The 47,925-nt window shown below is 62.4% G+C and carries 46 protein-coding genes (1 of these 46 only partly in view); 25 read left to right on the top strand and 21 right to left on the bottom strand.

The features are described from left to right. Window positions 1-476: 476 nt before the first annotated feature. The 14 genes from S4A8_RS05145 (at window position 477) to lipP1 (ending at window position 15,632) form a co-directional block, all read left to right on the top strand. Window positions 477-1,691, top strand: coding sequence for an acyl-CoA dehydrogenase family protein (locus tag S4A8_RS05145; protein ID WP_353219295.1), 1,215 nt, complete (start codon window positions 477-479; stop codon window positions 1,689-1,691). Between the two features lie 64 nt (window positions 1,692-1,755). Beyond that, window positions 1,756-2,523 (top strand): SDR family NAD(P)-dependent oxidoreductase, encoded by a 768-nt coding sequence (locus tag S4A8_RS05140; RefSeq protein WP_353179610.1) that lies wholly within the window; start codon window positions 1,756-1,758, stop codon window positions 2,521-2,523. A gap of 2 nt (window positions 2,524-2,525) precedes the next feature. Beyond that, entirely contained in the window at window positions 2,526-3,608 is a 1,083-nt protein-coding gene (locus tag S4A8_RS05135) for a phosphotransferase family protein (protein ID WP_353219294.1), read from the top strand. Between the two features lie 60 nt (window positions 3,609-3,668). Beyond that, on the top strand, window positions 3,669-4,472 hold the full coding sequence (gene surE / locus S4A8_RS05130; protein WP_353219293.1) for a 5'/3'-nucleotidase SurE: 804 nt from the start codon (window positions 3,669-3,671) through the stop codon (window positions 4,470-4,472). A 179-nt stretch (window positions 4,473-4,651) separates the two neighbouring features. Further along, window positions 4,652-6,310 (top strand): long-chain fatty acid--CoA ligase, encoded by a 1,659-nt coding sequence (locus S4A8_RS05125; protein WP_353219292.1) that lies wholly within the window; start codon window positions 4,652-4,654, stop codon window positions 6,308-6,310. Between the two features lie 77 nt (window positions 6,311-6,387). Next, window positions 6,388-8,475 (top strand): 3-hydroxyacyl-CoA dehydrogenase NAD-binding domain-containing protein, encoded by a 2,088-nt coding sequence (locus tag S4A8_RS05120; protein ID WP_353219291.1) that lies wholly within the window; start codon window positions 6,388-6,390, stop codon window positions 8,473-8,475. 23 nt (window positions 8,476-8,498) lie between these two features. Continuing rightward, on the top strand, window positions 8,499-9,686 hold the full coding sequence (locus tag S4A8_RS05115; protein WP_353219290.1) for an acyl-CoA dehydrogenase family protein: 1,188 nt from the start codon (window positions 8,499-8,501) through the stop codon (window positions 9,684-9,686). A 27-nt stretch (window positions 9,687-9,713) separates the two neighbouring features. Continuing rightward, the gene (locus S4A8_RS05110; RefSeq protein ID WP_353219289.1) at window positions 9,714-10,865 is read left to right on the top strand and encodes an acyl-CoA dehydrogenase family protein; all 1,152 of its coding nucleotides are present in this window, start codon (window positions 9,714-9,716) and stop codon (window positions 10,863-10,865) included. 142 nt (window positions 10,866-11,007) lie between these two features. Beyond that, the gene (locus S4A8_RS05105) at window positions 11,008-11,946 is read left to right on the top strand and encodes a ketopantoate reductase family protein (protein WP_353219288.1); all 939 of its coding nucleotides are present in this window, start codon (window positions 11,008-11,010) and stop codon (window positions 11,944-11,946) included. Window positions 11,947-12,036: 90 nt separating this feature from the next. Beyond that, the gene (locus tag S4A8_RS05100; RefSeq protein ID WP_353179625.1) at window positions 12,037-13,143 is read left to right on the top strand and encodes a histone deacetylase family protein; all 1,107 of its coding nucleotides are present in this window, start codon (window positions 12,037-12,039) and stop codon (window positions 13,141-13,143) included. A 24-nt stretch (window positions 13,144-13,167) separates the two neighbouring features. Further along, entirely contained in the window at window positions 13,168-13,605 is a 438-nt protein-coding gene (locus tag S4A8_RS05095; RefSeq protein WP_353179626.1) for a GNAT family N-acetyltransferase, read from the top strand. A gap of 30 nt (window positions 13,606-13,635) precedes the next feature. Further along, window positions 13,636-13,806 (top strand): DUF2256 domain-containing protein, encoded by a 171-nt coding sequence (locus tag S4A8_RS05090; protein WP_353219287.1) that lies wholly within the window; start codon window positions 13,636-13,638, stop codon window positions 13,804-13,806. 26 nt (window positions 13,807-13,832) lie between these two features. Continuing rightward, complete coding sequence (locus S4A8_RS05085; RefSeq protein WP_353219286.1) at window positions 13,833-14,624, top strand: alpha/beta fold hydrolase; 792 nt, start codon at window positions 13,833-13,835, stop codon at window positions 14,622-14,624. Window positions 14,625-14,681: 57 nt separating this feature from the next. Further along, the gene (gene lipP1, locus S4A8_RS05080; RefSeq protein WP_353219285.1) at window positions 14,682-15,632 is read left to right on the top strand and encodes a LipP1 family hormone-sensitive lipase; all 951 of its coding nucleotides are present in this window, start codon (window positions 14,682-14,684) and stop codon (window positions 15,630-15,632) included. Between the two features lie 76 nt (window positions 15,633-15,708). On the opposite strand, the gene S4A8_RS05075 is transcribed toward lipP1, so the two are convergent. Further along, window positions 15,709-16,467, bottom strand: a complete 759-nt coding sequence (locus S4A8_RS05075; protein ID WP_353179632.1) for a class II aldolase/adducin family protein — start codon at window positions 16,465-16,467, stop codon at window positions 15,709-15,711. A 372-nt stretch (window positions 16,468-16,839) separates the two neighbouring features. On the opposite strand from S4A8_RS05075, the gene S4A8_RS05070 reads away from it, so the two are divergent. From S4A8_RS05070 to S4A8_RS05060, 3 genes are all read left to right on the top strand, one after another. Further along, window positions 16,840-18,057 (top strand): 3-oxoadipyl-CoA thiolase, encoded by a 1,218-nt coding sequence (locus S4A8_RS05070; RefSeq protein ID WP_353219284.1) that lies wholly within the window; start codon window positions 16,840-16,842, stop codon window positions 18,055-18,057. Beyond that, window positions 18,054-19,220 carry an acyl-CoA dehydrogenase gene (locus tag S4A8_RS05065; protein ID WP_348765029.1) on the top strand — a complete coding sequence of 389 codons (1,167 nt, stop codon included), beginning with the start codon at window positions 18,054-18,056 and terminating at the stop codon, window positions 19,218-19,220. The genes S4A8_RS05070 and S4A8_RS05065 overlap by 4 nt, the downstream gene beginning before the upstream one ends. Window positions 19,221-19,424: 204 nt before the next feature. Further along, window positions 19,425-19,736 (top strand): YMGG-like glycine zipper-containing protein, encoded by a 312-nt coding sequence (locus S4A8_RS05060; RefSeq protein ID WP_353219283.1) that lies wholly within the window; start codon window positions 19,425-19,427, stop codon window positions 19,734-19,736. 60 nt (window positions 19,737-19,796) lie between these two features. Here S4A8_RS05060 and S4A8_RS05055 read toward each other — a convergent pair whose 3' ends face one another. The 5 genes from S4A8_RS05055 to S4A8_RS05035 all read right to left on the bottom strand — a co-directional run bounded on the left by S4A8_RS05055 (window position 19,797) and on the right by S4A8_RS05035 (window position 23,855). Continuing rightward, complete coding sequence (locus S4A8_RS05055) at window positions 19,797-20,429, bottom strand: hypothetical protein (RefSeq protein ID WP_353219282.1); 633 nt, start codon at window positions 20,427-20,429, stop codon at window positions 19,797-19,799. A gap of 135 nt (window positions 20,430-20,564) precedes the next feature. Continuing rightward, complete coding sequence (locus S4A8_RS05050) at window positions 20,565-21,026, bottom strand: MarR family winged helix-turn-helix transcriptional regulator (protein ID WP_502950702.1); 462 nt, start codon at window positions 21,024-21,026, stop codon at window positions 20,565-20,567. Window positions 21,027-21,173: 147 nt separating this feature from the next. Further along, on the bottom strand, window positions 21,174-22,163 hold the full coding sequence (locus S4A8_RS05045) for an LLM class flavin-dependent oxidoreductase (RefSeq protein ID WP_353219281.1): 990 nt from the start codon (window positions 22,161-22,163) through the stop codon (window positions 21,174-21,176). Between the two features lie 74 nt (window positions 22,164-22,237). Beyond that, window positions 22,238-22,396, bottom strand: a complete 159-nt coding sequence (locus S4A8_RS05040; protein ID WP_353179645.1) for a YqaE/Pmp3 family membrane protein — start codon at window positions 22,394-22,396, stop codon at window positions 22,238-22,240. Between the two features lie 238 nt (window positions 22,397-22,634). Beyond that, window positions 22,635-23,855 carry an acetamidase/formamidase family protein gene (locus S4A8_RS05035; RefSeq protein ID WP_353219280.1) on the bottom strand — a complete coding sequence of 407 codons (1,221 nt, stop codon included), beginning with the start codon at window positions 23,853-23,855 and terminating at the stop codon, window positions 22,635-22,637. 265 nt (window positions 23,856-24,120) lie between these two features. Here S4A8_RS05035 and S4A8_RS05030 point away from each other — a divergent pair, with 265 nt between their 5' ends. Continuing rightward, on the top strand, window positions 24,121-25,794 hold the full coding sequence (locus S4A8_RS05030; protein WP_353179647.1) for a BCCT family transporter: 1,674 nt from the start codon (window positions 24,121-24,123) through the stop codon (window positions 25,792-25,794). A 479-nt stretch (window positions 25,795-26,273) separates the two neighbouring features. Here the strand turns inward: S4A8_RS05030 and S4A8_RS05025 are convergent, their stop codons facing one another. The 4 genes from S4A8_RS05025 to S4A8_RS05010 form a co-directional block, all read right to left on the bottom strand. Continuing rightward, window positions 26,274-27,776: a M23 family metallopeptidase gene (locus tag S4A8_RS05025; RefSeq protein ID WP_353219279.1), complete on the bottom strand. Its 1,503-nt coding sequence runs from the start codon at window positions 27,774-27,776 to the stop codon at window positions 26,274-26,276. Window positions 27,777-28,158: 382 nt separating this feature from the next. Continuing rightward, window positions 28,159-29,682: a DHA2 family efflux MFS transporter permease subunit gene (locus S4A8_RS05020; RefSeq protein ID WP_353219278.1), complete on the bottom strand. Its 1,524-nt coding sequence runs from the start codon at window positions 29,680-29,682 to the stop codon at window positions 28,159-28,161. Further along, window positions 29,679-30,911 (bottom strand): HlyD family secretion protein, encoded by a 1,233-nt coding sequence (locus S4A8_RS05015; RefSeq protein WP_353219277.1) that lies wholly within the window; start codon window positions 30,909-30,911, stop codon window positions 29,679-29,681. Before S4A8_RS05015 ends, S4A8_RS05020 begins: the two co-directional genes overlap by 4 nt. A 79-nt stretch (window positions 30,912-30,990) precedes the next feature. Beyond that, window positions 30,991-32,481, bottom strand: coding sequence for an efflux transporter outer membrane subunit (locus S4A8_RS05010; RefSeq protein WP_353219276.1), 1,491 nt, complete (start codon window positions 32,479-32,481; stop codon window positions 30,991-30,993). Window positions 32,482-32,834: 353 nt separating this feature from the next. On the opposite strand from S4A8_RS05010, the gene S4A8_RS05005 reads away from it, so the two are divergent. Then, window positions 32,835-34,238: an APC family permease gene (locus tag S4A8_RS05005; protein WP_353219275.1), complete on the top strand. Its 1,404-nt coding sequence runs from the start codon at window positions 32,835-32,837 to the stop codon at window positions 34,236-34,238. A 118-nt stretch (window positions 34,239-34,356) separates the two neighbouring features. Then, a complete protein-coding gene (locus tag S4A8_RS05000) occupies window positions 34,357-35,361 on the top strand; it encodes an SH3 domain-containing protein (RefSeq protein WP_353179658.1) in 1,005 nt (334 codons plus the stop codon). An 87-nt stretch (window positions 35,362-35,448) separates the two neighbouring features. Here the strand turns inward: S4A8_RS05000 and S4A8_RS04995 are convergent, their stop codons facing one another. The 6 genes from S4A8_RS04995 to purT all read right to left on the bottom strand — a co-directional run bounded on the left by S4A8_RS04995 (window position 35,449) and on the right by purT (window position 40,133). Beyond that, complete coding sequence (locus S4A8_RS04995; RefSeq protein WP_353179660.1) at window positions 35,449-36,138, bottom strand: SDR family oxidoreductase; 690 nt, start codon at window positions 36,136-36,138, stop codon at window positions 35,449-35,451. Window positions 36,139-36,338: 200 nt separating this feature from the next. Next, window positions 36,339-36,818 carry a peptidylprolyl isomerase gene (slyD, locus tag S4A8_RS04990; RefSeq protein ID WP_353219274.1) on the bottom strand — a complete coding sequence of 160 codons (480 nt, stop codon included), beginning with the start codon at window positions 36,816-36,818 and terminating at the stop codon, window positions 36,339-36,341. Window positions 36,819-37,015: 197 nt separating this feature from the next. Further along, window positions 37,016-37,441, bottom strand: a complete 426-nt coding sequence (locus tag S4A8_RS04985) for an OsmC family protein (protein ID WP_353219273.1) — start codon at window positions 37,439-37,441, stop codon at window positions 37,016-37,018. Window positions 37,442-37,536: 95 nt separating this feature from the next. Further along, a complete protein-coding gene (locus S4A8_RS04980; protein WP_353219272.1) occupies window positions 37,537-38,331 on the bottom strand; it encodes an SDR family oxidoreductase in 795 nt (264 codons plus the stop codon). 154 nt (window positions 38,332-38,485) lie between these two features. Then, complete coding sequence (locus tag S4A8_RS04975; RefSeq protein ID WP_353179667.1) at window positions 38,486-38,710, bottom strand: hypothetical protein; 225 nt, start codon at window positions 38,708-38,710, stop codon at window positions 38,486-38,488. 232 nt (window positions 38,711-38,942) lie between these two features. Next, window positions 38,943-40,133 (bottom strand): formate-dependent phosphoribosylglycinamide formyltransferase, encoded by a 1,191-nt coding sequence (purT, locus tag S4A8_RS04970; protein ID WP_353219271.1) that lies wholly within the window; start codon window positions 40,131-40,133, stop codon window positions 38,943-38,945. A 111-nt stretch (window positions 40,134-40,244) separates the two neighbouring features. Here purT and S4A8_RS04965 point away from each other — a divergent pair, with 111 nt between their 5' ends. The 3 genes from S4A8_RS04965 to S4A8_RS04955 are packed head-to-tail and all read left to right on the top strand — an operon-like array spanning window position 40,245 to window position 42,621. After that, entirely contained in the window at window positions 40,245-41,447 is a 1,203-nt protein-coding gene (locus S4A8_RS04965) for a CaiB/BaiF CoA transferase family protein (RefSeq protein WP_353219270.1), read from the top strand. After that, a complete protein-coding gene (locus tag S4A8_RS04960) occupies window positions 41,444-42,154 on the top strand; it encodes a glutathione S-transferase family protein (RefSeq protein ID WP_353179672.1) in 711 nt (236 codons plus the stop codon). Before S4A8_RS04965 ends, S4A8_RS04960 begins: the two co-directional genes overlap by 4 nt. A 38-nt stretch (window positions 42,155-42,192) precedes the next feature. Beyond that, a complete protein-coding gene (locus S4A8_RS04955) occupies window positions 42,193-42,621 on the top strand; it encodes a hypothetical protein (protein ID WP_353179674.1) in 429 nt (142 codons plus the stop codon). Between the two features lie 74 nt (window positions 42,622-42,695). Here S4A8_RS04955 and S4A8_RS04950 read toward each other — a convergent pair whose 3' ends face one another. After that, window positions 42,696-43,937, bottom strand: a complete 1,242-nt coding sequence (locus S4A8_RS04950) for a two-component system sensor histidine kinase NtrB (protein ID WP_353179676.1) — start codon at window positions 43,935-43,937, stop codon at window positions 42,696-42,698. Between the two features lie 137 nt (window positions 43,938-44,074). On the opposite strand from S4A8_RS04950, the gene S4A8_RS04945 reads away from it, so the two are divergent. Next, entirely contained in the window at window positions 44,075-44,695 is a 621-nt protein-coding gene (locus S4A8_RS04945; RefSeq protein ID WP_353179677.1) for a response regulator transcription factor, read from the top strand. Window positions 44,696-44,747: 52 nt separating this feature from the next. Here S4A8_RS04945 and S4A8_RS04940 read toward each other — a convergent pair whose 3' ends face one another. The 4 genes from S4A8_RS04940 to S4A8_RS04925 all read right to left on the bottom strand — a co-directional run bounded on the left by S4A8_RS04940 (window position 44,748) and on the right by S4A8_RS04925 (window position 47,027). After that, entirely contained in the window at window positions 44,748-44,924 is a 177-nt protein-coding gene (locus S4A8_RS04940) for a DUF1328 domain-containing protein (RefSeq protein WP_209059367.1), read from the bottom strand. A 128-nt stretch (window positions 44,925-45,052) separates the two neighbouring features. Further along, window positions 45,053-45,490, bottom strand: a complete 438-nt coding sequence (locus tag S4A8_RS04935; protein WP_353179679.1) for a host attachment protein — start codon at window positions 45,488-45,490, stop codon at window positions 45,053-45,055. 74 nt (window positions 45,491-45,564) lie between these two features. After that, the gene (gene thpD / locus S4A8_RS04930) at window positions 45,565-46,500 is read right to left on the bottom strand and encodes an ectoine hydroxylase (RefSeq protein WP_353179680.1); all 936 of its coding nucleotides are present in this window, start codon (window positions 46,498-46,500) and stop codon (window positions 45,565-45,567) included. Window positions 46,501-46,829: 329 nt separating this feature from the next. Next, a complete protein-coding gene (locus tag S4A8_RS04925) occupies window positions 46,830-47,027 on the bottom strand; it encodes a CsbD family protein (RefSeq protein ID WP_353179681.1) in 198 nt (65 codons plus the stop codon). Window positions 47,028-47,307: 280 nt separating this feature from the next. On the opposite strand from S4A8_RS04925, the gene S4A8_RS04920 reads away from it, so the two are divergent. After that, window positions 47,308-47,925 carry the 5' portion of a hypothetical protein gene (locus S4A8_RS04920; protein ID WP_353219269.1) on the top strand. Its footprint extends 423 nt past the window's final position, so 618 of the gene's 1,041 nt are visible here — the first part of the coding sequence; the start codon lies at window positions 47,308-47,310; the stop codon falls past the right edge of the window.

Below are 47,925 nucleotides of genomic sequence, written 5' to 3'. Positions count from 1 at the left end.
CATTCTTGTGGGTGTTCATCCGGGTCACTCCTGAAGCTTGAAGGATTCGACACCCATCAGCTTTAAGGTCAGTGGCCCGGATGAACAACCTACTGAAAGATCACACCTAAGCCAGCCATGGGGTCACGGGCGCTCGCCAGCGGCGGGGCCACCCCGATTACTCAAGCCTACTGCACCGGTCATCGAAAACCGGCAATAAACAGTCGATTTTTATCGCGACTCGGCGTATGGTCGAGTTCGGTGAACGATCGTTCGGTTTCGGGGCCGGCCTTTGCATGATCCGTGAACGGACCAATCAGAGGATATCCCGCGTCGCGAAAACGAACGATCGTTCATGCCGATTCGAAACTGCATTTCATTAAATTGACGACCCATTCGGGCTGTGTCAGTTTCCGGTCGGTACAAGAACACGCTTGGATTCGTTTGCCCGCGCAAACGGGTGCGAGCACAACAGTCCGCCACAATGAGGAGAGATCATGCTTGCACTATCCAAGCAGGCCGAGGATCTGCACGCCCGGCTGCTCGCGTTCATGGACGAACACGTCTACCCGGCCGAACCGGTCTACGAAAAACAGCACGAGGAAGCCGAAGATCGCTGGGCCTGGCCGCCGATCATGGAAGAGCTCAAGGCCAAGGCCAAGTCCGAAGGTCTATGGAACCTGTTCCTGCCGGAAAGCGATTACGGCGCCGGGCTGTCCAATTACGACTACGCGCATCTGTGCGAAATCATGGGCCGCTCGCCGATCGCGCCGATCGTGTTCAACTGCAGCGCGCCGGATACCGGCAACATGGAAGTGCTCGAGCGCTACGGCAGTGAAGCCCAGAAGAAAGAGTGGCTGGAGCCGCTGCTGGAAGGCAAGATCAAGTCCTGCTTCTCGATGACCGAGCCGGCCGTGGCTTCTTCGGATGCCACCAATATCGCCACCGAAATCAAGCGCGACGGCGACGAGTACATCGTCAACGGCCGCAAGTGGTGGTCCTCCGGTGCGATGGCGCGTAACTGCAAGATCGCGATCGTCATGGGCAAGAACGACCCGAACGCCGAAAAGCATCGCCAGCAGTCGATGATTCTGGTGCCGCTGGATACCCCCGGCGTGACCATCGAGCGGCCACTGCACGTGTTCGGCTATGACCATGCCCCCAAGGGCCATGCCGAAATCCACTACGACAACGTGCGCGTGCCTGCCGAGAACCTGATTCTGGGGGAAGGCCGTGGTTTCGAGATCGCGCAGGGTCGTCTGGGGCCGGGACGTATCCATCACTGCATGCGCACCATCGGCATCGCCGAGCGGGCACTGGAAGCCATGTGCGAACGGGTGGAAAGTCGTGAGGCGTTCGGCCGCAAGATCTCCGAGTTCGACTCCATTCGCAAGAACATCGCCCGTTCGCGTATCGAAATCGAACAGGCCCGTCTGCTCACGCTCAAGGCCGCCAAGATGATGGACGAGGTGGGCAACAAGGAAGCCCGCCAGGAAATCGCCATGATCAAGGTCATCGCCCCCGAGATGGCGCTCAACGTGCTCGATCGTGCCATTCAGGCACACGGCGCGATGGGCGTGTGTCAGGACACCTTCCTGGCCTCCGCCTGGGCGAACGTGCGCACGCTGCGTATGGCCGACGGCCCGGACGAAGTGCATCTGGACAGCATCGCCAAGCTCGAACTGCGCCGTCAGCGCGCAGCCCGCGGCTAGCTTTGTCGGCCCTGTGCCGGCGGCCTGCGGGTCGCCGGCACGCGTTTGTCAACGTGAGGAGAATTTGATGTCCAGTTTGTTTGATTTGAACGGCAAGGTCGCCGTCATTACCGGCTCGAGCCGCGGTATCGGCAAGGCAATTGCCTGGCAGATGGCCGAGCACGGTGCCAAGGTGGTGATTTCCAGCCGCAAGAGCGAAGCCTGCGAGCCGGTGGCCGAAGAGCTGCGCAAGGCCGGCCACGATGCCATCGCGATTGCCTGTCATGTGGGCAAGAAAGAAGACCTGCAGAATCTCGTCGACAAGACGAAACAAACCTATGGCCAGATTGATGTGCTGGTGTGCAATGCCGCGACCAACCCGGTCTATGGCACCACCGCAGAGCTTTCCGACGAGGCCTGGGACAAGATCATGGAAACCAACGTGCGCGGCACGTTCTGGCTATGCAACATGGTGCTGCCCGGCATGGCCGAGCAAGGCGGCGGCAACGTGATCGTGCTGTCGTCGATCGCTGGCCTGCGCGGCAATACCGTGATCGGCGCCTATGGCGTGTCCAAGGCTGCCGAAGCCGCGCTGGTGCGTAATCTGGCCGTCGAATGGGGGCCGAAGAATATTCGTGTGAACGCCATCGCGCCCGGGTTGGTCCGCACCGATTTCGCCAAGGCGCTGGTCGAAGATCCGAAGCGGCTCGAACAGGCCGAACAACGTACGCCGGTACGGCGTATCGGCGAACCGGTGGATATTGCCGGCGTCGCCATCTTCCTGGCCACTAACGCCAGTGCCTATGTAACCGGGCAGACGCTCGTCGCCGATGGCGGCGAGACGATCAGCTAACCATGGCTGAAAAGAACCAGGCCGGCGCGCCGGAAATCGTGGCGGTGCGCGAGGCGCACCGCTTCGATGAGAATGCGTTGGCACAGTATCTACATGACCATGGGCTGGTCGAGGGCGGACTCGAGGTGCGCCAGTTTCAGGGCGGGCAATCGAATCCGACCTTTTTTCTGACCACGGGCGGTGCCGAGGCCTCGCGCCACTACGTGCTGCGCAAACAGCCGCCGGGCAAGATTCTGCCCTCGGCCCATCGTATCGACCGTGAATACCGGGTGATGTCGGCGCTGGTCGACGCGCCCGGCGTACCGGTGCCGCGCATGCATGTGCACTGCGAGGATGCCGACGTGATCGGTACGCCGTTCTATGTCATGGACTATGTGCCCGGGCGTGTATTCGGCGATCCGGCCATGCCGGAACTGGCGGCCCGTGAGCGCGGCGAGATCTATCGCGGCCTCATCGATGCGCTGGCCGCGCTGCACGATGTGGATGTCGAGGCGGTGGGATTGTCCGATTTCGGCCGGCCGAACGGTTATGTCGAACGCCAGATCAAACGCTGGCGCGGCCAGTACGAGGCCTCGGCCACCGAAACCGACCCGAATATGGATGCGCTCGGCCAGTGGCTGACCGACCACATCCCCGACGACACCACGCCCGCGATCGCCCACGGCGATTTTCGGATCGGCAATCTGTTGATCGCGCCGGATTCAACCGACGTGGCCGCGGTGCTCGACTGGGAGCTGGCCACCATCGGCCATCCGCTTGCGGACCTGGCCTATGCCTGCATGCCTTATTACCTGCCGCATGGCGTGGCCGGTGTGCGGGGCGTGGAAGGGCTGGACCTGGCCGCCCACGGCATTCCGACCGAGGCCGAGCAACTCGAGCGTTATCGCCAGGCCCGCGGGCTGGCGCCGATCGACGACTGGCCGGTATTCGTGGCGTTTTCGCTGTTTCGTACCGCCGCGATTCTGCAGGGCGTGTATGCGCGTGCATTGCAGGGCAACGCGAGCAACAGCGATGCATTGAATGTCGGCCGGCGTGCCGGTTTGATCGCCGAACGCGGCTGGGCCGTGGCCCGTGCGCATGATTAAACGATCGACACAGGCGCATGCGAGACTGCGCCTGCCGGTATCCGACAGCCATACAATGCCATGAAGCCGATTCGCCGAATTCTGCTGACCAACGACGACGGCGTCGATGCGCCCGGCCTGGCCGTAGCCGAACGCATTGCTGCCGCGGTGGCCGACGAGGTCTGGGTGGTCGCGCCCATGGCCGACCAGAGTGGCGTGGGCCAGGGCATATCCATGCACCACCCGCTGCGCGTGACCGAATACGGCACCCGGCGCTACGCGCTCACCGGCACGCCCGCCGATTGCGTGATGGTCGCCATGGCCGATTGGCTACGCGACGATCCGCCGGATCTCGTGCTGTCCGGGGTCAACTGGGGCGCGAATCTCTCCGACTCGGTGATGTATTCGGGCACCGTGGGTGCGGTATTGGCGGCCGATCATCTGGGTATCCCGGCGATCGCGCTGAGCCAGGCGTTTCACGACCGCGGCGCGCTCGACTTCACAGCCACCGAAGCCTATGCGGTCGAGGCGATACGCCAACTATGGGTGGCACGGGATTCGAACCGGCGTTGTTGCTGGAATCTGAATTTCCCCATGCGGGCGCCCGAGACGATACAGGGGCTACGTTTTACCCGGCAGTCCAACGGTACCATCGTCGCCCCGCGGCTGATCGCGGGCACCGATGGGCGTGGGCTGGTGTATCACTGGCTGAGCTTCGAGCGCGATACCACGGCCATCGCCGATCCGCTGTCCGATGTGGTCGCGCTGCGCGATGGCTATGTCTCCGCCACGCCCTTGCATGGCAGCCGGTGCGACGAAGCACTGCTGGCTGACACGGCCGATCACGGGCAGTGGCGACTGGACATCGGCGAGGCTGCAGAGTAAAAAAGCCGCTGAAAAACGAAACGGTATTTCAATTGTAAAATGTCAGGTATGTGCGCCGCCCGTGGCATGTCGCTCGTGCGACAGGCGCTGTACATCCGTGGCAACCCAAGCCATCGCCTGCCAAGCACCGGGCAAGAGTGCGGCAGCGCAGACCGCTGGAAAGCGAGGAGATGACCTTTATGTTCGATCGGCACTATGCCGTCTGGCCTGCCAACCTGCCGCATTCGCTGGGCCTGCCGCAGACCAGCCTGTACACGAATCTCGAGATTTCGGCGCGGCGCTATCCCGATCGCCCGGCGATCATTTACTACGATACGCCGTTGTCCTATCGCGAACTCGACGAACAGGTGCGTGCGCTGGCCGGCTATCTGCAGGCCCAGGGCGTCAAGCGCGGCGACCGCGTGTTGCTGTTCATGCAGAACGCGCCGCAGTTCGTGGTCGGCTACTACGCGATCCTGCGTGCCGATGCCGCAGTGGTGCCGGTCAACCCGATGAACCGTAGCGTCGAACTCGAGCACTATGCCGACGACACCGACGCCACGATCTGCATCTGTGGCCAGGAACGCTATGAAGCGGTGGCACCGCTGCTCGACAGCGGCAAGCTCGCACAGGCGATCGTGGCCAACTACGGCGACTATGTCACCGAGCCCACCGATCTGGATCTGCCCGCCGAGGTCAAGGCCGACACGCAGGCGGCGGCCAGCGACAAGGCCGTACTCTGGGCCGATGCGATCAATGCCGGGCACACGCCGCGTGCGCACGAGGCCGGGCCCGACGATCTGTGCGTGCTGCCCTACAGTTCCGGCACCACCGGCGCGCCCAAGGGCTGTGTGCATACCCACCGCTCGGTCATGGCCACCGCCGTGCAGAGTGTCTACTGGAGTCGTAGCACCTCCGAAGGCAAGTCACTGGCCACGCTGCCGTATTTCCATGTCACGGGAATGCAGAACGGGATGAACGCGCCGATTTTCATCGGCGCGACGGTGGTGTTGATGACGCGCTGGGAACGCCGCACCGCGGCGAAGCTCATCGAGCGTTATCGCATCACCCGCTGGACCAACATCGTGACCATGGCAATCGACATGCTTTCCGATCCCGAGATCGAAAGCTACGACCTGTCGAGCCTGGAAAACATCGGCGGCGGGGGCGCAGCCATGCCCGCGGCGGTGTCGGACAAGCTGTTCAAGCTCACCGGCCTGCGCTATATCGAAGGCTATGGTTTGTCGGAGACGATCGCGGGTACCCATATCAACCCGTTCGATGCGCCCAAGCCCCAGTGTCTGGGCATACCGGTGTTCGATGTGGATTCGCGCATCGTCGATACCGAAACGCTGACCGAGCTCGGCCCCAACGAAGTCGGCGAGATCGTGACCAATGGTCCGCAGGTGTTTACCGGCTACTGGCGTCGGCCCGAGGAAACCGAAGCGGCCTTCATCGATCTGGATGGCAAGTCCTTCTTTCGCACCGGCGATATCGGCTATTACGACGACGAGGGCTATTTCTTCATCGTCGACCGGGTCAAGCGCATGATCAACGCTTCGGGCTACAAGGTCTGGCCGGCCGAGGTGGAAAGCCTGATGTATCGTCATCCGGCGATTCGCGAGGCCTGCGTGATCTCCACGCCCGATCCGCGCCGCGGCGAAAGCGTGAAAGCCTGTGTGGTGCTCAACAGCGCCGATGCGGCTACGGCCGACGAGATTCGCGAGTGGTGTCGCGAAAACATGGCGGCCTATAAAGTCCCGCGGGTGATCGAAATCTGCGAAACCCTGCCGCGCTCGCCCACCGGCAAGCTGATGTGGCGTGCCCTGCAGGAACAGGAATGGCCGCAGGCGGGCTGATGCGGTAATCGCGACTCAAACAACGAATAAACACACCGGGCCTGCGTGCCCGGCAACCGATTGGACAAGGAGTAGTTATGAGCGAAGTGGTTTCCTATGAACGCGATGGCGATATTGGCGTCATCACGGTCGACAATCCGCCGGTGAATGCGCTCGGGCACGCCGTGCGCCAGGGCATTGTCGACGCCCTGGACAAGGGCCTGGCCGACGACGGCGCCAAGGCGCTGATGATCATCGGCGGCGGGCGTACCTTCCCGGCCGGTGCCGATATCCGCGAATTCGGCAAGCCGCCGCAGGAGCCGGGTCTGCCCGACGTCGTGCAGACGCTGGAAAACAGCGACAAGCTGCTGATCGCGGCCGTACATGGCACCGCGTTGGGCGGCGGTATGGAAATCACCCTGGGCTGCGATTATCGCGTGGCCCTGGATTCGGCCAAGATGGGCCTGCCGGAGGTCAACCTCGGCCTGCTGCCGGGTGCCGGCGGCACCCAGCGTCTGCCGCGCCTGATCGGCGCCAAGGCTGCCATGCAGGCCATCGTCGAAGGCAAGCCGATGAAGGCCGCCAAGCTCAAGGAAATGGGCGTGGTCGATGAAGTCGTCTCCGGCGATCTCAAGGCCGAGGCGATTGCCTATGCCGAAAAACTGGTGGCCGACGGCGCGCCGCGGCGCAAGGTCAGCGAGCTGTCCGTCGAAAAGGAAAGCGAGAACGTCTTCTCCGAGTTCGAGCAGTCCATTGCCCGCAAGAAGCGCGGCTTTCTGGCCCCGTTCCACTGCATCAAGGCAGTTCAGGCGGCCACCGAACTGGATTTCGCGGCCGGCATGAAGCGCGAACGTGAGCTGTTCACCGAACTGCTGAATTCGCCGGAATCCGCGGCCCAGCGCCACGTCTTCTTTGCCGAGCGTGAAGTGGGCAAGGTGCCCGGCATTTCCAAGGAAACGCCGCAGCGCGAGATCAAGCAGGTGGGCATCATCGGTGCCGGCACCATGGGCGGCGGCATCGCCATGAACTTCCTGTCGGCCGGCATCCCGGTCAAGATCCTGGAAATGAAACAGGAAGCGCTCGACAAGGGCGTGGCCCTCATTCGCAAGAACTACGAAGCGACCGCCAAGAAAGGCCGCATGACCAGCGACCAGGTCGAAAAATGCATGTCGCTGATCAGCACGACGCTGTCTTACGACGACCTGTCCGATGTGGATCTGGTCATCGAGGCCGTGTTCGAAAACATGAAGGTCAAAAAGCAGGTGTTCGGCGAGCTCGATCGCGTCTGCAAGGACGGCGCGATTCTGGCCACCAATACCTCGACGCTGGACGTCAACGAAATCGCCCAGTCCACCAAGCGCCCCGAAGACGTGATCGGCATGCACTTCTTCTCGCCGGCCAACGTCATGAAGCTGCTCGAGAACGTGCGCGGCGAGGCGACCTCCGATGAAGTCATCGCCACGGTGATGAACCTGTCCAAGCGTATCGGCAAGGTCGGCGTGCTGGTGGGCGTGTGCAACGGCTTCGTGGGCAACCGCATCCTGCATAAGCGCCAGGCCCAGGCCGTCAAGCTGGTCAACGAAGGCGCAACACCCTCGCAGGTCGACAAGGTGTTGTTCGATTTCGGCCTGCCGATGGGCCCGTTTGCCATGGCCGACCTGGCCGGTCTAGACGTGGGCTGGCGTATTCGTGAAGGCCTGCGTGAGGACGATCCGGAAAACGCGCCCGAGCGCGACTGGATGGACGCTCTGGCCGAGCAGGAACGCTGGGGCCAGAAGACCGGCGGCGGCGTGTTCGACTACGCCGAAGGCGATCGCACCCCGCGTCCGTCGGAAACGGCCATGGCCGAGATCGAGAAGTATCGTGCCGAGAAGGGCATCGAGACCCGCGAGGTCAGCGATCAGGAAATTCTGGAACGCTGTCTCTACGTGATGGTCAATGAAGGCGCCAAGATCCTCGAGGAAGGCATCGCCATGCGTCCGCTGGATGTGGATATCGTATGGATCTATGGCTACGGTTTCCCGGTCTACCGGGGCGGTCTGATGTTCTGGGCCGACCAGGTCGGATTGGACACGATCCATGCCAAGGTCAAACAGTTCTACGACGAATCGGGCGATCCGGTCTGGCAGCCGTCGGCCCTGCTGGAAAAGCTGGCCAGCGAAGGCCGCAAGTTCGGCGACCTGTAACGCTGCGCACTACGGAGTAATCAATGGATATTCAATATAACGAAGCCGAACTCGCATTCCGCGACGAGGTCCGGGCCTTCGTGGCAGAGAAACTGCCCAAGGAAATTTCCGACAAGGTGAAGTCGTCCGAGCATGTCTCGCCGGAGGATATGATCACCTGGCAGCGCGCGCTGTATGAAAAAGGCTGGTTGGCGATCAACTGGCCGAAGGAATACGGCGGCCCGGGCTGGAGCCCGATTCAGAAGCACATCTTCGAGGAAGAGAGTGCAGAAGCGGGCGCGCCGCGTATCCTGCCGTTCGGCCTGAACATGGTCGCCCCGGTGATCATCAAGTTCGGTACCCAGGAACAGAAGGACTACTACCTGCCGCGTATCCTCAAAAGCGAGGACTGGTGGGCCCAGGGTTATTCCGAGCCGGGCGCCGGTTCCGACCTGGCCAGCCTCAAGTGCCGCGCCGAGCGTGATGGCGATCATTACATCGTCAACGGTCAGAAGACCTGGACCACCCTCGGCCAGCACGCGAACATGATCTTCGTACTGGTGCGTACCGATACCACGGTCAAGAAGCAGGAAGGCATTTCGTTTTTGCTGGTGGACATGGAAAATACCCCCGGTGTGACCGTGCGTCCGCTGATCACCCTCGACGGTGCGCACGAAGTCAACGAAGTGTTCTTCGACAACGTCAAGGTACCGGTCGAAAACCTGGTCGGCGAAGAGAACAAGGGCTGGACCTGTGCCAAGTACCTGCTCACCTTCGAGCGTACCGGTATCGCGGGCGTGGGTATTTCCAAGGCCGCGCTGGAGCACCTCAAGCAGATCGCGCGCAGCGAGCAGGCCGAAGGCAAGCCGCTGATCGAACATCCGCGCGTGGCCGAGCGCCTGGTCGAGCTCGAGCTGGAACTCATGGCCGTTGAAATGACCAACCTGCGTGTGGTCTCCGCGGCCGAGGCCGGCGGCGTGCCCGGCGCAGAAAGCTCGTTTTTGAAGGTCATGGGCACGGAAGTGCGCCAGAAGATCTCCGATCTCTATCGCGAGCTGGCCGGCCCCTATGCGCTGCCGTTCCCCGATCTCGAGGTGGGCGAAGACGCCTTCGGCCCCGAGTTCTCGGCCTCGGCCTCCTCCACGTACTTCAATCTGCGCAAGCTGTCGATCTTCGGCGGCTCCAACGAGATTCAGAAGAACATCATTTCCAAGGCGATCCTCGGACTGTAGTCCGGTACGCAGGAAAAGGAATAGACAATGGATTTTTCCTATAGCGACGAGCAGCGCATGCTCAAGGACATGGTCGACCGCGTGGTGGCCGATCAGTACAGCTTCGAGCAGCGCGAAAAGATCATCAAATCCGAACCCGGCTACTCGGCCGAGGTGTGGTCCCAGTTCGCCGAACTCGGCCTGCTGGCGGTGCCGTTCTCGGAAGCCGCCGGCGGTTTCGATGGCGGTGGCGCCGAGCTGATGGTGGTAGCCGAAGGCTTTGGCCGCGGTCTGGTGGTCGAGCCCTATCTGTCGACCGTGGTGCTGGCCGGTACCTTCCTGGATGCCGCCCTCGATGACAATGCCAAGGCGGACGCCCTGGCGCCGATCATCAGCGGCGAGCAGAAGTATGCGCTGGCCTGCTACGAGCCGAACGGCCGCTACGATCCGTTCTGGATCGAAACCACGGCAACCAAGGACGGCGACGGCTACGTGCTGTCCGGCAAGAAGGCTGTGGTGCTCGGCGGCGACAGCGCCGACCGGCTGCTGGTGATCGCCCGCAGCAGCGGCGACAACCCGGGCAAGAATGGCCTGAGCGCGTTCCTTGTCGATGGCGACGCCGACGGCGTGTCGCGCGAAGGCTATACGACCTTCGACGGCCACCGGGCCGCTGAAATCAGCCTCGACAACGTCAAGGTCGGCGCCGATGCGCTGGTCGGCGAAGAGGGCGGCGCGGCCGTGCCGCTGCAGTACGCGCTGGATCGCGGCATTATCGCCCTGTGCGCGGAAGCCGCCGGTGCCATGGAAGTGGCCTGCGATCTGACCCTGGACTACATCAAGGAACGCAAGCAGTTCGGCGTGCCGATCGGCAGCTTCCAGGCCTTGCAGCATCGCATGGTGGACATGCGTATTTCGCTGGAGAAAGTGCGTTCGCTGGCGCTGTGGGCGGCCTGTTCGCTGGAGGCCCCGGACGCCGAGCGTCGTCAGCGTCTGGCCGCGGCCAAGGCCATGGTCAGCAAGGCCGGCCGCCACGTGGCCGAAGAGGCGATCCAGCTGTTCGGCGGCATGGGCATGATGGACGAATCCTCCATCTCGCATTACGCCAAGCGGATCGTGCTGATCGACCATTACCTGGGTGATGGCAACTACCACACCGACCGCCTCATCGACCTGCTGGTCGAGGAAAACGCCGCCGCCTGATCCGGGCGTCGCGGCTGGCGAATCACGGGTTGTCGGTGCTTGCCGGCAGCCCGTTTTTTTTAGGTTTTTAGCGCACTTGGCGTTACATTGAAGCGCGGGCCGGTGTACGTGCCGGCGCTGCAACACCGAAAAGGAATTTGCGATGAGTGAAAGCACACGTGTTGTCGTGGTGGGTGCCGGTGCGATCGGCAGTTTCTATGGCGCGATTCTCAAGCGTGCCGGTTGCCATGTAAGCGTGGTGCTGCGTTCGGAGTACGACGCGGTCAAGGCGGACGGCTTTCGAATCGACAGCCCGCTGGGCGATCTGTCGTACCGGCCCGACGCGGTCTATCGTGACGGCGATACGCCCGAAGGCGAAGCCGACTACGTGATCTGCTGCGTGAAGGTGTTGTCGTCGATCGACCGTGGTGCCCTGATCAAGCCCTGGGTGAGCGACAACACCCGTGTCGTGCTCATCGAAAACGGTATCGATATCGAACGTGAAGTCGCCGATGCCTTGCCGAACAATCCGATTATCAGTTGTCTGGCGTTCATTGCGGTCAGCCGTGTCGCGCCCGGCGAAATCGAGCACAAGGCGTTCGGCGCACTCACCATGGGGAGCTGGCCCGAAGGCGTGAGCGAGGAATGTCGCGCGATCGCAGCGCTGTTCGAGGCCGGCGGCATCGATGTGAAACGTTCCGAGGCCGTGGTCGGCGAGCGCTGGCGCAAGAGCCTTTGGAATACGCCGTTCAACCCGTTGTCGGTGCTGGCCGGCGGTGCCGATACGGTCACTCTGCTGGATACGCCCGGCGGCGAGGCGCTGGCCCGGGCGATGATGGCCGAGGTGTGTGCGGTCGCCGCGGCCGACGGCTATCCGATGCCCGAAGACGCCATCGACAAGAACATCGCCGGTACCCGCAAGATGCCGGCCTATATCAACAGCATGGCCCTGGACTATCTCAACGGCCGACCGATGGAGATCGAGGCGATTCTGGGTAACGTGGTGGACATCGCCCACCGGCACGGCGTGGATGTGCCGCGCCTGGAAACCATGCGCGTGACGTTTGCCATGCGCGAGGTATTGGGCGATAAACAGGCGTAGCTGCTGCGAATTGTTTATTCTTGGCCGTGACCAACGGCCCCCGTGGGGCAGCTGTTAGGCTCGTGCGAGGGTTACCAAGGAGTATCTGCCGTGGTGGGCGATCGTGACGTATTGGTGATTTACGACGAACGGGTGCTCGCGCACCGACCCGAGGCCGAGGAAGAATTTCTGCCGGGCCGCATGGATAAGCGGATTCGGCATATCCTCGACGGGCTCGGCGTCGAGGCCAAATGGAGTTACCCCGAACATCCAGGCCGGGTGATCGCAATCAAGGAGCTGCTCAGCGCCGAGCCCATTGCCGGCGTGCGTGTCGCCACCGGCCAGAAGGCGACCCAGGAGCAGCTGAATCGCGTGCATACCACCTCCTATCTGGAAAGCCTGCACGAGCTGGAAGGTAAACAGGCCTGGCTGGATGTGGATACCACCGCGGTGTCCGCCGGCAGTCTCGAGGCGGCAGAGGTGGCCGCCGGCTCGACCATCGCCGCGATCGATGCCGTCTTCGAGAAAAAGGCCCAGTCAGCGTTCGTGATCTGCCGCCCGCCCGGGCATCACGCGAATGCGGTGCGCGCGCGCGGTTTTTGTTTGTTGAACAATATCGCGGTGGCCGCGGCCCATGCCCAGTTCCATTGGGATATCGAGCGCGTGCTGATCATCGACTGGGATGCGCATCACGGCAACGGTACGCAGGATATCTTCGCGGCCGATCCGAGCGTGATGTTCTTCGATACCCATCGCGCCGCGCCGTTCTATCCCGGCACCGGCGATCTGGAGGAAATCGGCGAAGGCCTGGGCGAAGGCACGACGGTCAATGTGCCGCTGCCCGAGGATGCCGGCGACCTGGCCATTATCAAGGCATTCGAGGATATCCTCGTGCCGGCCGCGGAATGGTTCAATCCGGAGCTGATTCTGGTATCGGCCGGTATGGACGCCCACCGTACGGAGCTGTGTCTGAACATGAGCTTCGATGGCTACAGTGCACTGGCGGGGATCGTGCAGCGCCTGGCCGATCAGTATTGCGACGGTCGGCTGGTGATGGCGCTGGAGGGTGGCTACAACCCGGACACGCTGGCCCGCTGCACGCACCGGGTGCTCGAGGTGATGGCCGGCGGTACACCGGCCACGGTCCGTGAGCCGGGGGTGGATGAGGTCGCCGAGATCGCCGAATTCCACCGTTCAGCGTTTGCCGATATGGAATGATCTGCGATGCCGAGTGACGACCCCATGCCGACGGTAACACTGCGCCCGGTCGATCTGAGCAACTGGCAGCAGGTGATTCACTTGCGCCTGTCGCCCGAACAGGCCACGCGCGTAGCCTCCAATCTGTATTCGCTGGCCGAGGCCTATGTGCAGCCGAGCTGCGAACCCTACGCCATCTATGCCAACGCCACGCTCATCGGTTTCGCGATGGCCGAATACCTGCCCGCGCGCGAGGCTTACAACATTCCGCGCTTCATGATCGATACCGCCTGGCAGGGCGGCGGTTATGGCGGACTGGCCCTGCAGGCGTTGATCGACACGCTCAAGGACGAACGCCCGGACGCGCCGATTCTGATCAGCCTCACCCCGGACAATACCGCCGCGCGCCGCCTGTACGAGCGCCACGGTTTCGTCGATACCGGCCAGCATTTTCATGGCGAGGATGTGCTTCGCTATCCGTGAGCGCGGCCCCTGGGTACAGCGAGTGCGGACATGGGACGAATGCGCAGGAAGGCGGACCTGCCCGCCAAAAACTGTCTTTACTGTGAGCGGGCGTTTGCCTGGCGCAGGAAGTGGGCACGCGACTGGCCGGCGATCCGGTTTTGCAGTCAGGCCTGCAAGCGGGCGTACAAGCAGCGCGCCAATGCGCGCTTGCGCGAATGACAACTGATAACGACGAGGAGAGCCCGATGCCGTTTGCTTCGATCAATGGACAGCAGATCTTCTATCAGGACAGCGGCGCCGATGCGCCGGCGATCGTGTTCTCGCACGGTCTGCTCATGGATCATGAAATGTTCGCTCACCAGGTCGCGGCCTTTCAGGATCGCTACCGCTGCATCGTCTGGGACGAACGAGCGCATGGCCAGACCGCCAGCGGCCAGACGCCGGCGCCATTCAGCTACTATGATTCGGCCGATGATCTGATCGGTCTGCTCGATCATCTGGGCATCGAGCAGGCGATTCTCGCCGGCATGAGCCAGGGCGGTTTTCTGAGCCTGCGCTGTGCGTTGACGCACCCGAGTCGTGTGCGCGCGCTGATTCTGCTCGATACCCAGGCCGGACAGGAGAACCCCGACCATCTGCCCGGCTACAAGCAGATGATCGATACCTGGGCGACCCACGGTCTGCCGGAGGAAATCGCGGATACGATCGCCGGCATCATCCTCGGCGCCGATGCCAAGCAAACCGCCCACTGGCAACACAAATGGCGTGCCTGGCAGTCGCATAACCTGCTGGCCGCATTTCATACGTTGACCTCGCGCGACGATATTACTGCCAAGCTCGGTCAGATCGCGCAACCGGCGCTGGTGGTGCACGGCGATGCCGATATGGCCATTCCCATGGAACGCGCGCAGCAGCTGGCGGACAACCTGGCCGATGCCGAGCTGGTCGTCGTGCCGGGCGGCGGGCATGCAGCGAATCTGACCCACCCGCAGCCGGTCAATGCCGCGATCGAGGCGTTTCTGCAACGTATCGACTAGTCGTATTTTTGTTTCATACCGGCGACGGGGTATCGCGTCGCCGCATCGAGATTGCCCATGACACTCGACCCGCCGGCCGCCCGTGTACTCCAGGCCGCCGAACAAAGTGATTTGCCACTTCTGGAAACACTCTCGCCCGAGGCGGCACGCCTACAGTACGAAAAAGGCTGCGCCATGGTGGGCGGCCGCCCGCCGCAGATGTTCGCGGTGCGCGATATCGCCGCCCCGGGGCCGCTCGGCGATATCGGCCTGCGCGTGTATACTCCGCGCGATCCGGCCGGCGAGGCCATGCCCTTGCTGATCTATATCCACGGCGGCGGCTATGTGATCGGCAGTCTCGACAGTCACGATATTCCCTGTCGTCATCTGGCCAGCCACGGCGACTGCATGGTGATTTCGGTGGATTACCGCATGGCGCCCGAATACCCGTACCCGAAGCCGGTCGAGGATTGCTGGGCGGCGGTGAACTGGATCGTCGAGCAGGCCGAGGCGCTGGGCGTGCGTCGCGACCGTATCGCCATCGGTGGCGACAGCGCTGGCGGCAATCTGGCTACGGTGACCTGTCTGAAAGCGCGGGCCGAGGGCGGCCCGGATTTCATCTATCAATTGCTCATCTATCCGGGGACCGATCGCACCCGCAGCCAGCCCTCGCATAGCGAGTTGGCCGAGGGCTATCGGCTGACGCGTTCGTTGCTGGACTGGTTCATGAACCACTACTTCAGTGGCGAACCGGCCGACGCGAACGATCCCTACTCGTCGCCGCTACAAGCCGACGACCTCAGCGGCCTGCCGCCGGCGCTCGTCGTCTCCGCCGGCTACGACCCGTTGCGCGACGAAGATATCGCCTATTACGAAAAACTGCGTGCGAATGGCAACGCCGCAGAACATCTGCACTACCCGGGCATGATCCACGGGTTCATCAATATGCCGGGCGTGCTCGATGTGGCCGGCGAATGTCTCGAAGCCTGCGGCGCGCGGCTCAGGCAGGTATTCGCGCAGGCCGACTAGCATTCGGGCCAGCATGAAAAAACCCCGACGCGTCGCTGCGCCGGGGTTTGTCTACGCACCCACGCGTCGGCAGCGTTCAGGTCGCGTAGTCGCTGCCCATACGCTCGAGCTTGCGGATCAGGGCCGGCCAGGCCAGCTTGTGGCCGGCACCCAGGCTCTGGGCCTGCTGGGCGGTGGTATCCAGGGCCTGTTGCGAGGGCATGTGCCCGGCGCCCATGGCCAGCGTGCGTACCTGGATCTGGCAGGCCTTCATCAGGAAATACATATAGGTGAAGGCTTCGCCGACGTTCTTGCCGACCGTAAGGGTGCCGTGATTGCGTAGCAGCATGATGTCGTGATCGCCCAGATCGGCGACAAGACGCTCGCGCTCGTCCAGGTTCAGTGCCACGCCTTCGTATTCATGGAAACAGATATGCGGGATACACAGCATGGCGGTCTGGCTCAGTGGCAGCAGCCCGTCGGGATGCGCGCTGACGGCCACGCCGTCGGCGGCGTGCAGGTGCAGTACGGCGCCGGCTTCTTCGCGGGCCATATGAACCGCGCTATGGATGGTGAAGCCGGCCGGGTTCACGCGGTTGGTGGCGCCGGGGTCGACGATCTGGCCGTCCTCGTCGACCTTCACCAACGACGACGCCGTGATTTCGTCGAACAGCCAGCCGTAGGGGTTGATCAGGAAATGATGCTCCGGCCCGGGCACGCGCGCCGAAAGATGGGTGAACACCAGATCGTCCCAGCCGTAGAGTGATACCAGTCGATAGGCAGCAGCGAGATCCTTGCGGACCTGCCATTCCTCTTCGGTCATCCGGGGCGAACGATGGGTCGCGGCATCTGCCATGAGTCTCCTCCTATGGGCAAGTTATTTGTAAAACGCAATTTTGCTGTCAGGCAAAGTAGCCCCTGCTCGGAGTGGGGTCAATCCACGCGTTGAACCTGGATGCAGGCGGGCGCATAGCGCCGCGCTACCCGTGCTTGCGGTTGCGTTGTATTCGGCCACCGCCTATTCTTGCTCGCGGTTTTCGAAACGGTGTTTCGGCAAGCGCGGCCTCTTGAGTGTAGCCTGAGCGCTGTGCTTTGTTCGCCGCTCGGTCGGCGCACGGCCGTGTTCGAGCCCACAACGAATAACAATGCGAAAAAAAACGCGATGCCGCCGGTGCAACGCCGACGGCGGTTGCGGCGACATCGGGTCGCGATAGCTGATGGAGATGGCATGCTCGACGCTTATATCTACGACGGTCTGCGAACCGCGTTCGGCCGCCATGGCGGCGTGCTCGCTCCGGTTCGCCCGGACGATATGCTTGCGGCGGTCATTCGCCAGCTTGTCGAACGCAACCCGTTCGATCGCAACGACTACGAGGATGTGATCGCCGGCTGTACCAACCAGGCAGGCGAGGATGCGCGCAATGTGGCGCGTCACGCAGGCCTGCTGGCTGGCTTGCCGGTGTCGGTGGCGGGTCAGACCGTCAACCGGTTATGCGGCAGTGGACTGGCTGCGACTGTCGATGCCGCCCGTGCAATCACGGTCGATGAAGGCGCGCTGGTGATCGCCGGCGGGGTGGAATCCATGAGCCGCGCGCCATTCGTCATGGCCAAGGCCGACAAGGCCTATTCGCGCAATGTTTCGGTATTCGATTCGACGATCGGCGCGCGCTTTCCCAATCCGAAGATTCTCGACGAGTACGGCGCCGATGCCATGCCGGAAACGGCCCAGAACGTCGCCGAGGACTTCGGTATCAGCCGCGAGGCGGCCGATGCCTATGCGGCCCAGTCGCAGGCGCGCTACGAAGCCGCCCGTGCTGACGGCTTCTTCAATGACGAGATCATGCCGCTGGACGTGCCGCAGGGGCGCAAGCAGCCGCCGCTGTCGGTCGACGCCGACGAGCATCCGCGCCCGAGCAGCACCATCGACAAGCTCGCCAAGCTGCCGCCGATCGTGGCCAACGGCATCATCACCGCCGGCAACGCCTCTGGCGTGAACGATGGCGCGGGGGCGTTGATCATCGGCTCGAGAAAAGCCGGCGAAGCCGCCGGGATCAAGCCGCGGGCGCGTATCATCGCCGGTGGTGTCGTGGGCGTGCCGCCGCGAGTCATGGGGCTCGGCCCGGTCGGCGCCTGCCAGAAGGTGCTCGATCGCGCGGGGCTTACGCTCAAGGATATGGACGTCATCGAAATAAACGAAGCGTTCGCGGCCCAGGTGCTGGGCTGCTGCCATCAGCTGGGGCTGGCTGGCGACGACGAACGCCTCAACCCCAACGGCGGCGCGATCGCGGTCGGTCATCCGCTGGGTGCCTCGGGTGCGCGCCTGGCGCTCACCGGCCTGCGTCAGCTCGAACGTATTAACGGCCGCTATGCCTTGATCAGCCTGTGTATCGGCATCGGGCAGGGTGTGGCCATGCTTATCGAACGAAAGAATGGAGCCTCTTCATGAAAGATTTCGCCTGGTCCGATCCACTGCTGCTCGACGCGCAGCTTACCGAAGACGAGCGCATGATCCGCGATGCGGGTCATGACTATTGTCAGAACAGCCTCATGCCGCGCGTGCTCGAGGCCAACCGCCACGAGATCTTTCATCGCGAGATCATGAACGAGCTCGGCGAGCTCGGCATGCTGGGTGCCACCATTCCCGAACAGTACGGCGGCGCCGGCCTGAACCATGTCTGCTATGGCCTGCTCGCCCGCGAAGTGGAGTCGGTGGATTCGGGCTATCGCTCGGCGATGAGCGTGCAGTCGTCGCTGGTGATGTTCCCCATTTATACCTTCGGCAGCGAAACGCTGCGCGAGAAATACCTGCCCAAGCTGGCCAGCGGCGAATGGGTCGGCTGCTTCGGGCTGACCGAGCCTGATCACGGCTCCGACCCCGGTTCCATGAGCACCAAGGCCAAGAAGGTCGACGGCGGCTATGTATTGAACGGCGCCAAGAACTGGATCACCAACTCGCCGATCGCTGACGTGGCGGTGGTCTGGGCCAATCTCGACGGCAAGATCAACGGCTTCGTGGTCGAGCGCGACTTCGGCGGCATGGAAACGCCCAAGCTCGAAGGCAAGTTCTCGCTGCGGGCCTCGGCCACCGGTCAAATCATGCTCTCCGATTGCTTCGTGCCGGAAGAAAACCGGCTCGACGTGGAAGGCCTCAAAGGCCCGTTCTCCTGCCTGAATAAGGCCCGCTACGGCATTTCCTGGGGCGCGATGGGCGCGGCCGAGTTCTGCTGGCATGCCGCGCGCAGCTACACGCTCGATCGCAAGCAGTTCAAGCGTCCGCTGGCCGCCACCCAGCTCATCCAGAAAAAGCTGGCCGACATGCAGACCGAGATCACGCTCGGCCTGCAGGGCTGTCTGCGTCTGGGCCGGCTCATGGACGAAGGCAACTGGGCGCCCGAGATGGTGTCGCTGATGAAGCGCAACAACTGCGGCAAGGCGCTGGATATCGCCCGCCAGGCACGCGACATGCACGGCGGCAACGGTATTTCCGACGAATACCATGTCATCCGTCATGTGATGAACCTGGAAGCGGTCAATACCTATGAAGGCACGCACGATGTGCATGCGTTGATTCTGGGCCGCGCCCAGACCGGGATTCAGGCGTTCGGCTAGCTTCGCCGCCTGAAAAGCGGTATGGATCGCAAGCCTGTCTGGTCTGATCCAGGCAGGCTTTTTTCATGCTCGCCTATGAGGCCTGATGGGCCATAGCCGCGCCGTGCCGATCGTGCGTCGGTAGTTCATAAGACGTTCAGCGCGCCAAGGGTCAAATACGCGGCAATGACAAACAAGCCGCTGAACAGGCGTTGGGAGCCGAGCATGCAAAGCACTATCCTGCAACGAGTGACGATCGCCGGTCTGCTGGCGATGACGTTGAGCGCGCCGGTTTATGCGCTCGACGACAATACCGTCGACGCCGCGATCGGCGGCGGTCTGGGTGGTGCGGCGGGTGCGGCGATCGGCAATGAAGTCGGCGGGCGTACCGGCGCGATTCTGGGTGGCGCTGCAGGGGCCGCAGGCGGTGCCGCGATCACCACCGATCGCGACGACCATCATGACTATCACGATCGCCGCGATGATCATCGCGGTTATCACTGCCCGCCGGGGCAGGCCAAGAAGGGGCGCTGCTAGCGTCTGTTCTTTAGCCCGGCACGGCGCGATCGTCGTGCCGGGTCGCCGCCAAGTGCCGACCTAGAGTTGCTGTTCGAGCCAGTGCTGGAGCTTGGCCCGCGCATGGCGTTTGGCCATGCGTTTGGTGGTGGTCGCCGCCGGGCGCATCAATTCGTTGTCTTCACCGGAGACGATGAACTTGCGCTGGGCGCCGATAATCCCGCCCTCGGGGCCGTAGCTGGCGATCACCGTGATCTTGAAGTTCTCGATGGCCAGCGTACGAATCGGCTGCTCGTCATCGGCGTCAAGATTGTCGTGTCGTTTCGACGTCTGGCGGATGATGGAACGAAACGTACCGAGATTCATCTGTTCGCCAGAGTTCAACGGCCCCTGACGGGTTACGTGCTGCGGCCGGTCTTCGCTGTCGCTGGGCTGAGCATTGTCGAAGTCGGTAATCGACTCGCTGTACTCGTCATCACTCGCGCGAATCGTCATCACCAGGCTATGGATATAGATAGGCTCCTGACTCATATTACTGATCAGGCACACCGAATCGATCTGCTGGCCCCAGCCCTGGTTGATCAGGATACGGGCCTGACGCTGCCGCCGGAAACCGGCATAGAGCAGGTGGGCATAGAACAGCCAGACACCGAGTGTGCCGATGCTGGCGAAGAAAGACAGGGCCTGGGCATTGTCGTTGATCCACTGCCACATGGTTGGTCGGCCTTGTTTCGGATAAGCGGCGCGCAATTCTGCGCGAGCCCGTGCGCCAGGGCTATGCGTAGAATTGCCGAGCGTCGACAGGCGATGTCACGTGCGGCGCGCAGTTTGCTGTAAACGGCGAGCCGTTCAGGCCTGGCGCAGGGTGTCGGCCAGTTCCATGATGCGTTCACGTAGCGCCAGTGCTTCCGGCCGAGTCAGCTCGATCTGGCACAGCATCGCCTCGTGAATCTCGGCGGACTTGTGCTGCAGGTCGCGGCCTTCATCCGTGACCGAGATAAGAACCCGGCGCTCGTCTTCACTATCGCGCTCGCGCGCGATCAGGCCGGTCTTTTCCATGCGTTTGAGCAGGGGCGTAAGGGTGCCGCTGTCCAGATACAGTTCGCTGCCCAGCTCGCCTACCGATCGCGGCGCGTGCTCCCAGAGTACGAGCATGACCAGATACTGGACATAGGTCAGCCCTAACGGCTCTAACAGGGGCCGGTAGGCACGGATAATGCGATGCGTCGCCGTGTACAACGAAAAACACAGCTGCTCGTCAAGCAAGCGCAGATCTGATTCTTCGTTTTCTGGTGCGGTCGAAGCGCGCATAGCCCGGGGCCTGTATGTACGTGCGTGACGTATTGTGACGCTTTTGAACGATAAGCGCTAATTAAAAGCCGACTTGGGGAAAAATTCCCGATTTTCAGGGTCGTAAGTTAGGTTTTTAATATCAAACTCATAGCCGCTCCCGGCGGCTTATCGCATCGCTTCGGCGACCAGTTCATAGCTGCGTAGGCGCTTGGCTGGATCGTGTATGTTGGATACAACCATTATTTCATCAGGCTCGCTGTCGCTATACAAGTCCTCGAGCTGCGCGCGCACCGATTCCGGGCCACCGACAATATGGCGCTGGCGATTTTCGAGCACCGCGTTGCGCTCCATTTCGGAGTAGTCGTACGCCAGCGCTTCCTCAGGCGAGGGCAGGGGCAGAAACTCGCCCTTGCGCAGTCTGAGCCACATCAGATCGACAGTGGCCGCAAGGTATTCGGCCTCTTCGTCGGTCGGCGCACAGATGATCGACACGCCGAGGATGGCGTGGGGTTCGGCAAATGCCGGCGAGGGCGAGAATGCACCACGATAACGCCGCAGTGCCGGTTCGGCCGGCACCGGGCTGAAGTGACTCGCAAAGCTGTAGCCCATACCGGCAGAACCGGCCACATGCGCACTGGCGCCGCTGGAGCCGAGAATCCAGATCGGCGGTAGCGGCGCATCGCTGGGGCTTACGGTTACGCCTTCATAGGGATGACCACGACGCAGCGTGCCGCGCGACAGGGCCAGCATTTCATTGAGCAGATCGGCGAACTGCTCGCCCGAGGCCGCGCGCAGGGCGCGACTGGCGCGGGCGTCCGATCCGGGCGCGCGCCCCAGGCCCAGGTCGATACGTCCCGGATACAACGCTTCGAGCGTCTGAAACGTTTCGGCCACTCGTAGCGGCGCATGATTGGGCAACATGATGCCGCCGGAGCCGACCCGAATACGCTCGGTCAACGCCGCAGCGCGCGAGAGCAGCACCTCGGGCGCGGAACTGGCGATGCTCGGCATGCTGTGATGTTCGGATACCCAGTAACGGGTATAGCCGCAGCGTTCGGCCAGGCGCACCAGATCGATACTGTTACGCACCGCTTCGGACGCGGCCACGCCGCTGGGTACGGGGACGAGATCGAGAACGGATAGATCGGCTTTCATAGAACGAGGCTCATGCCGGCAGAAACGCTGTCATATAAGTGGGCATGAATCGGTATTTTTACAGCCTGTGCGTCTTATCTTTTGAGAATGATATAAACCGCATGGATGATGCCCGGCACATACCCGCACAGGGTCAGCAGGATGTTGAGCCAGAAGTGCAGGCCGATGCCCACTTGCAGGAAGACACCCAGCGGGGGCAGCAGAATCGACAGCAGGATACGAATGATATCCATGAATTTCGTAGGTCGGGAAAACAGGGGCGCATGGTAATTCATTTGTCGAACAGGGCCTGAACGACGCCATGCATCGCAATCCACCCGCGGCGTGGTCGTCAGGCGAACAACGCTGACGTACGCTCGATCCGTCTCGGGTCGGCTAAACGCTTGCAGAGATAGCCCGCTGCGTTCTCGAGGGTGGCTCAAAGCCGGCCGCGGCAATACGCCGAGGCCGGGGCCATGCGCAGATGGTGGGTTACGGGTTGGTATCGAATGCGTCGAAATCCGATTTACGGATCAGTGCGTGGATGCCCTTGGTCTTGTCGACCACCTGCGACACTTCGAAGTCCGTCGCGGCACTCAGATAGGCCAGTGCGAGCGCTTCATCGATGCCGTACTGCTGATGCAGAAAACGGATCGACTCGCGTACGGCATCCTTCATGGCCAGATCGAGGTCTTCGTCGAGGCCGACGGTGATCCAGTAATCGCTGGTTTCGCCCAACAGTTTGTCGACCTGCTTGCCCGGCAGCTCTGCCTTGCCGCTTTTGAGCAGGGTCAGCTTGAGCGTGGGGCGCAGCGAGCCCTCCAGCGCGGTGAGCGCGACTTCGCCGTCGCCCTGGGTGAAATGGCTATCGCCGGTATAGAACAGGGCGCCGTCGACCTCGATCGGGTAATAGACCGTGCTGCCCGTGCCCAGATCGTTGATATCGGCATTGCCGCCGATACGCGAAGGCGGCACCGAGTTGACCGGCTTGTCGGTGTCGGGGGCGACGCCCATGATGCCCATGAACGGATGCAGCGGGAAACGGATGGCTTTATCGTTACCGGCATCGAGCACGCCATACCACTGACCGCCGTCCTTTTCGATCGGCGCGAAGGTCGAGACGTTGGCATAGCGTTCGGGGTATTCGCTGCTCGGATTGGGCTTTGGCTCGGTCTTCGGATATTCACCCGGCAACGCGCCCTTGCCATGGCGATTGGAGATCACGCCGTAGGGCACCCGGGGTTCGAGCTTGATGACCTCCACCTTGAGCACGTCGCCGGGCTCGGCACCTTCGATCGCCACCGGGCCGGTGACGATATGCGGGCCGTCCTTGAAGAAATCGTGTGCCATATCCGAGGCCGTGATCGCGATGGCATCGTCGAGCACCTGCTGTTCGGGCACGTTCTTGCTCGCGAAGTAGGCCACCGGATCCCGGCCCTGGTCTTCGAGGATGCCTTCGTGCGAAATCGTATCGAAGGTCACTGCACTGCCAGAGGGCACGGTGAGCACCGGTTTTGCCTTCTTATTGGGCAGATACCCCCAGCGCACGGTTTCCGTGGTGGACGGCACGTAGTAATTGCCGGCGTAGTCGCCGGTGGTCATCTTCTGCGGCTTGTCGGCCAAGGGCTGCAGTACGTCGAAATCGGCCGCGCCCGCGGGCACGCTCAGGGCGCTGCAGCATAGTGCCAGCGCGCCTGCGATGGTGTATCTCATGAAATCTGTCTCGAACTAAAATGAAATGGTGTTCTAGCAAGAGACGCGCCAGCTTTTCGGAATACGTGCTCACTAAGGCTGCAACTGCGCTCGCGAAAGCCACGCCCCGAAAGGCCGCCCGGCGGTCCGCTGCATATTCGACACGTTTGCGGGGGCTGTAATGAAGTGCTAGTAATGGTGGCAACGCTCGCACAACACGGCGTAACCACGGCCGAGGCGCACCGCAGCGACCGGCGTTACGCTTACACCGATTTCTGGGGGTCTCTTGAGTAAATTGCTATCGCGTAGCCAGCGCGTCTATACCGGCTCGGCACTGATCATTCTGGCCCTGGTGATCGTCGGCGCGAGTTTCCCGAAGGCATTCGGCGATTTCGCCAACAGTGCGCTGAATGCGGTATCGCATGTTTTCGGCTGGCTGTATCTGTTATCGGTGTTCGGGTTCGTGATCTTTCTGGTGGGTCTGGCATTCAGTCGCTACGGCAAGATTCGCCTGGGCGAACCCTACAGCGAGCCGGAGTACAGTTTCTTCTCCTGGGTGAGCATGCTGCTGGCGGCCGGTTTCGGTGTAGGGCTGGTGTTCTACGGCCTGGCCGAGCCAGTGCTGCATTATCTGAACCCGCCTTATAACGACATGGAAGGGTCGACGCCGGAATCGGCGCGTTATGCGATCCAGTACAGCTTTTTCCACTGGGGCATCAGCCAGTGGGCCGGTTTTTCGATCGTCGGCCTGATCATTGCCTATTTTCAGTTTCGCCGTAACAAATCGGGGTTGGTGTCCACGGTCGTCGAGCCACTCACCGACAAGCTCCCCGAAGCTGCCCGTCAGCCCACCAGTGATGGCCTGAATATTCTGGCGGTGGTGGCCACGGTCATGGGTGTGGCGACATCGCTTGGCCTGGGCGTGCTACAGATCAACGGCGGCCTCAACCAGATGTTCGGCGTGCCGGATACCACGCTCTGGAAGTTCATCATTCTGGGCGTGATGTGTGCCTGCTATACCGTATCCAGTTATTCCGGGCTCGATAAAGGCATTCAGTGGTTGTCGAACATCAACCTGGCGCTGTGTCTGGGCTTGATGGGCTGGGTGCTGTTCACCGGCCCGACGATCTTCATTCTCAACACCATCGTCGTGGGTATTGGCGATTACATCCAGAATTTCGTCGCCATGAGTCTGCGCATGAACCCGTTCGAGGATACCGGCGAAGACTGGATCTCGACCTGGACCGTGTTCTACTGGGCCTGGGTGATCGCCTGGTCGCCCTTCGTGGGTACGTTCGTGGCCCGTATTTCCAAGGGCCGCACGATTCGCGAGTACGTCATGGGCGTGCTCATCGTGCCGCCGCTGCTGGCCTGTGGCTTCATCGGCGTGTTCGGCGGGGCCGGGCTGCATATGGAACTGTTCGGTGATGCCGCGGGTACGCTCACCGCCGCCGCCGACAAGGACATTACCTCGGCGTTGTTCACCTTCTTCGAAATGATGCCCTTCAGTACCGCGCTGTCGATACTGGCGATGTGCCTGATCTTCGTGTTCCTCGTGACCTCGGCCGACTCGGCGTCCTATATCGTGGCGCAGATGACCGACGAAGGCTCGCTCGAACCGCCGTTGTACAAGCGGTTGTCCTGGGGCCTGCTGATTTCGGCGATCTGTCTGACGCTCATCGTCGCCGGTGGCCTCAAGGGGTTGCAGACCGGGGCCTTGCTCGCCGCACTGCCGTTCGTGTTCGTGCTTTATTGCATGGTCTTCGTGCTCGCCAAGGAACTGCGCGACGACCGTCGGCGTATGCTGCTCGACCTGTATGAAAAGCACGAGTCGATGCCGGTCGGTGCCGACGCCTTCGAAGCCCGCGACATTCTCAACGATGTCTGGGACGAAGAAGATCTCGAAGACGCCGACGACGAAGGCACGCGCTCGAAAGGCGCGAACGAGCCGGCTTCCTAACGCCTGCCAGTCCGGGCCACGCCGACGCAGACTCGGCGTGGCCCAGGCTCGCTTTGTGAACCGGACAAACCTGCTTGCTGCATTATGTAGGGCACCCGGTGGGCGGTGTCCAGGCCGGCAGATTGTTGGCCAATGAACGCCAAGCCACGCGAACAAAGCGAAGCACGGATTGCGCCGGCTCCGATGGCTTGCCGATCGCACCGGTTTCCCTGAGCAAGCGTTGGCTTGCATTCGCGGACCGGTTTCCTTGTTTGACGACGAAAAACCGTTGCTGTCGTACGTTGATGTAGACAGTGCCGCGCTGTTTGAGCGCGCGACTTACGCCCGCATTCTGTCTGCACATGAACGCGAACAGGCGCACCGACGGCCGAAGGCCGATCGTTAAAAACGCGCGTGCGCTGTGTTCAAACCCAAAAAAAACGCCGGCACGTAGCCGGCGTTGCTGTTCGGGGCTCGCGATTGTGCGGCGCGCTGCGCGACTAGGCGTTCGTGTCGGTCGAGACCACGCAGAACAGTTCGGCCAGCGAATGGCGGCGCCGCGAATTCTCCGGCGCCAGCGCGAAGGTCGCATTGACCGTGCTCGCCTGGGTACAGCCGTGACGGGCATCCACGCCGGTGCTCGAGGCAATGAGCGTATGCGGCATGTCGGGGACATTATCCAGGGCCGCGACCAAGGGCTGAATACGGTTGGTATAGGCCGCCAGACGGGATTTGGGCAAGGGATGGCCGTCCGGCAGCTTCATGGTCAACGGGTTGTGCGGGCGGCCGTTCAGGCGGATTTCATAGTGCAGATGCGGGCCGGTGGCTTCGCCGGTTGCCCCGACATAGCCGATGATCTGGCCCTTGCTGACATGATCGCCACGCTTGAGGCCCTTGGCGAACTTGTACATATGCCCATAGCGGGTCGAATAGCCGTCGAAATGGGTCAGCTGCACGATCCGCCCATAGCCGTGGCGACGGCCGACGAATTTCACCACGCCATCGCCGGCGGCATGAATCGGCGTACCGCGCGGTGCAGCCATATCCACGCCCCAATGCGGGCGCCGGATATGCAGGATCGGATGCATGCGATCGGGATTGAATGGCGAACTGATTCGCGAGTAATTCACCGGATGGCGCGACAGCGACGGCTCGTAGGCATGGCCTTCGGCGTCGTAATAGCGAGCGTCGCCGTCCTCGTCGATGGCCCGAAAGGCTTTCAGGTTCTGGCCGCCGGTGGTGATACTCGCCGCGATTACCGGGCCCAGCGCGACGCGCTCACCCTGGGCATATTCGGCGTCATAGACCACGCTGAAGCGATCGCCGGGGTGCATATGCCGGGACAGATTGGCGCGGTAACGATAGATATGGGCCAGTTGTGTCGCCACCCCGGCGGGTACGCCGGCTTCGGCCAATGACTGGGCAAGGGAACCGTCGACAGTACCGCGGGCAGTCATGCGCCGGGTCTGGGTTTTCAGGTGCACGATCTCGGCCTCGAGTGCGCCCGGACCGCCGTCACTGTCCAGCCCCGAGCGGGCGATCGAGAGCGTATCGACCGCATTGAGCTTGAAGCGGAGTTCGGCCAGCCGGCCATCGGTGGTCTTGCGCAGTTCCAGGGTATTACCCGGGCGCAGGCGTTTGAGCGGGTCGACGATATCGCCCAGGCCGACCAGGGCCATGAGCTCGCGTGCGGGCAGCCCGGCGCGTTCGAAGATTCGCGACAGCGAATCCCCCGGGGCGACCGTGATTTCGCGCCAGGGCGTGATCTCGGGCGCGCTTTTGGCCAGCAGCGCCTGGCGTTCGTCGGGGCCGAGTTCGTCGGCGAGTTGGGGGCGGGATTCGTGCGTGCCCAGGGCAGTACCGCTATCGAATGCGGTGGCATGAAGTCCGGCCTCGGCGCCATGCGAGAACGGATTTGCATGAACACTGGTGCCCATGCACACAAACAAACTCATACCCAGCGCGCCGTGTGTACCGGCCCGCAGAAAATTCGACCAACGCATTCAATACCCTCGGTCTTTCTCGCGCTCTTGCACGATGAAATTATCGCCCGACAGTCGTCTTCGACATGCCATGGAGGCGAAAAGTTTCGTCGCAGTTGCCACTGTGCGCCCGGTCCCCACCGAAGCGTGCTGCCAAACCGCTCGTGAGCGCAGAGTTATACAGTAACATCGCGACGAACACGAGCCCACGCTGCGATAACGTGCGCTTCGCGACGCTCGTCAGCTGTATCGGCGGCCCATGTTTTCGCTTTACCTTTGGGGGTTAACGCGGCGTTGATCGGGCATCGCCTGAACTGTGGCAGCCGCGCCGACCCGCGCGCGAATCGGGTCGTTGTGCGCGCGATGGCCGATTGGCGGCGATGGCGTCGGCCGGGTACGCGTTTCACTCGTTCGGCCGCGATAGCCAGATGAGTACGGTCAGGCCAATGAAGATCACCCCGGCCAGGTAATACATCTCGTTGAGGCCGAGCATGAACGACTGCTCCGAAATCACGCGTGCCAGCGCGCCGTAAGACTGCTGTTCGCTCATTCCCTGGGCCTGTGCCTGGGCGAGCCATTGCTGGGTGAGCGGGTCGGTTACCGAGGTATGCGCCGAGAGCACATGATCGTGATAGGCCTGCCGGCGATCCCACATCGTCACCGACAGCGACGTGCCGAAGCTCAGCGCGATCAGGCGCATGAAGTTGAACAGCCCCGACGCGCTGGCCACCTTGCTGGCAGGCAGGCCGGTCAACGACAGCGTGATCAGCGGAATGAAGAAACAGGCCAGACCGATGCCCCAGGGCAGACGGGTGAGAAACAGGCGCTCGAAATTGATCTGGGTATTCGCATCCGCCTTGAGAAACGACAGCCCGGCGAACAGCAACATGCCGAAGGTCACGATGAAACGCAGATCGATCTTGTCGGTCAGGCGGCCCACGATCGGCGAGAAGATGGCACCCATCAGCCCGAGCGAGGCCGTCGTGATACCGGCCCAGGTGGGCGTATAACCCTGTTCGTTCTGTAGCCACAAGGGCAGCAGTACGACGCCCGCGAAATAGGTCATGAAGCCCAGCGTTACGCACAACGTGGCCACGGTGAAATTGCGGCGACCGAAGAGCTTGAGATCGACCACCGGGTTGTCGTCGGTCAGTTCCCAGACCACGAAAAAGGCCAGGAACACGGTCGCGGTAATCGCCAGAACGACGATGAAGGTGGACTGGAACCAGGCTTCATCGTTGCCCTTGTCGAGCATGACCTGGAGCGCGCCCACACCCACGATCAGCAGTGCGAGCCCCACGAGATCGATAGGCAGGCGCTGGGTTTCGGTTTCCCGGTTGCGCAGCACCAGCCAGGTGCCGGCTGCGGCGAATGCGCCCACCGGCACGTTGATATAGAAAATCCACGACCAGCTGATGTTGTCGGTGATCCAGCCGCCGAGAATCGGCCCGGCCACCGGCCCGACCACCGCGGTCATGCCCCAGATGCCATTGGCGAAGCCGCGTTTGTCAGGTGGATAGTTTGCCAGCAGCAGGCTCTGCGACAGCGGAATCATCGGCCCGGCGACCACGCCCTGGGCGGCACGCATGACCAGCAGCATCACGAAGGAACCGGACAGGCCGCACAGAAACGAAAACAGGGTGAACAGCACCGTGCACCACACGAACAGCTTTACTTCGCCGACCCGTTTGGCCATCCAGCCGGACACGGGTACGGCAATGGCGTTGGCCACCGCAAAGGAGGTGATCACCCAGGTGCCCTGGCTGGTGGAGACGCCCAGATTGCCGGCAATGGCCGGGATCGACACATTCGCGATCGATACGTCCAGCACATTCATGAACACCGCCAGCGCGAGGCTGAGCGTCACGACGAACAGCGCACCGGCGGGCAGCGGCGGGTGCGTGTTGTCGTCCTGCGCGGTACTCATGGGTGGGCGGTAAGCCGGCCGATGGTGTTCGCCGGGGCCTGGGCGGTGGTTGCAGGGTCGCCATCGTTGGCGGCAATGACACGATCGATGATCGCCGCCGCGCCGTCCTCGCGCTGGCGATAGACATCGGTACGCAGCCGTGCCTTGTCGCGTGCCGCCTCGGCCAGCGGTCGGCCGCTGCTATCGTGCAGATCCACGCTCACGTGCATCGACAGCCCCAGGCGCAGCGGATGCTGCTTGAGTTCGTCGCCGCTGAGCACGATACGCACCGGCACACGCCGTACGATCTTGATCCAGTTGCCGGACGCATTCTGTGGCGGTAGCAGTTCGAAGGCGGCGCCCGTGCCGGGGCTGATGCCGGCGACATGACCGTGGTAGACCACCTCGTCGCCATAGAAATCCGCATACACGGTCGCTGGCTGGTCGATACGCATTGCCGCCAGCTGGGTTTCCTTGAAGTTGGCGTTTACCCACACCTGATCGATAGGCACGATCGAGAGCATTGGCTTGCCTGGCTCGACGCGCTGGCCGAGTTGCACATCGCGCTGGGCGACATAGCCGGCTACCGGCGCCGGCACCCGGCTGCGCCGTACATCCAGATAGGCCGAGCGCAGCTGGGCCGCGGCCTCGCGTACCGCAGGATGGCCGCGCAGCGTAGTGCCCTCGGTCTGGGCTTCGAGTTCGCCCAACCGGTGCCGGGCCGCGGACAGCGCCGAACGGGCCTGCTCGAAATCCGAGCGACTGTGTTCGTAGGCCTTGCGGGTGACACCATGGACCTTGAGCAGCTTCTGATCGCGTTCGTAGTCGCGCCGGGCCTGGGTAAGCTGGGTCTGGCGCATGTCAACGGTGGCGCGCTGCTCGTCGGCCTGGGCGAACAGCTGGTGCACCTGGCGTACGGTCTGGGCCAGATGGGCGCTGGCGCGCTCGAGCGCGTTGTCGACATCGGTATCGTCGAGTTCGATGACGGTATCGCCGGCTTCCACGCGGTCGGTATCTTCGGCATAGATGGCGGTGACCGTACCCGCGCGTTGCGGGGCCAGCATCACCCGATTGCCGTGGACGTAGGCGTCGTCGGTGTCGGCATAGAACTGGGCGACCAGAAAGTAATAGGCCGCATAGGCCACGCCGATCAATATGAACAACGCCGCCAGGCCCAGCAGGTACCACTTGCGGCGGCTGTTGCCAGAGCGGGGCAGTTCACGGTCGGTCGAAGTAGCAGCATCGGCCATGGGCATTCCTGATTATTGATTCAGCATCGAGACAACGAACGGCGTCCGCTGCCCACAACGATCGAGCACCGGCGCGGCGTCAGCCGGGCCGATCCGTGCTCATACGGCGTGGTTTGGCGGGGCGGGCGTCGGCCATGTCGAGCGGATCGTCGGCATTCCACCAACCGCCGCCGAGTGCGCGAAACAACGCAGCGCTATCGCTATAGCGGGTCACGCGTGCATCGACCACGTCCAGGAGCGTGTCCTGGTATTGGACCTGGGCGGTATACAAGGCGATATACGTGGCCGCGCCGTTATCGACCCGGGCGCGCACGGTATCGAGGTTGCGTCGCGCCTGGTCGGCCGCTGTTTGTTGGGCTTCGAGCGCGCGTGCATCGGATTCCAGCGAGCGCAGGCTGTCCGCCACATCGCCGAAGGCAGCGAGCACGGTCGCGCGATAATCCGCCAGGGCAGCGACATAGGCATCGCCCGCGGCACGTTTTTGTGCGCGCAGGCGGCCGCCCGCGAACAGCGGCGCGCTCGCCGAAGCGCCGAGCTGCCAGAGTGCTGTCACCGGATCGCTCAAATCGCCCAGACTCAGGCCTTCGCGGCTGTAGTAGGCGCCGATCGAGACATCCGGCAACAGGTTGGCCGCAGCAATGCCGATCTGGGCGCTGGCGGCGTGCACCATGGCCTCGGCGGCGAGAATGTCCGGGCGCTGGCGTACCAGCGCGCTGGGCAGGCTTACCGGCAGCGTGGCGGGCAGGGTGAGGTCGTCGATATGAAAGTGCGGATCGGCGAATGTACCCGGTGTCGATCCGGTGAGTACCGCCAGTCGGTTGACCGCGATCGCACGCTGTTTGCGCAGGGGCTCGAGCGAGGCACGGGTACGCGCCAGCCGGGTCTGTATCTGAGCGGCGTCGGCGTCGACCGCTACCCCGTATTCGATCTGGCGGTCGACGATATCCAGCGTACGCTGCTGGCTATCGATGATCTGTTTTGTGGTATCGATCGCAGCGTTGACCCCGGCTTCGGCGATCGCGCTGGCCACGATGTTGTTGATGAGGGTGACGTAGGCATCGAGCGCTTCGAAGCGGGCGAAATCCAGGCGCGCCTGGGTCTGTTCGATCTCGCGCCGGGTCTTGCCGAAGATATCGAGATCGTAACGGGCGCTGATTCGCCCCTGATAGAGATTGAAGGTATTGATGAACGATGGGTCGTCGATACCCAGTTCGATGCCGCTGGCCCGTTGGCGTGAGACCCCGGCCGAGGCATCGATCTGCGGCAGCAGCGCGGCGCGTCCGGCAACGACCGCTTGCTGGGCGGACTGCAGGCGTGCGCGTGCTGCGGCGAGTGTCGGGCTGTCGGTCAGCGCGTTTTCGATCAGCCGATCGAGTTTGTCCGAGCCGAACACTCGATACCAGTCGGCGCGGACCTCGCCGGCGCGTTCGAACATCTGTGCCTCACCCGACGCGGTCGGCGCGGTATCGGGCGCTACGGTGTAGGCCTGATCGGCGGGCGTATCGGGGCGCTCGTAATCCGGGCCCACGACACAGCCGCCGAGCAATAACAACCCGGCAAGGCTGGCCATGACGCCCGCGCGCGAAGCGCATGCGCCGATCCGGAAAAGGGGTGTCGATGGCATGGCACTCGATGATGAAAAGTGCGAGAGCGGGAGCGCTCATTCGAGCGCCAAGTTATGTGCATATGACAATATTTGTCAAATACACCAACGGAGATAGCAGCGCACCACGCCATGCCGGCGGTCCAGCTGCGGCGGCGGGCAGGTCGGCTGCCGGGTACGTGGTCACACGATAGCGCGCGGGCGTGGCGCGATTGTTGCTATATGACGTTTGGGTCGATGCCCCAAACGACGCGTCGGTGCTAATCTGCGTGACAGGGGCAAGCGTAGACGGTCAATCGGCCTGCGGGCCAGGGGGAATCATGAGCATGAGTGGGGAAACGCCACGCTTCGTGCGGGTACTGGCGCGCAAGGACGTACTGGCGTTGGCGTTCGGCGCGATGATCGGCTGGGGCTGGATCGTGATGACCGGCACCTGGATTCTCTCGGCCGGCAGTCTGGGCGCGGTCGGGGCGTTTTTGATCGGCGGCGTGGCCATCGTGCTCGTCGGACTGACCTACGCCGAACTTGCCGCAGCGATGCCGCAGGCCGGTGGCGAGCATGTCTACAGTTACCGCGGGCTCGGCCATCTGGCTTCGTTCGTATGTACCTGGGCGATCGTGCTCGGCTATATGACCGTCGTCTCCTTCGAGGCGGTGGCCTTGCCGACGGTGGTGGAGAACATTCTGCCCGGTTACAGCATGGGCCATCTGTGGACGATCGCCGGCTGGGATGTCGAGGCCACATGGGTGGCGGTCGGTGTCGCCGGCTCGCTGCTGATGATGTGGGTCAACTATATTGGTATCCGGACCGCGGCGCTGGTGCAGAAGCTGGTGACGCTGATGATCGTGGCGGTGGGTCTGCTGTTTCTCACCGGTGCGCTGTTCAGCGGCGAGGGTAACAATCTGGCGCCGCTTTTTACCGGCGAGGCCAGTGTGGCGGGCGGCATCATGAGCGTGCTGGTGATGGTGCCGTTCATGTTCGTGGGTTTCGACGTGATCCCGCAGGCCGCCGAGGAAATCGATCTGCCGCATCGGGATATCGGCCGGTTGCTGGTGTTTTCGGTACTGCTGGCGGTGTTTTGGTACGCCGCGATCATCTTCGGCACCGGCTATGTGCTTTCGCCCGATGGGATCGATCCGGATTCGCTGGCGGTGCCGGACGCCATGGCAGCGGCGTTTTCCAGCGCCTGGGCGGGCAAGCTGATGGTGCTGGCGGGCATGGCCGGTATCATTACCAGCTGGAATGCTTTCTATATCGGCGGTTCGCGCGCAATTTACGCGCTTGCCAAGGCCGATATGCTGCCGCGCGTATTCGGCGAACTGCATCCGCGCTACAACACCCCGGCGAATGCGATTCTGCTTATCGGCGTGGTGACGTCGCTCGCGCCGTTTCTCGGGCGCAGCGCCATGGTCTGGCTGGTGGATGCCGGCGGACTGGGTATCGTGCTCGCGTATCTGTTCGTGGCGGCATCGTTTCTGGTGTTGCGCTATCGCGAGCCGGACATGCCGCGACCGTTTGTGGTGCCTGCAGGCAAAGTCGTCGGTATAGTTGCCATTGTGCTATCGATCGCGCTGGTCGTGCTGTATCTGCCCGGTAGTCCGTCGGCGCTGCTGCCGGTGGAATGGCTGATATTCGGGGTATGGATGCTCGGCGGTGCAGCAATGTACGTCTGGGCTCGTGTACGCTACGGCGTACATGCGCCGCAGGACTCGGCGCACACATAGCACCATGGGGGAAGCGGGCCGGGCGCGCGCTATTTGATCGCGATTCAGGGTCTGGTAAAAAGCGTTCTTAAAAGAGGGGTAGGCGGTCGACCGTTCGACCGCGATGCAAGGATTGACCATGAAGAAGATAGCGATCGCACGGTTTGCCGTGATAGCCATCAGCGCGCTGGCCTGGGCCACGGGCGCTGCCGCCCAGCAGCAGGCGCCCAGCGATGCCGAAGCCGCACAGGTGCTCAAGAGCGCGCGGCCGCTGGCCGAGAACGGCAATGCCAATGCCCAGTACAACATGGGCGTGCTCTATGACGAGGGCTATGGCGTCGAGCAGGACTATGCCCAGGCGCGCGACTGGTACGAAAAGGCCGCCGCCCAGAATTATTCCAAGGCCGAACACAATCTCGGCATCATGTACCAGGAAGGCCATGGCGTGCCCCAGAGCGATGCCAAGGCTGCGGAATGGTTCAAGCGCGCCGCCGAGCATGGCGAGCCGGCCGCACAGAACAATCTGGCCGTGTTGTACGTGCGCGGCAACGGGGTACGCCAGGATCTGGCCGAAGCGGCGCGCTGGGCGGCCAAGGCGGCGGCAGCTGGCAACGGTTCGGCCAAGAACAACCTGCCGCAGATCATGGAAAATCTGCCGCAATCGCGTATCGATGGCGATAACGTCAATATTCGTAGCCAGCCGAGTACCCGCGGGCGCGTACTGCGCCAGGCCGATCGCAATACGCGGGTGGCCGTGCTCGATTCGCGCGACGACTGGGCGCAGGTGGTATTCGGGGACGATTACACGGTCGGCTGGGTCGCGGACTTCCTGTTGGCCGGCTCGAGCGCGCCCATGGCCAACGCCTCGGCCAATAACGCCTCGAACCAGGGCAGCGAAGCGCCGCCCTCGGGCGATGACGCTGGGTCCGAATTGCCCCAGGGCGTGCCGGAAACCGGACCGACGCGTTATATCGGTGGCGATGTGGTCAACGTGCGCTCGGGCCCGTCGACCGGCCACGGGGTCAAGTTCCAGGCCAAGCGCAACGAACGCGTGATGGTGACCGGGCGCGAAAAGGACTGGCGGCGTATTCGCTTCGACGATGGCCGTACCGGCTGGATCGCAGGGTTTCTGCTGGTCGAATAGACGATCGCGCGGGCGAACAGGCCTGACGTAAAAAAACCGGCACCCTCGGGCGCCGGTTTTTTTATGGCCGGTGATCCGGCCCGCCAATCAGCTGTCGATTTTCGGCGTGGGCCGCACCAGAATTTCGTTGACGTCGACACTGGCCGGACGCGATAGCGAAAACAACACCGCCTCGGCGATATCGTGATCGGTCAGCGCGTGCTCCGGTTTGTCGTCGAAGAAGGGTGTATCCACCATGCCCGGCTCGATGAGCGTGACCCGGATGCCGGTGCCCCGCAGTTCCTCGCGCACGCCGTAGCCGATCGCGGAGACAGCCCATTTCGTGGCGCTGTACATGGAACCGGGGATGGTCGTGCGTCCGGCGGCCGAACCGGTAATCAACAGGTGGCCACGGCTGTCCTTGAGCGCCTGCGCGCAGGCCTGGATAGTCAGCCCGACGCCGTAGACGTTGGTCAGGATCATGTCCTTCCAGACATCGCTATCGGCGCCGCAGAAGCCGCCGGGACGCCCGCCGATACCGGCATTGGCGAAAACGGCATCGATCCGGCCGAAGTGCGCCAGTGTGCGCTCGACCATGGCCTGCTGGGAGGCCTTGTCGGTTACGTCACATTCAAGCGCAAGGGCGGCCTCGCTGCCGAGTTCGTCGACCAGCGCGTCGAGCTTGTCGATCGAACGCGCGGCCAGCGCCACGCGATAACCCTGCGCGACGGCATGCCGCGCAGTCGCTGCGCCGATGCCGCTGGAAGCGCCGGTTATCAGAAGAACGGGATCGGCCATGACAATCACCTAATGTATTGGGTCGATAGGCCGCGTGCGAACGTATCCGTTACATGTCTGGCGCGGCCGTAAGGTCACGGCCGCGCCAGTTTACGCGGCTGTCCAAAGCGGACTACGTTGTGCGGGCGCGTGCCGCCGATGGGCACCTCGCCCGCCAGGCGCGCATGTAGCGCACCCGCGTAGTCGCTGACCAAACGGCGCTAGCCGTGGGTCGAGCCGTCGTGCACGTGGCCGTGCTCGACTTCTTCGCTGCTGGCTTCGCGTACGTCGTGGATATTGACGGTGAAGTTCAGCGTCTGACCGGCGAGCACGTGGTTGCCGTCGACGGTGACTTCTTCGCCTTCGACTTCCTTGACGGTCACGATCATTGGGCCGGCATCCGACTCGGCGCGAAAGCTCATGCCCGGCGCGAGTTCGTCCACGCCCTGGAAGGCGTCGCGGCTGACTTTCTGCACCAGCTCTTCACGATAGGGGCCATAGCCTTCTTCCGGTTCGACGGTCGCCTTGACTTCATCGCCCTGAGCATGACCTTCGATCGCCTTTTCCAGCCCCGGCACGATGTTGCCGTGGCCGTGGAGATAGGCCAGCGGCTGACCTTCGCTCGACTGATCGATGATTTCGCCGTCCGTGTCGCGCAGCACGTAATGAATGCTTACGACGCTGTCCTGCTTGGCTTCCATGTTGGTTCGCTCTGTTTTGTCGCGTATGAACGACAAGACGTTGCGACGATCTGGAAAAAAACAATGCCTATGACGAGAAAATCCGCCTGAAAAAGCCCATTCGGCGGTAGAAACGCGCCGCTGGCGGCCGGACTGGCCATGAAAAAGCCGGGCAGCGCCCGGCTTTTTCGATCAACGGGATTGTGTGATCGCGTCGATCAGTTCTCCAGCTTGGCGTCCAGATCGATCTGGGCACCCTGGTACAGGCGCGATACCGGGCAAGCCTGCTTGGCCTTGGCGGCAATATCCTCGAACTCGCTGGCCTCGATGCCGGGGACCTGGCCGCGGGTGATGAGTTCGATACGCTCGATCGTGGGCGTGCCGTCGACCGAAAAATGCACTTTCGCCTGCGTCTTCACCGAATCCGGCGTATGACCGGCTTCGGCGAGCATGGCCGAGAACTGCATCGAAAAGCAGCCGGCGTGTGCTGCGCCGATCAGCTCTTCCGGGTTGGTGCCGGTGCCATCCTCGAAACGGGTCTTGAACGAGAACTGGCCTTCATAGGCGCCGCTTTCGAGCGACATGTCGCCCTTGCCGGATTTCAAATCACCTTGCCACTGCGCGTCAGCCTTGCGAACGGGCATACAGAACTCCTCATGCGATTGGTGTGCTATCGCACGTTACGGGCGATCGCCCTCGAACACAAGTATTGTGCACAATCTAATTTGGGGCGGTTGTATCAGTGGGCATAAATCATCTTGCGCGTCATGCCGCCGTCCACCACCAGCGTCTGGCCGGTGATGAATCCCGCCTGATCGCTGCATAGAAAAGCCACCATGGCCGCAATATCCGCGCCACGGCCGACCCGTCCGGCTGGATGCTGTTCGTGGTCTATGGCGCGCAGCGCATCGGGTGACTCGGCCTGCGGTTGTTCGTCGCGTACGTCGATCCAGCCGGGTGCCACCGCATTGACCCGAATCTGCGGGCCGAGGCTGATCGATAGTGCATGGGTCAGGGCCACGATACCGCCCTTGCTGGCGGCATAGGCTTCGGTGTGGGGTTCGGATTGATAGGCCCGGGTCGAGGCCATGTTGACGATGCTGCCGCCGCTTCGGCGTAGCCAGGGTGTGCAATGTTTCGCGCACAGAAAGTAGCCGCTGAGGTTGACGCCGATCACGCGGTTCCAGTCTTCCAGCGACAGCGCTTCGATCGGTGCGTTGAACGGATCGGCAATGCCGGCATTATTGACCAGCACATCGAGGCGACCGCAGGCGTCCGTGAGGCGGGCGATTGCGTCGATGACGGCGGCTTCATTGGCCACATCGGCGACAAGCCGCACCACGCGACGCTCGACGTCCGGTTCGTGCCGGGCCAACTGCCGGCACAGATCGGCCAGTGCCTGGCCGTCGTGGTCGAGTGCGCCCACGATAAACCCGTCATCGAGCAACCGGCGCGTGACGGCGCGGCCGATACCGCACGCAGCGCCGGTTACCAGGGCAGCTGGGGCGTTATCGTGTTGCTGTGCGTACGTCATCCGGGCTCCAGTCGGTTGTGCCTTTCAAAGGCATTGGCCGATGTCTATCTGGCATTGGCGCGCCAGGGGTCACGCTGATGATAGCGGGCACAAAAAAAGCCCGCCGCATACGCGACGGGCTTTTCGCAATCCGCGGATTGCGGCGAGACCAGCCTTAGCTGTTGTCGTCGGCCGCGTCTTCCATCGAATCGCCCGCGTCTTCCATGGAGTCCTGGATGTCGTCGCCGGCATCTTCCATGCTGTCCTGCGCGTTGTCGGTGGCATTGTCGATGCTCTCACCGGCATTTTCGGCGGGGCCATCGTTATCACAGGCGGCCAGGCTCAGCGTGCCCAGGCCCAGCATCATGGCCAGCAGCAGGGTGGTCAGTTTCTTTTGCATAGTCGACTCCTTGAGTTCGGTAAATGAAGCTCTGCTTTACTACGCGAGGATCACGCCCCCGGCAGAACTTGGACCAAAGTATAAAGCACGCGAAGCTTTCCCGTATATGAATCACGACAAACCGGAAATATTTTTTTCCTTATTCGTCCGCTATCGAAATGCTGTCGCGACGGGCATGTAGCGCCACATGCGCGCTTAATCAATCCGAAAAATCACGTATTTTCGTGTCGGTTTAATAATCGATATCGACACAGGCCGCGCTACGCCGGGCCTTGGCGCGTGCTTCGTCGATGTCATGCGCCCGTGCCAGCGCCACCCCCAGACGCCGCGCGCCGTCGATTTCGGGTTTGCCGAACAGACGCAATTCGGTGTCGGCCTCGGCCAGCGCCTGGGCCAGACCGTGGTAGCGCATCTGTCGGCTCTGGCCTTCGCCGATGATCACAGCCGATGCACAGGCGCCGCGCTGTTCGATATACGGAATGGGTAAACCGAGAATGGCGCGGGCGTGCAGTGCGAATTCGGACAGATTCTGGCCGACGAGGGTCACCAGCCCCGTGTCGTGGGGTCGCGGCGAAACTTCCGAAAACCAGACGCGGTCGCCAGCCACGAAGAATTCCACGCCGAACAGGCCGTGCCCGCCGAGGGCGTCGGTGATCGCGCGCGCCTGACGCTGCGCCTCGGCGAGCGCGGCTTCGCTCATGGGCTGCGGCTGCCAGGACTCGTGGTAATCGCCGCCGACCTGCCGATGGCCAATCGGCGCGCAAAAGCTGGTGCCATCCACATGGCGCACGGTCAGCAGGGTGATTTCGTAGTCGAATTCGATGAAACCTTCGACGATCACGCGCGAGTTGTCGCCGCGCTTGCCGCGCCCGCCGGATTGCGAGTAGCTCCAGGCGCGGTCGATGTCGGATTCGCTGTGCACCGTGCTCTGGCCCTTGCCGGACGACGACATCACCGGTTTGACCACGCAGGGCAGGCCGATGGCCTCGATCGCGGCGCGATAGTCGGCCTCGGTTTCGGCAAAGCGGTAGGGCGAGGTGGGCAGGCCCAGTTCCTCGGCGGCCAGACGGCGAATGCCTTCGCGATCCATGGTCAGACGAGCCGCGCGGGCGGTGGGGACCACGGTATAGCCTTCATCTTCGAGTTCGATCAGCGTTGCGGTCGCGATGGCTTCGATCTCGGGCACGATCAATGCCGGGCGCTCGGATTCGATGACCTGGCGCAGGGCATCGCCGTCGCCCATATCCAGTACATGGTGGCGGTGCGCGACCTGCATCGCCGGCGCGCGATCATAGCGATCCACCGCAATGACTTCGCAGCCCAGGCGCTGGAGTTCGATCGCGACCTCCTTGCCGAGTTCGCCGCTGCCCAGCAGCATGACGCGTGTGCCGGTATCCGAACCGGGCGTGCCGATCGTGCTCATTGAAAATCCTGGCCGAGGTGGAAAACAAACAGGCGCCATTGTCGCCAAGCGCGGCCCTGCTTGAAAGCCTGCTGCGTTGGCGACGTGCCCGCGGGGCATTAAACTGGCGTCATGAAACAGCCTTTGTCCGGTTATCGCGTCATCGATACCACTGCCATGGTGTCCGGCCCGCTGGCGACCATGCAGTTGGCCGATCAGGGCGCCGATGTGCTCAAGATCGAACGCCCGGAGGTGGGTGATTACACGCGGCTTGCCTCGAATCGGCGTAACGGTTTTTCCGCGAGTTATCTCAACAACAACCGCAACAAGCGCTCGGTCGCACTCAATCTCAAGGACAAGGCCGGGCGTGATGCGCTGCTGCGCCTGTGTGCGGATGCGGATGTATTCGTACAGAATTTTCGCCCCGGCGTGGCCGAGCGCATGGGCATTGGCGAAGACGACATACGGGCGGTCGCCCCGGACATCGTGTACTGCTCGATCAGCGGTTTTGGGGATGCCGGGCCGTATGCGAGCTATCCGGTCTACGATCCGCTGGTCCAGGCGTTATCGAGTCTGGCCAGTATTCAGGGCGGCGCCGATACTGCGCGTCCGCGCCTGGTTCGTACCATCGTGCCCGACAAGCTCACCGGCTACATCGCGGCCCAGGCGATTACCGCCGCGCTGCTCGCGCGTGCCAACGGTGCACCGGGCCAGCATGTGCGCGTGTCGATGCTCGATGCAGTCATCGATTTTCTCTGGCATTCCGACATGAACAGCCAGACGTTCGTCGGCGACGAGTTCGATCAGGCCAAGGCCGCCAGCTTCATCGACCTCATCTACGAAACCACCACGGGCTATATCAGCGTGGCCGTGCAGACCGACAAGGAGTGGCAGGCGTTGATTGGCGCGCTCGATACGCCCGAATGGAACGACGACCCGCGCTTTGCCACGCCCGCAGACCGCCAGGACCATATCGACGCGCGACTCGAACTCACCCAGCAAAAGCTAGCCGAAAACAGTGCCGAACACTGGCTTGCGCGACTGAGCGAATACGGTGTGCCCTGTGCGCCGGTGCTCACCCGTACCGATTTGTTGTCGCACGATCAGATCGCGGCCAACGCCATTGTCATGGAAACCGATCACGCCGAGGCGGGGCGGTTGCGACAGGCGCGTCCCGCCGCGCGTTTTTCGGCCATGCCGGTCGCCGATTATCGCGGCGCGCCCGCGCTCGGCGCGGATACGCGCGCAGTGCTCGCCGAGCACGGGTTTTCCGAGTCGGATATCGATACGCTCGCCCGATCCGGGGCGATCGGCCCGAACCAAGAGGCGTCATGATCGATTTCTATTACTGGCCCACGCCCAACGGCTGGAAGATATCCATCCTGCTCGAAGAGCTGGGGCTGGACTACAGGCTGATTCCGGTGGATATCAACGCGGGTGATCAGTTCGAGCCCGCGTTTCTGGAAATCTCGCCCAATAACCGCATGCCGGCCATCGTCGACCACGACCCGGCACCCGGCTATGGCGATACGCCATTATCGATCTTCGAATCGGGCGCGATTGCACGCTATCTGGCGGCCAAGAGCGGGCAACTCATGCCCGACGACGCACGCCTGCGCACCGAAATCGACGAATGGCTGTTCTGGCAGGTCGGCAATCTCGGGCCGATGGGCGGGCAGATGAGTCATTTCGTCAACTACGCCCCGGGCGAGCACCCGTATTCCTACAAGCGCTATACCGGCGAATATCACCGCTGTCTGGGGGTGCTCGAGCGCCGCCTTGCCGAGCGCGATTATCTGGTGGGCGAAATCTATACCATCGCCGATATCATCAACTGGCCGTGGGTGCTCATCGCCAAGGCCATGGGCCAGCCGCTCGACGAATTTCCGCGCGTGGCGGCCTGGCGGGCGCGTATCAAGCAGCGCCCGGCCGTGCAGCGCGGGGTCGATCTTGGCAAGCAGTGGCGTGGTGGTCAGCCCAAGACCGAAGAAGCACGCCAGCGTTTGTTCAACCAAACCGCCGACACCGTGCGCGGGCGCTAGCGCACGGTTGCAGATTAAAAGCCTTTCAAGGGGAGATCATGTTCGCGTTCATCAAAGCCTTTATTGCCGGTTTTGTATCCACATTGACGTTTCATCAGGGCCTGTTGTGGCTGTTCGTCGCGGCCGGCGTGCTGTCGGGCGCGAATACCTGGAACATGGCGCCGGTGCCGCCCTTCGGCGTGCCTTCGGTCATATCCCTGGCGTTCTGGGGCGGGCTATGGGGCATGCTCCTATGGCTTTTGATTCGTCGTGCCCTGGCCGCCGGCTATTACGTGGGCGCGATCATTCTCGGCGCGATCGGCCCGACGCTGGTGTATCTGTTTGTCGTGCAGTGGCTCAAGGGCCAGTCGATGGCCGAAATCTTCGATCACCTGAGCATGGCGCGGGTGGGCATCGGCCTGGCGCTCAACGGCTGCTGGGGCCTGGGCGTGGCCGTGCTGATGCGAATCATGCATCCGCCGCGCTGAATACGACGTGCGCGGCCGCCGGGCGGTTGGGCCCGGCGGCCTCGCGATCCGGATCCATCTAGTACCCGGCGGTTCTACGCTGCCTGACGTCGCGGCAGGCGCAAGGTGAACACGGTGCGATCGTGATGGGGGTCAGCGTCCGCACGACCGTGTGACGTGAGTATGAGGTCACCGCCGTGGCTGCGCGCCAGCGTGCGGCTGACGGCCAGGCCCAGGCCCACGCCATCGGCCTTGGTGGTGGTGAACGGCTCGAATACCTCGACCGACTCATCCACCCCGGGGCCGTTGTCGCTGATTTCGATATCGATATGATCGGCGTTGTCGGTCACCACGTTGACGGCGACCGTTTTGGATGCCGTCTGGCCTTCCGAGAAGGCATCGATCGCGTTAGTGACCAGATTGCGCAGTATCTGCTGGATAAATACTTCGTCGACCGGCAGGCAGAGTCCGTCCAGCGACGCCACGGACGGGCCGTCGTAGCGAATGTCGTTGGCGCGCAATGCGGGGTCCAGGATCTGGTGCACATCGTCGATGATCGGGCCCAGCAGCTGGTTCTTGCGAGTGGGCCGCCCCTGGCGGGCGAAATCGCGCAGATGATGAATAATGGCCACTGCGCGCGAGATTTCGCTGTCGGCGCGTTCGAGGGTCTGGCGCATTTCGTCGGCGTCGGACGTAAAGCCCATACGCGCACGGGCGATGAAGTTGCGGGCCGCGGTCAGCGGCTGGCTCAGGTCGTGCGCCAGGCCGGTGCCGAGCGTGGCGAACACGCTCATGCGGTCATGACTGTTGATGCTGCTCTGCAGGTTGGAGATACGATCGTTGAATTCGATCCGGTCGGTGATATCCAGGGCCAGCCCTGCCAGCCGGTAAACCTCGCCGCGATCGTTTTCCACGGGAAAGGCGCGATCACGAATCCAGCGTAGTTCGCCGTCGGGCCGGACGATGCGATAGATCTCGTCGTAGTCGCCACTGAGCGCCTGCTGTTGAAAGGCCTCGAGCACCCGGTTTTTGTCTTCTTCATGTACGCGTGCGAGCCGTTCGCTCGGATCGTCGTAGAGATCCTCGCAGTTCTGTCCCCATATTTTTTCGTAGGCTGGACAAACATAGACGAGCCGATCGCCTGTTTCGTCGGTCATCCAGATAACTTCCTGGATATGCTCGGCAAGTTCGCGAAAGCAGCGCTCGTTGGCTTCGATATGATGGCGCTTTTGTTGCTCGGCTTGCAGCTGTTGTTCGAGCTGGGCGATACGCGCGTGGGCGGCTTCGAGCGTATCGGGTTGTTCGCGGTTGGCGTTTTCGAACTCGATGTTGTTCATGGCGTCATTCCATCGCGGCGCGTAAATACGGGGGTCGGATGCTCTATCGGCTGTTTTGCCTTGTCAAAATAGGCTCAATACATTAAAAAGATCGTCGCTAGCCAAGGTCATAGTGTTCAGAGCAGATTGGGGGCGCGGTGTCGTTTGTCATACATATCGTCGATGATGATCCGGCGATTCGCGAATCGCTTAAAGGGCTTCTAAGCGATGCGGGTTTCGATGTCGAGTGCTACTCCAGTGCCGAAGCCTTCCTGAATGTGCGTGCGCCGCGTCGCGGTGTTGCACTTATCGACCTGCGTTTGAAGGATATGGACGGCCTCGCCCTGCAAAGGGAACTCGTGTCACGAAACGCGGCGCTCAGCGTGATCATGATGAGCGCCTATGGCGATATCGAACACGCGGTGGCCGCGATGCGACTGGGCGCGGTCGATTTCGTCGAAAAACCGTTTTCACCGGAAGGCATGCTGGAAAAGGTGCGCCGGTTGTCCCGCGCCACCGATGCCGACGATCTGGCGCTGCGCGAAGCGCGCCAGCATGCCACGCTCATCGAATTGCTTACCCCGCGCGAAAAACAGGTCATGGCCTTGATCGTCGAAGGCCTGGCCAACAAGCAGGTCGCCGGTCAGCTTGGGATCAGCGCACGCACGGTCGAAACCCATCGTGTGCATATCATGCAAAAGCTCAATGCCGAATCGCTGCCGCACCTCGTGCGTATCTGGATTTCGGCAGGCCACCTCGTGGATACGCCCGAAGACTGACACGGGCATGGACGCCGCCGACAGGCGGCGGCGTCCGGATATTGCGCCTAGCCTATATTTTGGGCCCGCGTCCGCGCACCGCGTTGGATACGAGCGCGATCACGAACAGCACCAGGAAGATGAAGAAAAGAATCTTCGCGATGCCGGCCGCGCCCGAGGCAATGCCACCGAAGCCGAACAGCGCCGCGACGATAGCGACGATGAAGAAAGTGATTGCCCAACCCAGCATGATGTTCTCCTTGATTGTGTGTGCAGCGCCCTGATTAAGAACGCCACGGCCGGACCGTGGCGCAAGCATGCTGCATGGCCAGTATGCCGGAAATTTGTATTCGGCAAGTAAATATTGTCGTAGACGTATTACAGTTGATTGGCCAGCTGTTTTTCGATCTGCTCGGCGTCGTGCTGAGCCCAGTTCTTGTCGATGGTCTTGGTGACCGTCTTTTCCAGCGGGCCGTCGAGCTTGTCACGCAGCCGGCCGAGGAAAGAGGGATCGGCGACGAGGATCAGTGCGTCGAAGGCATCGTCGTTGTGCCCCGCCTTGACCCGTTCGACGACCTGTTTGGCGAAGATGTCGGCATGTTTTTCCGACGTGCTGGTCTGCGGATCAGCCTGATGCACACTCGAGCCACCGCTGTCGTGTACTTCACCCTTGCCGCCGGTACGCAGATCGCCTTCGTGGGCCTGGCTTTCTTCGTGGGTCAGGGTGTCGACGAGCGTCAGACCACTACCGGCGCCGTTGCGGCCAAAAATGCGGGCACGCGCCGCATCACCCACAACGATCCATTGTTGCGCCATGATTTTCTCCTTGGCTTGGGGTCGAATACGAGCGGGCGACGCGCACGCCGCCACGCTATCGAACGGTTACATATTCACGCCGACTTGGCGAATCGAACATCCCGGTACGGGTCATGCATTTCCAAGGCCTCGGGCCGATCCCGATTGGCCAGGAACGACGGCCGTGGCTTATCCGCCGCAAAGGGCTGCTCGAGCGCGTTTTCGACGCTGTTGTAAACGAAGAACAGGTTCGAGCGCGGCCAGGGCGACATATTGGAGTTCGACGCATGCAATACGTTGCATTCGAACAACAGCAGGGAGCCGGCCGGGCCCTTGGGCGCCTGAATGCCGCCACGCTGGGCTAGGGCCTGCAGGTTCTGCTGACTCGGCACGCCGGCTTCCTGGGCCTTGAGCGAGCTCTTCCAGTTGTCATCGGGCGTTTGGCCGACACAGGGCACGAACTGATGGTGCGAGCCCGGAATGAGCATCAGCGGGCCGTTGAATTCGTTGTTGTCGGTGAGCATGATCGACGCGCTGATCGCGCGCATGCGCGGCATGCCATCCTCGGCATGCCAGGTTTCGAAATCCGAATGCCAGTCGAAACCGGCGCCCTGGAAACCGTATTTGTCGTTGATTCGCGACTGGTGGATATACACGTCGCCGCCGAGCAGCTGACGCACCATGCCCAGAATACGCGGGTCACGCGTGAGCTCGGCGAAGCGCTCGGAAATACGGTGCATGTCGAACACGGAACGCACCGCGCCCGATTTCGGATCACGGATCACGCCATCCTGCTTGAGCAGCTTTTCGTCGTGGCTCATCTGCTCGAGCTCGTCAAAGAACGGCGTCATGCGTTCCTGAGAGAAAAAGCCTTCGAACCAGAGAAAACCGTCGCGTTCGAAACTCGACAGTGCCACTTCGTCGAGAGGGCCCTGCCAGCGGTCATGGGTATTCGAATGTACGACCGGATCCCGGCGCAGGTAGCGCGGCTCGGGACGGCTCGTACGCGTTATATAGTCGTCGTTTCGCATCGTTTGCCTCCGGTTGAAAACGACCCGGCGCCGTTACCGGCGCCGGTATGCAAGCCTGCAGTAGGGTCTGTCGTCGCGAGATAGGCCGTTGCATCGGCGACCAAGCCGCGGCAAGACAAGGCATCGTGAGTGCCGCGTGGTTATTCCACGTCAGCGGCCGATAACGCCGGATTGCCGTGGCTTGGCCGCCGACCCTTCGGGTTGCCCGTTCCGGACGCGCCATGCCGCGTTGCGGACCTTGAGCGTGGGCCCGCCACGCTCAGCGGCCCGCGCCTTGCCTGACACGCCCGGCACGGGCAATGCAATGGCATATCCCGTGACGACAGGCCCTAGAACTTGCGTTCGAATTCGGCGAGTTTTTGTTCCGCCGCTTCCTTGGTGTCGCCGTATTTTTCCTGGATCTTGGCGAGCATGTTTTCACGCTTGCCCTTGACCTCTTCGACATCGTCATCGGTTAGGCGGCCCCAGTGCTCGCGCACCTTGCCTTTCATACGGTCCCATTTGCCTTCGAATTGATCTTCGTTCATGGCGTTGTCCTTGCTCATGTGTAAAACAGCATGGTCAACGTAAGCGCCTGCCCGCACCGGCTCAATACGGGCTAATACCTAAGGAATTTCTGGCGCGCAGGAACGCGCCCAGCGTGGTGTACGTGGAGCGCGCAATGCCGGTCGGCCCGCTGGGCAGCTGTTTTTAACGAACTGGCGTATGCGCCGGCGGCCGCCCTGGCCGCAAGGCATGAACATGGATATTTCGTGGCCCGCCAATAATGCGTAAGCTCGCCGAACCATCCAATCGTTGCATTGACCTATGACACAGTCGCAAAAGATGAATTCGACCGCGCAAGCAATTTTCGAAGCCCATGTGGCCTTCGAGCTCGACCAATGGCGTGGAAAGGGCGCGGTCAAGCGCTTGCAGGACGAAGTCGATGCGTTCTGGCAGTGGGCCGATCAGACGAGTCTGGAAACCGTTGTTTCGGTCGATACGGTACGCGGCGCGGCCGAACGCCTGGCGCTGGACATGTCGCTGCCGGATGACCTGGCCGGCGTGATCGGTGGTATCGCCGACGACCTGATCTGCCACGATGTGAACAAGAATACGCGGGTACAGGATGTTATTGACGAACAGCTGTTCGACGATGGCGTATCGCTGTTCGTCGAACTCGAGGCCTTGCGTGCGCGGTTGATTACCCGCGCGCTGGATAGCCCGGTCTATACCGCCTTGGCCTCGGATGTGCTTTATCAGGGCATCAAGGACTACATCTTCTCCGACACCGGTGCCATCAAGTCGATTCCCGGTGTGTCGTCCTTGCTCAAGGGTTCGAGCAGTGCGCTGAGCAAACGTATGCCCGGCCTGGAAGCGCAGGTGGAAAAACGGGTGCGCTCCTATATCGAAAACAATACGGCCAAGACGCTGGCGCGCAGTCAG

This window comes from Salinisphaera sp. S4-8 (assembly GCF_040361235.1).
In the GTDB taxonomy this organism is placed as follows: Bacteria; Pseudomonadota; Gammaproteobacteria; order Nevskiales; family Salinisphaeraceae; genus Salinisphaera.
Note: the sequence above shows the minus strand (reverse complement) of the source record. Positions and strands in the feature narration are given on the sequence as shown.

What these genes read in the sequence shown, in the direction of transcription:
- S4A8_RS05075 (WP_353179632.1), bottom strand. Translation starts at nt 16,467, where the DNA reads ATGGCAGATGCCGCGACCCATCGTTCGCCCCGGATGACCGAAGAGGAA.
- S4A8_RS05120 (WP_353219291.1), top strand. Translation starts at nt 6,388, where the DNA reads ATGAGCGAAGTGGTTTCCTATGAACGCGATGGCGATATTGGCGTCATC.
- S4A8_RS04965 (WP_353219270.1), top strand. Translation starts at nt 40,245, where the DNA reads ATGAAACAGCCTTTGTCCGGTTATCGCGTCATCGATACCACTGCCATG.
- S4A8_RS04995 (WP_353179660.1), bottom strand. Translation starts at nt 36,138, where the DNA reads ATGGCCGATCCCGTTCTTCTGATAACCGGCGCTTCCAGCGGCATCGGC.
- S4A8_RS05110 (WP_353219289.1), top strand. Translation starts at nt 9,714, where the DNA reads ATGGATTTTTCCTATAGCGACGAGCAGCGCATGCTCAAGGACATGGTC.
- S4A8_RS05115 (WP_353219290.1), top strand. Translation starts at nt 8,499, where the DNA reads ATGGATATTCAATATAACGAAGCCGAACTCGCATTCCGCGACGAGGTC.
- S4A8_RS04950 (WP_353179676.1), bottom strand. Translation starts at nt 43,937, where the DNA reads ATGAACAACATCGAGTTCGAAAACGCCAACCGCGAACAACCCGATACG.
- slyD (WP_353219274.1), bottom strand. Translation starts at nt 36,818, where the DNA reads ATGGAAGCCAAGCAGGACAGCGTCGTAAGCATTCATTACGTGCTGCGC.
- S4A8_RS05010 (WP_353219276.1), bottom strand. Translation starts at nt 32,481, where the DNA reads ATGGCCAGCCTTGCCGGGTTGTTATTGCTCGGCGGCTGTGTCGTGGGC.
- S4A8_RS04940 (WP_209059367.1), bottom strand. Translation starts at nt 44,924, where the DNA reads ATGCTGGGTTGGGCAATCACTTTCTTCATCGTCGCTATCGTCGCGGCG.
- S4A8_RS04955 (WP_353179674.1), top strand. Translation starts at nt 42,193, where the DNA reads ATGTTCGCGTTCATCAAAGCCTTTATTGCCGGTTTTGTATCCACATTG.
- lipP1 (WP_353219285.1), top strand. Translation starts at nt 14,682, where the DNA reads ATGACACTCGACCCGCCGGCCGCCCGTGTACTCCAGGCCGCCGAACAA.
- S4A8_RS04985 (WP_353219273.1), bottom strand. Translation starts at nt 37,441, where the DNA reads ATGCCCGTTCGCAAGGCTGACGCGCAGTGGCAAGGTGATTTGAAATCC.
- S4A8_RS05125 (WP_353219292.1), top strand. Translation starts at nt 4,652, where the DNA reads ATGTTCGATCGGCACTATGCCGTCTGGCCTGCCAACCTGCCGCATTCG.
- S4A8_RS04960 (WP_353179672.1), top strand. Translation starts at nt 41,444, where the DNA reads ATGATCGATTTCTATTACTGGCCCACGCCCAACGGCTGGAAGATATCC.
- S4A8_RS05135 (WP_353219294.1), top strand. Translation starts at nt 2,526, where the DNA reads ATGGCTGAAAAGAACCAGGCCGGCGCGCCGGAAATCGTGGCGGTGCGC.
- S4A8_RS05085 (WP_353219286.1), top strand. Translation starts at nt 13,833, where the DNA reads ATGCCGTTTGCTTCGATCAATGGACAGCAGATCTTCTATCAGGACAGC.
- S4A8_RS05045 (WP_353219281.1), bottom strand. Translation starts at nt 22,163, where the DNA reads ATGAAAGCCGATCTATCCGTTCTCGATCTCGTCCCCGTACCCAGCGGC.
- S4A8_RS05020 (WP_353219278.1), bottom strand. Translation starts at nt 29,682, where the DNA reads ATGAGTACCGCGCAGGACGACAACACGCACCCGCCGCTGCCCGCCGGT.
- S4A8_RS05035 (WP_353219280.1), bottom strand. Translation starts at nt 23,855, where the DNA reads ATGAGATACACCATCGCAGGCGCGCTGGCACTATGCTGCAGCGCCCTG.
- S4A8_RS05070 (WP_353219284.1), top strand. Translation starts at nt 16,840, where the DNA reads ATGCTCGACGCTTATATCTACGACGGTCTGCGAACCGCGTTCGGCCGC.
- purT (WP_353219271.1), bottom strand. Translation starts at nt 40,133, where the DNA reads ATGAGCACGATCGGCACGCCCGGTTCGGATACCGGCACACGCGTCATG.
- S4A8_RS04925 (WP_353179681.1), bottom strand. Translation starts at nt 47,027, where the DNA reads ATGAACGAAGATCAATTCGAAGGCAAATGGGACCGTATGAAAGGCAAG.
- S4A8_RS05040 (WP_353179645.1), bottom strand. Translation starts at nt 22,396, where the DNA reads ATGGATATCATTCGTATCCTGCTGTCGATTCTGCTGCCCCCGCTGGGT.
- S4A8_RS05005 (WP_353219275.1), top strand. Translation starts at nt 32,835, where the DNA reads ATGAGCATGAGTGGGGAAACGCCACGCTTCGTGCGGGTACTGGCGCGC.
- S4A8_RS05025 (WP_353219279.1), bottom strand. Translation starts at nt 27,776, where the DNA reads ATGCGTTGGTCGAATTTTCTGCGGGCCGGTACACACGGCGCGCTGGGT.
- S4A8_RS05105 (WP_353219288.1), top strand. Translation starts at nt 11,008, where the DNA reads ATGAGTGAAAGCACACGTGTTGTCGTGGTGGGTGCCGGTGCGATCGGC.
- S4A8_RS04935 (WP_353179679.1), bottom strand. Translation starts at nt 45,490, where the DNA reads ATGGCGCAACAATGGATCGTTGTGGGTGATGCGGCGCGTGCCCGCATT.
- S4A8_RS04980 (WP_353219272.1), bottom strand. Translation starts at nt 38,331, where the DNA reads ATGACGTACGCACAGCAACACGATAACGCCCCAGCTGCCCTGGTAACC.
- S4A8_RS05095 (WP_353179626.1), top strand. Translation starts at nt 13,168, where the DNA reads ATGCCGACGGTAACACTGCGCCCGGTCGATCTGAGCAACTGGCAGCAG.
- S4A8_RS05145 (WP_353219295.1), top strand. Translation starts at nt 477, where the DNA reads ATGCTTGCACTATCCAAGCAGGCCGAGGATCTGCACGCCCGGCTGCTC.
- S4A8_RS05050 (WP_502950702.1), bottom strand. Translation starts at nt 21,026, where the DNA reads ATGCGCGCTTCGACCGCACCAGAAAACGAAGAATCAGATCTGCGCTTG.
- S4A8_RS05015 (WP_353219277.1), bottom strand. Translation starts at nt 30,911, where the DNA reads ATGGCCGATGCTGCTACTTCGACCGACCGTGAACTGCCCCGCTCTGGC.
- S4A8_RS05060 (WP_353219283.1), top strand. Translation starts at nt 19,425, where the DNA reads ATGCAAAGCACTATCCTGCAACGAGTGACGATCGCCGGTCTGCTGGCG.
- surE (WP_353219293.1), top strand. Translation starts at nt 3,669, where the DNA reads ATGAAGCCGATTCGCCGAATTCTGCTGACCAACGACGACGGCGTCGAT.
- thpD (WP_353179680.1), bottom strand. Translation starts at nt 46,500, where the DNA reads ATGCGAAACGACGACTATATAACGCGTACGAGCCGTCCCGAGCCGCGC.
- S4A8_RS05055 (WP_353219282.1), bottom strand. Translation starts at nt 20,429, where the DNA reads ATGTGGCAGTGGATCAACGACAATGCCCAGGCCCTGTCTTTCTTCGCC.
- S4A8_RS05090 (WP_353219287.1), top strand. Translation starts at nt 13,636, where the DNA reads ATGGGACGAATGCGCAGGAAGGCGGACCTGCCCGCCAAAAACTGTCTT.
- S4A8_RS05000 (WP_353179658.1), top strand. Translation starts at nt 34,357, where the DNA reads ATGAAGAAGATAGCGATCGCACGGTTTGCCGTGATAGCCATCAGCGCG.
- S4A8_RS05065 (WP_348765029.1), top strand. Translation starts at nt 18,054, where the DNA reads ATGAAAGATTTCGCCTGGTCCGATCCACTGCTGCTCGACGCGCAGCTT.
- S4A8_RS04975 (WP_353179667.1), bottom strand. Translation starts at nt 38,710, where the DNA reads ATGCAAAAGAAACTGACCACCCTGCTGCTGGCCATGATGCTGGGCCTG.